Source organism: Streptomyces sp. NPDC050759, from assembly GCF_044456945.1.
Taxonomy (GTDB): Bacteria; Actinomycetota; Actinomycetes; order Streptomycetales; family Streptomycetaceae; genus Streptomyces.
This window is the reverse complement of record NZ_JBITGI010000005.1, coordinates 135747-193417: the sequence shown is the minus strand read 5'-3', so window position 1 is coordinate 193417 and position 57671 is coordinate 135747. Positions and strand designations below refer to the sequence as shown.

General features: G+C 67.9%; 50 protein-coding genes, 2 tRNA genes and 1 pseudogene (1 of these 53 only partly in view). 22 read left to right on the top strand and 31 right to left on the bottom strand.

Features of this window, described 5'->3' with window-relative positions; genetic code table 11:
* The 3 genes in view from ACIBJB_RS17395 to ACIBJB_RS17385 are tightly spaced (at most 27 nt apart) and all read right to left on the bottom strand, a layout consistent with a single transcriptional unit that may run on beyond the window.
* Positions 1–86, bottom strand: partial view of a hypothetical protein gene (locus tag ACIBJB_RS17395; RefSeq protein WP_398931303.1) — the 5' end (the start) only. 112 nt of this gene lie to the left of the window's left edge; the window shows 86 of its 198 coding nt (coding positions 1–86); its start codon is at positions 84–86; its stop codon lies off the left edge, out of view.
* Positions 87–102: 16 nt separating this feature from the next.
* On the bottom strand, positions 103–792 hold the full coding sequence (locus ACIBJB_RS17390) for a class E sortase (protein WP_398931301.1): 690 nt from the start codon (positions 790–792) through the stop codon (positions 103–105).
* 27 nt (positions 793–819) lie between these two features.
* Positions 820–1599: a DUF881 domain-containing protein gene (locus ACIBJB_RS17385; RefSeq protein WP_398931299.1), complete on the bottom strand. Its 780-nt coding sequence runs from the start codon at positions 1597–1599 to the stop codon at positions 820–822.
* 140 nt (positions 1600–1739) lie between these two features.
* Between ACIBJB_RS17385 and crgA the strand changes: the two genes are divergently transcribed.
* Positions 1740–1994: a cell division protein CrgA gene (crgA, locus tag ACIBJB_RS17380; protein WP_069759519.1), complete on the top strand. Its 255-nt coding sequence runs from the start codon at positions 1740–1742 to the stop codon at positions 1992–1994.
* Positions 1995–2237: 243 nt separating this feature from the next.
* Here the strand turns inward: crgA and ACIBJB_RS17375 are convergent, their stop codons facing one another.
* Together ACIBJB_RS17375 and ACIBJB_RS17370 are read right to left on the bottom strand one after the other, a co-directional pair.
* A complete protein-coding gene (locus ACIBJB_RS17375) occupies positions 2238–3119 on the bottom strand; it encodes a rhomboid family intramembrane serine protease (RefSeq protein WP_398931297.1) in 882 nt (293 codons plus the stop codon).
* 105 nt (positions 3120–3224) lie between these two features.
* A complete protein-coding gene (locus ACIBJB_RS17370) occupies positions 3225–3758 on the bottom strand; it encodes a peptidylprolyl isomerase (RefSeq protein ID WP_352387227.1) in 534 nt (177 codons plus the stop codon).
* A gap of 242 nt (positions 3759–4000) precedes the next feature.
* Here ACIBJB_RS17370 and ACIBJB_RS17365 point away from each other — a divergent pair, with 242 nt between their 5' ends.
* Both ACIBJB_RS17365 and ACIBJB_RS17360 read left to right on the top strand, forming a co-directional pair.
* Positions 4001–4702 (top strand): DUF5324 family protein, encoded by a 702-nt coding sequence (locus tag ACIBJB_RS17365; RefSeq protein WP_398931294.1) that lies wholly within the window; start codon positions 4001–4003, stop codon positions 4700–4702.
* Positions 4703–4852: 150 nt separating this feature from the next.
* Complete coding sequence (locus ACIBJB_RS17360) at positions 4853–5803, top strand: glycoside hydrolase family 26 protein (protein ID WP_398931292.1); 951 nt, start codon at positions 4853–4855, stop codon at positions 5801–5803.
* Between the two features lie 187 nt (positions 5804–5990).
* On the opposite strand, the gene ACIBJB_RS17355 is transcribed toward ACIBJB_RS17360, so the two are convergent.
* Positions 5991–6063, bottom strand: a tRNA-Ala gene (locus tag ACIBJB_RS17355).
* 184 nt (positions 6064–6247) lie between these two features.
* Here ACIBJB_RS17355 and ACIBJB_RS17350 point away from each other — a divergent pair.
* Positions 6248–6796, top strand: coding sequence for a DNA-binding protein (locus ACIBJB_RS17350; protein ID WP_031036313.1), 549 nt, complete (start codon positions 6248–6250; stop codon positions 6794–6796).
* Positions 6797–7034: 238 nt separating this feature from the next.
* Positions 7035–7931, top strand: a pseudogene (locus tag ACIBJB_RS17345) (serine/threonine-protein kinase); the annotation flags it as partial.
* A gap of 2121 nt (positions 7932–10052) precedes the next feature.
* On the opposite strand, the gene ACIBJB_RS17340 reads toward ACIBJB_RS17345, so the two are convergent.
* A complete protein-coding gene (locus ACIBJB_RS17340) occupies positions 10053–11489 on the bottom strand; it encodes a hypothetical protein (protein WP_398931290.1) in 1437 nt (478 codons plus the stop codon).
* Positions 11490–11707: 218 nt separating this feature from the next.
* On the bottom strand, positions 11708–11836 hold the full coding sequence (locus tag ACIBJB_RS17335; protein ID WP_003999697.1) for a DLW-39 family protein: 129 nt from the start codon (positions 11834–11836) through the stop codon (positions 11708–11710).
* Between the two features lie 339 nt (positions 11837–12175).
* Between ACIBJB_RS17335 and ACIBJB_RS17330 the strand changes: the two genes are divergently transcribed.
* Complete coding sequence (locus ACIBJB_RS17330; RefSeq protein ID WP_398931288.1) at positions 12176–12517, top strand: DUF6344 domain-containing protein; 342 nt, start codon at positions 12176–12178, stop codon at positions 12515–12517.
* Positions 12518–12722: 205 nt separating this feature from the next.
* On the opposite strand, the gene ACIBJB_RS17325 is transcribed toward ACIBJB_RS17330, so the two are convergent.
* The 10 genes from ACIBJB_RS17325 to dnaA all read right to left on the bottom strand — a co-directional run bounded on the left by ACIBJB_RS17325 (position 12723) and on the right by dnaA (position 26096).
* Positions 12723–13076 carry a VOC family protein gene (locus ACIBJB_RS17325; RefSeq protein ID WP_398931286.1) on the bottom strand — a complete coding sequence of 118 codons (354 nt, stop codon included), beginning with the start codon at positions 13074–13076 and terminating at the stop codon, positions 12723–12725.
* A 94-nt stretch (positions 13077–13170) separates the two neighbouring features.
* Positions 13171–13247, bottom strand: a tRNA-Ile gene (locus ACIBJB_RS17320).
* Between the two features lie 111 nt (positions 13248–13358).
* Entirely contained in the window at positions 13359–14183 is an 825-nt protein-coding gene (locus tag ACIBJB_RS17315) for a DUF3566 domain-containing protein (protein WP_398931284.1), read from the bottom strand.
* Between the two features lie 18 nt (positions 14184–14201).
* Entirely contained in the window at positions 14202–16814 is a 2613-nt protein-coding gene (gyrA, locus tag ACIBJB_RS17310) for a DNA gyrase subunit A (RefSeq protein WP_398931282.1), read from the bottom strand.
* Positions 16815–16856: 42 nt separating this feature from the next.
* Entirely contained in the window at positions 16857–18929 is a 2073-nt protein-coding gene (gyrB, locus tag ACIBJB_RS17305; RefSeq protein ID WP_398931280.1) for a DNA topoisomerase (ATP-hydrolyzing) subunit B, read from the bottom strand.
* Between the two features lie 372 nt (positions 18930–19301).
* Positions 19302–19844 (bottom strand): DUF721 domain-containing protein, encoded by a 543-nt coding sequence (locus ACIBJB_RS17300; RefSeq protein ID WP_059208186.1) that lies wholly within the window; start codon positions 19842–19844, stop codon positions 19302–19304.
* Positions 19841–20962, bottom strand: coding sequence for a DNA replication/repair protein RecF (gene recF, locus ACIBJB_RS17295; protein ID WP_398931277.1), 1122 nt, complete (start codon positions 20960–20962; stop codon positions 19841–19843). Before recF ends, ACIBJB_RS17300 begins: the two co-directional genes overlap by 4 nt.
* A gap of 65 nt (positions 20963–21027) precedes the next feature.
* The gene (gene gnd / locus ACIBJB_RS17290) at positions 21028–21903 is read right to left on the bottom strand and encodes a phosphogluconate dehydrogenase (NAD(+)-dependent, decarboxylating) (RefSeq protein ID WP_398931275.1); all 876 of its coding nucleotides are present in this window, start codon (positions 21901–21903) and stop codon (positions 21028–21030) included.
* Between the two features lie 232 nt (positions 21904–22135).
* Positions 22136–23266, bottom strand: coding sequence for a DNA polymerase III subunit beta (gene dnaN, locus ACIBJB_RS17285; protein ID WP_062041034.1), 1131 nt, complete (start codon positions 23264–23266; stop codon positions 22136–22138).
* An 880-nt stretch (positions 23267–24146) separates the two neighbouring features.
* Positions 24147–26096 (bottom strand): chromosomal replication initiator protein DnaA, encoded by a 1950-nt coding sequence (gene dnaA / locus ACIBJB_RS17280; RefSeq protein ID WP_398931273.1) that lies wholly within the window; start codon positions 26094–26096, stop codon positions 24147–24149.
* Positions 26097–26478: 382 nt separating this feature from the next.
* Here dnaA and rpmH point away from each other — a divergent pair, with 382 nt between their 5' ends.
* From rpmH to ACIBJB_RS17235, 9 genes are all read left to right on the top strand, one after another.
* Complete coding sequence (rpmH, locus tag ACIBJB_RS17275) at positions 26479–26616, top strand: 50S ribosomal protein L34 (protein ID WP_005482975.1); 138 nt, start codon at positions 26479–26481, stop codon at positions 26614–26616.
* A gap of 21 nt (positions 26617–26637) precedes the next feature.
* Entirely contained in the window at positions 26638–27009 is a 372-nt protein-coding gene (rnpA, locus tag ACIBJB_RS17270) for a ribonuclease P protein component (RefSeq protein ID WP_059208182.1), read from the top strand.
* A complete protein-coding gene (yidD, locus tag ACIBJB_RS17265) occupies positions 27006–27356 on the top strand; it encodes a membrane protein insertion efficiency factor YidD (RefSeq protein WP_057609092.1) in 351 nt (116 codons plus the stop codon). The genes rnpA and yidD overlap by 4 nt, the downstream gene beginning before the upstream one ends.
* Before the next feature lie 3 nt (positions 27357–27359).
* Positions 27360–28664 carry a membrane protein insertase YidC gene (gene yidC, locus ACIBJB_RS17260; protein ID WP_398931270.1) on the top strand — a complete coding sequence of 435 codons (1305 nt, stop codon included), beginning with the start codon at positions 27360–27362 and terminating at the stop codon, positions 28662–28664.
* A 15-nt stretch (positions 28665–28679) separates the two neighbouring features.
* A complete protein-coding gene (locus ACIBJB_RS17255) occupies positions 28680–29192 on the top strand; it encodes a R3H domain-containing nucleic acid-binding protein (RefSeq protein WP_057609096.1) in 513 nt (170 codons plus the stop codon).
* 122 nt (positions 29193–29314) lie between these two features.
* Positions 29315–30031 carry a 16S rRNA (guanine(527)-N(7))-methyltransferase RsmG gene (rsmG, locus tag ACIBJB_RS17250; protein ID WP_398931267.1) on the top strand — a complete coding sequence of 239 codons (717 nt, stop codon included), beginning with the start codon at positions 29315–29317 and terminating at the stop codon, positions 30029–30031.
* 265 nt (positions 30032–30296) lie between these two features.
* Positions 30297–31370, top strand: coding sequence for a ParA family protein (locus ACIBJB_RS17245; RefSeq protein WP_078935937.1), 1074 nt, complete (start codon positions 30297–30299; stop codon positions 31368–31370).
* Positions 31367–32467: a ParB/RepB/Spo0J family partition protein gene (locus ACIBJB_RS17240; protein WP_398931265.1), complete on the top strand. Its 1101-nt coding sequence runs from the start codon at positions 31367–31369 to the stop codon at positions 32465–32467. Before ACIBJB_RS17245 ends, ACIBJB_RS17240 begins: the two co-directional genes overlap by 4 nt.
* 321 nt (positions 32468–32788) lie before the next feature.
* Positions 32789–33406: a GNAT family N-acetyltransferase gene (locus tag ACIBJB_RS17235; protein WP_387522082.1), complete on the top strand. Its 618-nt coding sequence runs from the start codon at positions 32789–32791 to the stop codon at positions 33404–33406.
* Between the two features lie 54 nt (positions 33407–33460).
* Here ACIBJB_RS17235 and trxA read toward each other — a convergent pair whose 3' ends face one another.
* The 7 genes from trxA to ACIBJB_RS17200 form a co-directional block, all read right to left on the bottom strand.
* Entirely contained in the window at positions 33461–33793 is a 333-nt protein-coding gene (trxA, locus tag ACIBJB_RS17230; RefSeq protein WP_007383275.1) for a thioredoxin, read from the bottom strand.
* A 44-nt stretch (positions 33794–33837) separates the two neighbouring features.
* Positions 33838–34806: a thioredoxin-disulfide reductase gene (trxB, locus tag ACIBJB_RS17225; RefSeq protein ID WP_359384265.1), complete on the bottom strand. Its 969-nt coding sequence runs from the start codon at positions 34804–34806 to the stop codon at positions 33838–33840.
* Between the two features lie 167 nt (positions 34807–34973).
* Positions 34974–35867, bottom strand: a complete 894-nt coding sequence (locus ACIBJB_RS17220) for an anti-sigma factor family protein (RefSeq protein WP_398931262.1) — start codon at positions 35865–35867, stop codon at positions 34974–34976.
* Positions 35864–36589, bottom strand: a complete 726-nt coding sequence (gene sigM / locus ACIBJB_RS17215) for an RNA polymerase sigma factor SigM (protein WP_398931261.1) — start codon at positions 36587–36589, stop codon at positions 35864–35866. Before sigM ends, ACIBJB_RS17220 begins: the two co-directional genes overlap by 4 nt.
* A 20-nt stretch (positions 36590–36609) precedes the next feature.
* Positions 36610–38301: a protein kinase family protein gene (locus ACIBJB_RS17210; RefSeq protein ID WP_398931258.1), complete on the bottom strand. Its 1692-nt coding sequence runs from the start codon at positions 38299–38301 to the stop codon at positions 36610–36612.
* A 119-nt stretch (positions 38302–38420) separates the two neighbouring features.
* Complete coding sequence (murJ, locus tag ACIBJB_RS17205) at positions 38421–40697, bottom strand: murein biosynthesis integral membrane protein MurJ (RefSeq protein ID WP_398931256.1); 2277 nt, start codon at positions 40695–40697, stop codon at positions 38421–38423.
* A 44-nt stretch (positions 40698–40741) separates the two neighbouring features.
* A complete protein-coding gene (locus ACIBJB_RS17200) occupies positions 40742–43111 on the bottom strand; it encodes a DUF6049 family protein (RefSeq protein WP_398931254.1) in 2370 nt (789 codons plus the stop codon).
* 257 nt (positions 43112–43368) lie between these two features.
* Between ACIBJB_RS17200 and ACIBJB_RS17195 the strand changes: the two genes are divergently transcribed.
* Complete coding sequence (locus ACIBJB_RS17195; protein WP_398931252.1) at positions 43369–44811, top strand: CCA tRNA nucleotidyltransferase; 1443 nt, start codon at positions 43369–43371, stop codon at positions 44809–44811.
* A gap of 82 nt (positions 44812–44893) precedes the next feature.
* On the opposite strand, the gene ACIBJB_RS17190 is transcribed toward ACIBJB_RS17195, so the two are convergent.
* From ACIBJB_RS17190 to ACIBJB_RS17180, 3 genes are all read right to left on the bottom strand, one after another.
* Positions 44894–46168: an MFS transporter gene (locus ACIBJB_RS17190; protein ID WP_398931249.1), complete on the bottom strand. Its 1275-nt coding sequence runs from the start codon at positions 46166–46168 to the stop codon at positions 44894–44896.
* Positions 46169–46256: 88 nt separating this feature from the next.
* Positions 46257–47339: an inositol-3-phosphate synthase gene (locus tag ACIBJB_RS17185; RefSeq protein WP_398931246.1), complete on the bottom strand. Its 1083-nt coding sequence runs from the start codon at positions 47337–47339 to the stop codon at positions 46257–46259.
* A gap of 44 nt (positions 47340–47383) precedes the next feature.
* Positions 47384–48064: a PadR family transcriptional regulator gene (locus ACIBJB_RS17180; protein WP_020119509.1), complete on the bottom strand. Its 681-nt coding sequence runs from the start codon at positions 48062–48064 to the stop codon at positions 47384–47386.
* Between the two features lie 351 nt (positions 48065–48415).
* Here ACIBJB_RS17180 and ACIBJB_RS17175 point away from each other — a divergent pair, with 351 nt between their 5' ends.
* Together ACIBJB_RS17175 and ACIBJB_RS17170 are read left to right on the top strand one after the other, a co-directional pair.
* Positions 48416–51100 carry a transglycosylase domain-containing protein gene (locus ACIBJB_RS17175; protein WP_398931244.1) on the top strand — a complete coding sequence of 895 codons (2685 nt, stop codon included), beginning with the start codon at positions 48416–48418 and terminating at the stop codon, positions 51098–51100.
* A gap of 108 nt (positions 51101–51208) precedes the next feature.
* Positions 51209–52711 carry a glycosyltransferase family 87 protein gene (locus ACIBJB_RS17170; RefSeq protein WP_398931242.1) on the top strand — a complete coding sequence of 501 codons (1503 nt, stop codon included), beginning with the start codon at positions 51209–51211 and terminating at the stop codon, positions 52709–52711.
* Positions 52712–52874: 163 nt separating this feature from the next.
* On the opposite strand, the gene ACIBJB_RS17165 is transcribed toward ACIBJB_RS17170, so the two are convergent.
* The 3 genes from ACIBJB_RS17165 to ACIBJB_RS17155 form a co-directional block, all read right to left on the bottom strand.
* Positions 52875–53906, bottom strand: coding sequence for an alanine racemase (locus ACIBJB_RS17165; RefSeq protein ID WP_398931240.1), 1032 nt, complete (start codon positions 53904–53906; stop codon positions 52875–52877).
* 74 nt (positions 53907–53980) lie between these two features.
* On the bottom strand, positions 53981–55099 hold the full coding sequence (femX, locus tag ACIBJB_RS17160; RefSeq protein ID WP_057609122.1) for a peptidoglycan bridge formation glycyltransferase FemX: 1119 nt from the start codon (positions 55097–55099) through the stop codon (positions 53981–53983).
* A gap of 184 nt (positions 55100–55283) precedes the next feature.
* Complete coding sequence (locus ACIBJB_RS17155) at positions 55284–55595, bottom strand: hypothetical protein (protein WP_398931238.1); 312 nt, start codon at positions 55593–55595, stop codon at positions 55284–55286.
* 263 nt (positions 55596–55858) lie between these two features.
* Here ACIBJB_RS17155 and rpsF point away from each other — a divergent pair, with 263 nt between their 5' ends.
* The 4 genes from rpsF (at position 55859) to rplI (ending at position 57589) form a co-directional block, all read left to right on the top strand.
* A complete protein-coding gene (gene rpsF, locus ACIBJB_RS17150; protein WP_007383258.1) occupies positions 55859–56149 on the top strand; it encodes a 30S ribosomal protein S6 in 291 nt (96 codons plus the stop codon).
* Between the two features lie 81 nt (positions 56150–56230).
* Positions 56231–56830, top strand: coding sequence for a single-stranded DNA-binding protein (locus tag ACIBJB_RS17145; RefSeq protein WP_398931235.1), 600 nt, complete (start codon positions 56231–56233; stop codon positions 56828–56830).
* A 57-nt stretch (positions 56831–56887) separates the two neighbouring features.
* Positions 56888–57124 carry a 30S ribosomal protein S18 gene (gene rpsR, locus ACIBJB_RS17140; protein ID WP_003949403.1) on the top strand — a complete coding sequence of 79 codons (237 nt, stop codon included), beginning with the start codon at positions 56888–56890 and terminating at the stop codon, positions 57122–57124.
* Between the two features lie 18 nt (positions 57125–57142).
* The gene (gene rplI, locus ACIBJB_RS17135; protein ID WP_069759556.1) at positions 57143–57589 is read left to right on the top strand and encodes a 50S ribosomal protein L9; all 447 of its coding nucleotides are present in this window, start codon (positions 57143–57145) and stop codon (positions 57587–57589) included.
* The last annotated feature ends 82 nt before the right edge of the window (positions 57590–57671 follow it).

The window sequence follows — 57671 nt, the reverse complement described above, 5'->3', positions numbered from 1 at the left end:
GCCTTCGCCCACGCGTTCCCCGGCAGATGCCGCCAGATCCAGCCGTACATGCCGTCCCTTCCGTCGCACCACGGCACCACACTCACGCCGTACCGCACCAGACTAACGGCGCAGGGCGCCAGGCTTGCCGTCCTCCACAGGCTGTGTGGAGTCCAGGTGTGCCCAGACGATCAGCCGGTGACTGTGTCCCCACTCCGGATCGCACGTGGTCAGCGTGAGATAGCGGCCAGGCCGCGTGTACCCGGATTTACGTGGCACAGGATCGATCACCTCAATGTCGGTGGGCACTGTTTTGTAAGGCCCTTTGTCGATCCGATACGTGAACCAGGTGGTCCCGTCGGTCAGCACGACCGCGTCACCGCGCCGAAGCTTCGGGAAGTCCTTGAACGGATCCCCGTACGTGCGCCGGTGCCCGGCGACCGAGAAGTTGCCCTTCTGACCCAGCTGCGCGGTGTTCGCGTAGTGGCCGAGGCCCTTCTTCAGGGTGCCGACCCGGGTGCCTTCGAGCACGGGCTTGTTCCACGTGAAACCAAGCCGCGGAATGTACATGATCGCGAAGGGCTGCCCACTCCGGTACGGCGCCGGCTCCGCCGGAGTCGCAGGGGCACCGGCCGTCACCTTCGGCTGCTGCACACTCCCCTTGGACCACTGGTTCTGTAACTGGTCGATCTGGTCGTCCATGACGGTGTCGGCCTTCACACCGGTCCAGAACAGCACATAGGCGACGAACAACACGATCAGGGCGCCGACGGTGATGCACAGCTCGCTGACGGTCCTGACGACGACACGCACCGGCGGCTCCAGGGGCTCACATCGTGCTCACTCCACGGGCTTGGCGTACTGCAGATCCACTGTGCCCGAGTAGCCGGGAAGAGTCACCGTGCCGTCGTCGGCGACATTCCAGCCAAGGCCGTAGACATTGACGTAGACCATGTAGTTCTGGATCGCCTTGGAGTCCGCGAGCGCCTGCTTCAGCTTCCCGGGGTCACCGACCGCCTGGATCTTGTACGGCGGCGAGTAGACGCGGCCCTGGAGGATCAGGGTGTTGCCGACACAGCGCACGGCGCTGGTGGAGATCAGCCGCTGGTCCATGACCTTGATGCCCCGCGCGCCGCCCTTCCACAGGGCGTTGACCACGGCCTGGAGGTCCTGCTGGTGGATGACCAGGTAGTCGGGCTGGGGCTCGGGGTAGCCGGGAAGCTTGGCGGTGGCGTTCGGCGGGGCGTCGTCGAGCGTGACCGTGACCGCCTTCCCCTTGATCTTCTGGGTGCCCGCCCTGTCCTCCAGGGCGGCGAGCTTGTCGTCCTCGGCCTTGGTGCTGCCGTCGTCGCGCTCGGCGAGTGCCTCGACGTCCCGGCGCAGTGAGCCGTTGGACTCGTCGAGCTCACCGTTGTTGCGGCTGCGCTCCTGGATGAGGTCCGAGAGCTTCAGCAGGGACGCGTCCGTGCGGATGTTGGTGCCCTTGGCCGTATTGAAACTCGTGAAGAAAATGAGTCCGGCGAGGGCGAAGACGGCCACCGTGAGCACTCTCACCGGCCGGAAACCCCGCCTGCGGGCAGGACTGGATCCGGACTGGGGTGAGTCGGCAGAATTGCTCAACGTACCCTTATCTCCTTCGGCGCTACGGAAGCACTACGCTAACGGACGCCCGGGGGAGCACTCAGTGTCCCCTTGTACGCTGCCCCGAGCCCGACCAGTTACCTGCGCGGCCACGCAGCGCATCGACAGGAGAGACCCTCGTGCCGAAGTCACGTATCCGCAAGAAGGCCGACTACACGCCGCCCCCGGCGAAGCAGGCGACCGCCATCAAGCTGACCAGCCGCGCGTGGGTAGCCCCCGTGATGCTGGCGATGTTCCTCATCGGGCTCGCCTGGATCGTCGTCTTCTATGTGACGGACGGCTCGCTCCCCATCGACGCTCTGGACAACTGGAACATCGTGGTGGGCTTCGGCTTCATCGCCGCCGGATTCGGCGTCTCCACCCAGTGGAAGTAGCTCTCCCCAGGGGTATCCGCTGAGTTATCCACAGTCCGCAGCGATATCCACAGAGGCTGGGGAAAAGACGACGATCTGTGGATAACCCATCGAGTGTTGACGCCGGTACGACCATCGCACCAGCTTCCGCAAGCATGTTCGCCCCCTGCCTGACCTGCTCAAACGCACGTCAGGGCTAGGGGGCGAAGCTGTTCCCGCACTGTATGCACAAGATCCGGCACTCGCTGTGGACAACGGGCCCGCTCAGGTCAGCTGGGCGGTCCTGAACAGCGTCATGCCCACGATGACCAGCAGGACCAGCGCGCAGGTGCCGTACTGCACCAGCGACCGCCGCTCGCGGGGGGCGTGGACCATGCCGTACCCGGTGATCAGGCCGGCGACCAGGCCACCGATGTGGGCCTGCCAGGAGATGCTGCTCCAGCCGAAGGTGAAGATCAGGTTGATCACCAGGAGCGCGATGATCGGCCGTAGATCGTAGTTGAGCCGCCGCATCAGGACCGCGGTCGCGCCGAAGAGGCCGAAGATGGCACCGGAGGCGCCGAGCGTCTGGGTGCCCGGGTCGGCCAGCAGATAGGCCAGGGCGCTGCCCGCGAGACCGGAGACGAAGTAGACCGCGAGATAACGGGCACGGCCCAGGGCCGCTTCGAGGGGGCCGCCGAGCCACCACAGGCTCAGCATGTTGAAGCCGATGTGCCAGATCTCCTGGTGGGCGAACATCGAGGTGACCAGGCGGTAGTACTGCCCGTCCGCGACACCCTCGGTGAGCGGGAACGGCGGCGGCGGTCCCGCACCGATGAGGCTGAGATCCCTCGCCAAGGACGCGTTGGCCTGGATGGCGATGAACACCGCAAGGTTGATCCCGATCAGGACCTTCGTGAACAGCCGGGGGTCGGCCGTGACCGTCCCGCCCGCGAGGGTGCGGGGCCTCGCCGCGGCCGGAGCCGGTCCGCCGCTCCCGTCGCGCACGCACTCGGGGCAGTGGAAGCCGACGGAGGCGCTGACCATGCACTCGGGGCAGATCGGGCGCTCGCAGCGGGTGCAGCGGATGCCGGTCTCACGGTCCGGGTGCCGGTAGCAGCCAGGCAGGTTCTGGGCCTGCGGTGTGCTGCCCGCCTCCTGATTCATGCCATCCCCTAAGTCGCCCTGAGTCGCCGTGCCCACGTGCACCGCCCCGCTCATCCTTACGGTTGAGCGGGGCGTTTGGTTCCCTTCGCGGTGGTCGCCCGGGGCTCAGCCCTGGCGGGTCTCCACGACGACCTGCTCGATGACGACGTCGTTCACCGGCCGGTCGTTGGGGCGGGTGGTCTTGACGCCGGCGATGGCGTCGATGACCTTCTGGCTGGCCGGGTCCGTGACCTCGCCGAAGATGGTGTGCTTGCGGTTCAGCCAGGCCGTCGGGGAGACGGTGATGAAGAACTGCGAGCCGTTGGTGCCGGGGCCCGCGTTGGCCATGGCGAGCAGGTAGGGCTTGTTGAAGCCGAGGTCGGGGTGGAACTCGTCCTCGAACTCGTAGCCCGGGCCGCCGATGCCGGTGCCCAGCGGGTCGCCGCCCTGGATCATGAAGCCGCTGATGACGCGGTGGAAGATCGTGCCGTCGTAGAGCCTCTTGGTGGACTTCTCACCGGTGCCCGGGTGGGTCCACTCGCGCTCGCCCTGGGCGAGTTCGACGAAGTTCCTGACTGTCTTCGGGGCGTGGTTCGGCAGGAGCCGGACTTCGATGTCGCCGTGGTTGGTCTTCAGGGTGGCGTAAAGCTGCTCGGCCACGATCTGCCTTCCGTTGTCTTCTTGTGCCCCACCGATCCTCGCACGGATCCGGCCGAGCAGGGTCCGGGCAGGGGCGCGGAGCGGCGATCCGTGGCATTGTCGTCGACAAGCTCCTGTTGCCACGTATTCATCCGTTATTGATCCGGATGCCCGCCCTCAGGTGCCGGGCTGTACTCCGGCAGGCATGATCCGTAAAAGGGTGGAAAGTCGAAATACCATACGCCACCGAGGAGGAGGATCCCGTGACCCGCATCGACAGCGTGCGCGCCGCGACCGGCTCGGCGAAGGACAGCGTGCTGCACGCCGCGGAAGTGGTGGCGCCCTACGCCGACACGGCCAAGGACAAGGCCTCGCACTACGCGACGGAGGCACGCGTACGGCTCGCGCCGAAGGTATCGCAGGCGGCCGAGCAGGCGCGTGTCCAGTACGGCGCCCATGTCGCGCCGCGTCTGGAGCAGGCCCGTACGCATGTTCCGCCGAAGGTCGACCAGGCCGCCCACGAGGCTGCCGAACGCACCCGCAAGGCGGCCCGTCAGGCTGCCGACTACTCCCGTCCGAGGATCGAGCAGGCCGTCGCCGCGGCCGGTCCGGTCCGCGGTGAGGCCACGGCCCGGAGCGCGGCCGCGCTGGCCGCACTGCGCGGCCAGATCACGCCGAAGGAGGTCCAGAAGCTGGTCCGCAAGCGCGAACGGCGGGCCCGTGCGGGACGCCTTGCCAAGGCGCTGGCGGTCGCAGGCATCGTCGCGGGTGGTGCTTTCGCCGCCTGGAAGTGGTGGGACAAGCAGGCCAACCCCGACTGGCTGGTCGAGCCCCCGGCCGCGACCGAGGTGCCCGAGACGGGTCGGCTGACGTCCGTGGACGGCAGCGGCCAGTCCGTTCTGGACCCGGAGGTCCAGGCGAAGGAGGCCGAGGAGGACGCCGCGAAGCACGACGAAGGGCGCTGACGCCGACACCGGCGTGTACCAGTGGTGGGGCGGAGGTTTTCCGCCCCACCGTCGTGTTCACCCGACGGTGTGGCTCGACAGGTGCGGCAGGGCCCCGGTGCGCCACAGTTCGCAGGGACACGTCTCCGCACCGGATGGACCGCCGCCCTGATGATGCCCTCGCGCCGTGGGCCGGCCGCCCTGGCCGCCGTACTGCTGCTCCTGGCTTCGGCCTGCACCGCTCGCGCCCCCGAGCCCTCGGCGGCTTCCGCGTACGGCGCGTACGTCGGCTACGAGCCCGCCGACGTGGGCCGTCTCGCCGAACTCGGTGCCTGGCTCGGCGGGCCCGCGCCCCGGGTCGGGCACGTGTATCTGCCCGGCGACCGCTGGAGCAACATCGAGGGCACGCCGGGCTTTCTGGAGTCCTGGGCGTCGTGGCGGCGGGCCGATCCGCGGCGGATGTTCGTCCTCGACGTGCCGATGCTGGAACGCACCGAGGCCGGCCTCCCCGACAGCACGGTCCGCACCGAGCTGCGGCGCGGGGCGCGCGGCGACTACGACGGCCACTTCCGTACCCTGGCCCGCCGACTGACGGCTCTCGGCGTTCCGGACACGATCGTCGTGCTCGGCTGGGAGATGAACGGCACCACCTACACCCACCGCTGCGGCCCGGATCCGGCCGCGTGGAAGGCGTACTGGACTCGGATCGTGCGCGCGATGCGCTCGGTACCCGGTCAGCGCTTCCGCTTCGAGTTCACGCCCAACCGCGGCCGCGACGCGATCCCGTGGCCGCGCTGCTATCCGGGCGACGAGGTCGTCGACATCATCGGCATGGACGCCTACGACGCCCCGCGCGGCCTGCGCTTCACCGACCAGGTGAGCGAGCCGTACGGTCTGCGCGCCCACGTCCGCTTCGCCCGCGCCCACGGCAAGCCGTTCTCGTACCAGGAGTGGGGGCTGTACGAGAACGGCGACAACCCGGTGTACATGTACGGCATGCTCGCCTGGTTCGCCCGGCAGCGCCCCCTCTACCAGGCCATCACCGACTACTGCCCGCACGGTGTGTGGGGCTGTAGCGCTCATCCGAGGTCGTCGGCGGTCTACCGGTCGCTGATGAGGTAGGCCGGTGTGCCTGTGCTCGCCCGGGGGGCGCTCGCGGGTACTGGGTGTCCGCCTGGGGACAGCCGTCCGGAGTGCGCACCGCGGGGCCCGGGTTCGCGGCGGTCAGTCGTGTTCCGAACCGGCTCCCGCCCCGCGCACGAGAAACCCCTCCGTCCGCATATCCGCAGGTCGGAGGGGTTTCCTGAAGTGGAGCCTAGGGGAGTCGAACCCCTGACATCTGCCATGCAAAGACAGCGCTCTACCAACTGAGCTAAGGCCCCGGGAAGAGAAACGTCCGCCGGAAAAACCACTGACCGGTGGGCGCCGCAGACCAGACTACCGGGTCACCCCCAGTATTCCGCAAAAGGATTGGGGGTCCCCGCGAACAACCACTCTCCGTAAGATGCTCGGCGTGGTTCGCTGTCGCGAACCACGGTTTTTTGGGGAAGCGATGGGGAGACGCACATGGACGCCGCACAGCAGGAAGCGACCGCAAGAGCGCGGGAACTGCAGCGGAACTGGTATGGGGAGCCGCTGGGGGCGCTGTTCCGTAAGCTCATAGACGACCTCGGCCTCAATCAGGCTCGTCTCGCGGGGGTGCTGGGGCTTTCGGCTCCGATGCTGTCTCAGCTGATGAGCGGTCAGCGGGCGAAGATCGGCAATCCCGCCGTGGTCCAGCGGGTACAGCTGCTGCAGGACCTGGCGGGGCAGGTCGCGGACGGCAGCGTGAGCGCGGCCGAGGCGACCGAGCGCATGGACGAGATCAAGAAGTCGCAGGGGGGCTCGGTGCTCAGCAACACCACGACCACGACGAGCAGTTCGGGAGCGCCGACGGTCAAGCGGGTCGTCCGCGAGATCCAGTCGCTGCTGCGCTCGGTGGCCGCCGCCGGAGACATCATCGACGCGGCGGACACCCTCGCCCCAACCCACCCGGAACTGGCAGAGTTCCTCCGGGTCTACGGCGCCGGCCGCACCTCCGACGCGGTCACGCACTACCAGTCCCACCAGAACTGAGCCGTCCGCCCGGTAGCCGAAGGGGGTTCGGCAGCCGGGCCGGGGGCTGTGCGGGCAGCACGGAGGAGCGCGGGGGGTCGCGCTTCTCACCGGGGGCTGGCACACGGGGGTGTGTCAGCCGCCGAGGAGACGAGGAACACGGGGCCGTATCTCTCATCCGGGAGGCCACGAGGGGTCGTATTGCTCATCGAGGGGGAAGCAAGGGGGGTAGCCGCAGGGGGAGGAGCGACGCGCAGTCATGGGTGAGGTGTTCGCCGGCCGGTACGAACTGGCCGATCCGATCGGACGCGGAGGCGTCGGCGCCGTCTGGCGTGCCTGGGACCACCGGCGCCGCCGCTATGTGGCCGCCAAGGTCCTGCTGCAGAGCGACGCGCACTCGCTGCTGCGCTTCGTCCGCGAACAGGCCCTGCGGATCGATCATCCCCATGTCCTCGCGCCCGCCAGCTGGGCCGCGGACGACGACAAGGTCCTGTTCACCATGGACCTGGTCGCCGGCGGCTCGCTGGTCCATCTGATCGGCGACTACGGCCCCCTGCCACCGGTCTTCGTCTGCACCCTGCTCGACCAACTGCTCGCGGGGCTGGCCGCGGTGCACGCGGAAGGCGTCGTGCACCGTGACATCAAGCCCGCCAACATCCTGCTCGAGGCCACCGGTACCGCCCGCCCACGACTGCGGCTGTCCGACTTCGGCATCGCCATGCGGCTGGGGGAACCGCGCCTGACCGAGACCAACCTCGTCGTGGGCACGCCGGGCTATCTCGCCCCCGAGCAGATGATGGGCGCGGAACCGGACTTCCCCGCCGACCTGTTCGCCGTCGGCCTGGTTGCGCTGTACCTCCTGGAGGGCGCCAAGCCCGACGCCAAGGCACTCATCCAGTACTTCGCCGCCCACGGCACCCCCGGAGCGCCCCAGGGCGTCCCCGAACCGCTGTGGCAGGTTGTGGCCTCGCTCCTCCAGCCGGACCCTCAGGCCCGCTTCCGCACCGCCACGGGGGCACGCAAAGCCCTCGCCGCCGCCAGAGAACTCCTCCCGGAGCCCGGCCCCGACGACGAGACCATAGAAATCTTCGACCAACTCGGCCCCTTGCCTTCCGGGTTCGGCCCGGAGGGCCCCCTCAAGCGAGCCCCCGGCGTGGACCCGAACAGGACACGGAACGGGATCTCCGGGGCGGCGGGAGATCCGCGCTTCGGGACCGGTGAGGGAAGCGGGGGGTCTTTCGGGGGCACCGTGCCCTCCGGAGGCAGAGGAGGCGGGGGGCCTTCCGGCGCTGGCGGAGGAGGCGCGGGGGCTTTTGCCGTCGGCGGAGAAGGCGTGGCGGCTGACTGGCGTGGGACCGGTGCTGGGTCGGGGGCCGGGGTCGGCTCCGGTGCTTCTGCTGGACCCAGCGCTGGTGTGGGGTCGGGAGCAGGCTCCGGTGCCGGTGCCGGTGCCGGTGCCGGCGCCGGTGCCGGTGCCGGCGCCGGTGTTGGTGTTGGTGTTGGGTTCGGTGCCGGTGCCGGTGCCGATGTTGGGTTCGGTGCTGGTGCTGGTGCGGACGTTGCTTCCGGTGCCGGTGAGGCCGACGGGGCGCCTTCTTGGCCCGGCCAGGGCCACGGCGAGACGTCTCGACCCGGTGCGGCCCATGGGGGCGGTGGGCCGTCCTCCTGGTTCGGTGAGGAAAACGGGGTGGGCTCCCAGACCGGTCAAGCGAGCGGAACCTCCTACCGGCCCGGCGAAGGCCAGGGACCGACCTCCTCCCAGCCCGGGGAGGCGAGCGGAGCCCCCCACTGGCCCGGCGAAGGCCATGGACCAGCCTCCTCCCACCCCGGCGAAGCGAGCGGCACCCCCTACCGCCCCGGCGAAGGGAATGGGTGGTCCTCCCAGCCCGGAGTGCCAGGTGGGGCGCCTTCGTGGCACGGCGAAGAAAGTGGAGTACCTCCCTACCCCCGGGAGGCAAGTGCCGCGCCTAGCCAGCGAGGTGGGGCGCATGGCGCTCCTTACCCGCACGGTGAAGCGAACGACGCTGTGCACCGGCCCGGCCAGACGAACGGGCCTGTGTCCCGGCCCGGTGAAGGCAGCGAGTCGCCCTGGCCCGGCCAAAGAACCGCCGCGCCCTGGCCCAGCGACGGCAACGAAGCAGCTCGACCCGGCGAGGACAGGGAATCGCCCCAGCCCGGAGAGGGAAGCGAATCCTCCCGGCCCGGCGCAGGAAGCGTCACGCCCTGGCCCAGCCAAGGCGACCAAGCAGCCCGGCGTTCCCGTGAGGGCGGTCCCGTATATCGCCCTGCCGAAGGAAACACGCCGCCCTGGCCCGGCGAGGCGAACTCGACGTCCTGGCCCGGGGAAGCGAACCCGGCGCCATGGCCCGAACGAGCCAACCCGCCCTCCTGGGTCGGCGAGGCGGGCTCCCCACCCTCCCCAGGCACCAACGCCCCGGCCGCCCATCCCAACACCGGCACGGGAGGCACCGACGCGTCTCTGCCGAGCACCGCCCCCGGAACGGGCTCCGAAACACACTGGTCCATGCACCACACCCCGCCCGCCCCCACCCAGCCACCCTCGGTGTCGGACACCAGCAGCTTCCATCTGCCACCACCCCGGCCCACGGAATCCCGCTCCCAGCCCTCCACCCCACCGGAGCACCAGGCACAGCCGCATCACCACCATCCGCAGGCCCAAGGACAGCCGTACGGGCCGGCCCCGGCCCACTCCGCCCACATCTCCCCCCACGACCCCACACCCCCGACCCATGTCCTGCCCTCCCCCCAACACCACGCCCCGCGCTTGCCCGCGCAGGCCCCGACACCAATCCCGCACCAGCCGCACGCTGATACCTCTACTGCTTCGTACACCGCTCAGAGCCCGCAGGTTCCACCCCCCGCCGCGTCACTTTCGCAAGCACGCCGCAGCGGCCCACCCGCAAAGGTGGCAATCACCCTCCTGCTCCTGGCCCTGACCTGCTACGCCGTGGGGTTCTGGGCACTCACCCAGATCTGAGGACCCGGCGCCCCGGACAGACCGCAGTCCCGAGCCGCCCACGCCACGGGAAGCCCACACGAGCACCGCCCGGCGGCAAGGCGGCCACACGCAATCCGGAAAACCCCGTGGCCCCCCGCCCCTGCATTCCCAACGCCCCAGCACGCCATGGGCCCTGCATCCTCCAGGCCCACATCCCGCAGGCCCACCAGCTCAAGGCCCCTCAGCCCGCAGACCCGCATCCCGCATCCCGCATCCCGCAGCACAAGCCACACGCCCAGGCAGGCCAGACCCCGCCCCCTACACCCCGGCAGCCCTCCGCCGCCCCACCACAACCCACACCCCCAGCACTACCAACACCACGGTCCCCGCCCCGATCCCCCCGACGGCCACCAGCTTCATTCCGGCATCACCACCGCCGCCTCCGCCCCCGTCACCGTCGCTCGAGTCCGCCTCGCCCGCCGCCCCAGCGCCCCGCCCGAGAAGCCCCACCTGGAAGATGCCCGACGGCTGGGACTGTCCCGCGTAACCGGGTCCGACCGTCGCCTCCCCCTTCACCCGCAGACGCAGCACCAGTCCGAACGGCCCGTCGCCGAACTCCTCGCCCACCCGCGCAGCGAGATGCACGACCAGGTAGTAGGCCCCGGCGAACCGCATCCCGTTCACCCGGTCGGAAACGGCGTACCGGTTGTCGTACCCGACCGGCGGCAGGGCAGCGAGAGCACCCGACTTCTGGCTGCCGTTGTAACTGATGCTCGTGGCGTCGACGAGTCCGCGCACGGGGTTGTACAACGCCAGATTCACGCCCCCCGGCACGAAGCCCCCACCCGCCCCGCCGCCACTCGAACTGCTCAGGTCGGCCGTGGCGTACACCTGCTGTCCCCAGTCGACCGGCACTTCGTAGAACAGCGTCTGTCCGGGCCTTACGTCGTCGCGCCAGACCCCCTGCTCCAGCGCGGTAGCCGAACCGAATCCCCCGCCGCCCCGCACCCGCACAGCAGCACCGGCGGGAGGAGAGGGCGTGGCCGAGTCCCAGGCCTCGGGCGCACTGGTCGCACCGGCCGTCCGCAACCGCGGTTCCAGCACGGGCGCGAGCTCCAGGTCCCAGTTGCCCGGCGAGGACTCGGTACGCAGCACCCGCTCGACGACGACGTAGTACGTACCGGCGCCCTGGCACAGCGACCGGCTCGGCGAGAGCTGACGAGCGCCCCACACCGTGAGGGGACGCGGGCTGCGGCCGGCGCCGATGCTGGCGGTGTCCGCCGCGGAGCAGGAACGGCCATCGGCGTCCTGCAGGGACACCCTGACACCTTCGGTGGGGGTGACCGCCACGTCCGTCGGGGGTACGGCCGTCGCGGCGACGTACACGGTCGACGTGCCGTCGAGGTGGAGGCGGTAGTAGACCTTGCCGTCACTCGGCAGCGAACTCCGGTACGTCGTGCCGGGTTCGAGGAGCTCGGCGTCCGCGGTGTCCGCCGCTCCGGTGACCGACGGGGCGTCTTCGGCGAAGGCGTACGAGGAAGCCGTAGCGGAGGAAGAAGTAGGGGAGGTGGAAGGAGCGGCGAGGGTGGACGGAGAAGCGGGGGGAGACGTGGAGGGCGAGGCGGAGGCGGCGAAGCCAGGAGACACCGGCGCACCAGCCACCGCGCCCAGCACGATCCCCCCGACGGCCACCCGCCACCACGCCGTACGCCGCCCCCCGACGGCCACCCGCCACCGCCCCGTGCCCCGCCCCATCCCGCGCCACCCCTCCGTGCCCGCGCCCGAGCTCCACGACCGTCATCGATGCGACACGACCACCTGTGCGGCCGGCCGTGGCCCATCCTGCCCCGCCGGGCCGCCACCCACCCTCGCAATCCGTACGACCGTCCGAAACCCCCGGCCGCCGGCCCCGGGCAACACAAAACCCCGACCGCAACAACGGCCGGGGTCTGTTCAGAATCGGATCTCGGTACTCACGAACCCGTGGGCACGGAGTCAGTCGCCTCCGTCCACAGATCCTGCTCGGCGCGATCCGCCTGGATCTGGCGGTACACGAGGAGCCCGCCGATGGCGGCCAGTGCGACCAGGAGAAGCTTCTTCACCGCGCGACCTCGTCTTTCCTTGACGTAGGGGACCTCTGGCGCCCGACTATACACACCGACCGATACCGATCGGTGACCTGCGTCCGGGCCCTCAACTCCCGTCGCGAGCGGCCCAGTAGAAGCGGAACAGGGACCTCCGATCAGAGGGTGATCACACCTCCACAGGCGGTCACTTCGGCACTTATAGTCCCACTTCTCCAGCTTTTCTCCTTCTTTGCACCCATCCGTGTGGTGTTCATCCGAAGATCGACGCGCCACAGGCTCGGGTCCGTGATTTCGCGACGCCCATACACATCATGAGGAAAGTACGCAAATCGACCGACCCGAAAGTGAGGGACCATGGCCCTGAACAAGGTCATGAAGCTGTGGACCGTCGTCATCACCGCCTTCGTCGCGCTGTTCACGGCGCTCGGACTCATCACGACGACTGCCGCGGCTGCCGTACCGCAGACCCAGCCGACCCGCAACAGCGCCGTCGCCCACCCGGAGCCTCTGGCGATGTCCCACGGCCTCTGGTCCTACGTCAGATCCCTGCCGCCCACGATGAAGCAGCGCATCCGGGCCGAGGCCCACGGCAAGACCCCCAGCTGCCGCCCCCGCTCCCTCGCCGACACCGACTCGGCCGCGGCCGCGGCCACGGAAGCGGACACATCCCAACCCGCTGCAGCGGACTGTGCCTGACGGCACTGCAGCACCCGAGAAACGCCTAAACGCATTGATTACGCAGCAAAGACGCACCGAAGACGTATCGAAGAAGCCCCGAAGAAATGACGACGTCGCGCACAGCACCGCACGGAAACACCCGCCTGTACGCCGAAGACTGCCAACCGGAACCGGCTGAAGGTCTTCGTGTCCGGTGGAGCCAAGAGGATGGGCTCAGGCGTTCTCACTGACGCCGTTGGCCCAGAACACAGAACTCGTTGCCCTCAGGGTCTGCCATGACGACCCACGACTGGTCACCCTGACCGATGTCGACACGCTGGGCACCATGAGCTTCGAGGCGAGCCACCTCGGCGGCCTGGTCATCAGGCCTGAAGTCGAGATGCAGCCGACTTTTGACTTTCTTGCTCTCGGCGATCCTGACGAAGTCGAGCCCTGGTATGCGATCCGGCTCCGGGCGGATCTCGAACTCGTCATCGGAGGAGTGGACCACCACCCAGCCAAGAGCCTCGGCCCACCACTGCCCCAGGGCCGCCGGATCCACCGAGTGGACGATTACCTGTTCCCATTCCAAGGTCATCCGCCGAGTCTAGGCACACGTGACGCGGCCCCGAGACTGATGTCCGTCGACATGACAAAAACCCCCAACCAAGATCGGCTGGGGGCCTTCGTGCTGGTGGGGCTAACAGGATTTGAACCTGTGGCCTCATCCTTATCAGGGATGCGCTCTAACCAACTGAGCTATAGCCCCGCCGCGCTCTGCGGGGTGTGTCCCGCGCGCTGACTCCTGAAGATTAGCGCACGACGTGGGCAGTCCCAAAATCGGTTCCCCGAGGACCGCCTCCGCAGGTTTGAGGCAGCGTTACTCGTCCTCCGCCAGCGTCAGCTCGACGCCGCCGACGAAGCCCGCGGAGAGGTTGTAGATGAACGCTCCCAGGGTCGCGAGAGCCGTCGCGAGGACGACGTCGATGACCGCGATGATCGAAGTGAACATCAGGACGTTCGGCAGGGAGAGGAACGCCTGGAGGTCGAAGCCGTTCGACTCGTTCGAGCCGGTCGCCTCGGAGATCGTCCCGCCGACCGTCGAGAAGACGCCCATCGCGTCCATGACCATCCACAGCACGGCGGCCGCGACGATCGTGCAGATGCCCAGCGCGATGGAGAGCAGGAAGCTGACCTTCATGACGGACCACGGGTCGGCCTTGGCCACCCGCAGACGGGCCTTGCGGGTACGGGGCGTGGTGCGCGCGCCGGTGCGCGGGCGCCGTACGGCACCGGCGGGGGTGGCCTGCGTCGGGTAGGCCTGCGGTGGGTGGTACGGACCGGCCTGCTGCTGCGGCCGGCGTTCCCCCGGCAGCGGAGAGGGCGAAGGCTGGGGCTGTCCCGCGGGCTGGGGCTGCGGCTGAGCCGCCGCCTTCGGCGGTGCGGCGGGCGCCGTCGGCTGGGCCGGCGGCTGGGTGTCCGTCACAGGTCCCCCCTGGGATCCATGAGTCTCGGGCGAGCGCGAGTCCGTCGCGGGCGGCTTGATCGCCTTGAGTTGGGTCGTGTGCGTATCTGTTGGGTGCGTTTCAGCCCCACGCGCATCTGCCGCACGCGCGGCAGAGCCACGGCCGCCGCCGTCCGCCTCCGAGCCGGGGGAAGACCCCGCAGAGGTTCCGGTCGATCCGGCGCCCGTGGCTCCGCTCACGCTGACTCACTCCTCGTGCTACTCGGTCGAGGGTGCCTCACCCTCGTCCGTGCCGATGGTCGCGACGGCACCCTCGACGGTCTCGTCGTCGGCCACATCGCCGTCGACCTCCTCCGCCTCACGTCCCGCCTCGGCGTTACGTGCGATGCCGACCACGGCATCGCGCTTGCCCAGGTTGATCAGTTGGACGCCCATGGTGTCACGGCCCGTCTCCCTGACCCCGCTGACTCGCGTACGAATCACACCGCCGGACAGCGTGATGGCGAGGATCTCGTCGGTCTCCTCGACCACCAGCGCTCCGACGAGCGATCCGCGGTCCTCCACGATCTTGGCGGCCTTGATGCCGAGGCCGCCGCGACCCTGGACGCGGTACTCGTCGACAGGGGTGCGCTTCGCGTACCCGCCGTCCGTAGCAGTGAACACGAACGTACCGGGTCGAACAACATTCATCGAGAGCAGCTCGTCTCCCTCACGGAAGCTCATGCCCTTGACGCCCGAGGTGGCGCGGCCCATGGGACGCAGGGTGTCGTCCGAGGCGGTGAACCTGATCGACTGCGCCTTCTTGCTGATCAGAAGCAGATCACTGTCGGCCGAGACGAGTTCGGCACCGATCAGTTCGTCGTCCGAACCGTCCTCGCGCTCCCGCAGATTGATGGCGATGACGCCACCGGAACGCGGAGAGTCGTAATCCTTCAGTGACGTCTTCTTGACCAGACCCGCCTTCGTGGCGAGCACGAGGTACGGCGCGGCGTCGTAGTCGCGGATGGCGAGGATCTCGGCGATCGCCTCGTCCGGCTGGAAGGCCAGCAGGTTGGCGACGTGCTGTCCACGCGCGTCACGGCCGGCGTCCGGCAGTTCGTACGCCTTGACCCGGTAGACGCGGCCCTTGTTGGTGAAGAACAGCAGCCAATGGTGCGTGGTGGAGACGAAGAAGTGGTCGACGATGTCGTCTTCCTTGAGCTTCGTGCCGCGTACGCCCTTGCCGCCGCGCTTCTGGGCGCGGTAGTCGACGGTCTTGGTGCGCTTGACGTAACCGCCGCGCGACACCGTGACGACGATGTCCTCCTCGGCGATGAGGTCCTCGATGGACATGTCACCGTCGTAGGGCACCAGCATGGTCTTGCGGTCGTCGCCGTACTTCTCGACGATCGCGGTGAGTTCGGCGCTGACGATGCCGCGCTGGCGGACCGGCGAGGCCAGGATCTCGTTGTACTCGGTGATCTTCGCCTGGAGTTCGTCGTGCTCCTGGACGATCTTCTGGCGCTCCAGGGCGGCGAGCCGGCGCAGCTGCATCTCGAGGATGGCGTTGGCCTGGATCTCGTCGATCTCCAGGAGCTCCATCAGGCCCGTGCGCGCGATGTCGACGGTGTCGCTGCGCCGGATCAGCGCGATGACCTCGTCGATGGCGTCCAGGGCCTTGAGGAGGCCTCGCAGGATGTGCGCCCGCTCCTCGGCCTTGCGCAGCCGGAACTTCGTACGGCGGACGATGACCTCGATCTGGTGCGTCACCCAGTGCCGGATGAACGCGTCGAGCGAGAGGGTGCGGGGGACGCCGTCGACGAGCGCCAGCATGTTGGCGCCGAAGTTCGACTGCAGGTCCGTGTGCTTGTACAGGTTGTTCAGGACGACCTTGGCGACCGCGTCACGCTTCAGGACGATCACGAGCCGCTGGCCCGTACGCGACGACGTCTCGTCCCGGACGTCCGCGATGCCGCCGACCTTGCCGTCCTTCACCAGGTCGGCGATCTTCTGCGCGAGGTTGTCTGGGTTGGTCTGGTACGGCAGTTCCGTGACCACAAGGCACTGGCGGTTCTGGATCTCCTCGACCTCGACGACCGCGCGCATGGTGATCGAGCCGCGACCGGTGCGGTACGCCTCCTCGATTCCCTTGCGCCCTACGACGAGCGCGCCGGTCGGGAAGTCGGGGCCCTTGATCCGCTCGATGAGGGCGTCCAGGAGCTCCTCGTGCGAGGCCTCCGGGTTCTCCAGGTACCACTGGGCACCGGAAGCGACCTCGCGCAGGTTGTGCGGCGGGATGTTGGTCGCCATGCCGACCGCGATACCGGCCGAGCCGTTGATCAGCAGGTTCGGGAAGCGGGCCGGCAGGACGGTCGGCTCCTGCGAGCGGCCGTCGTAGTTGTCCGTGAAGTCGACGGTCTCCTCGTCGATGTCACGGACCATCTCCATCGACAGCGGCGCGAGCTTGCACTCGGTGTAACGCATCGCCGCCGCGGGGTCGTTGCCCGGGGAGCCGAAGTTGCCGTTGGAGTCGACCAGCGGCATCCGCATCGACCACGGCTGGGCGAGGCGCACCAGGGCGTCGTAGATCGAGGAGTCGCCGTGGGGGTGGTAGTTGCCCATGACGTCGCCGACCACGCGCGCGCACTTGTAGAAGCCACGCTCGGGGCGGTAGCCGCCGTCGTACATGGCGTACAGGACGCGGCGGTGGACGGGCTTGAGACCGTCCCGGACGTCCGGCAGCGCACGGGACACGATGACGGACATCGCGTAGTCCAGGTACGAACGCTGCATCTCCGTCTCGAGCCCGACGGGCTCGACACGCTGGGCGATGACGCCGCCCTCTTCAGAGGTGGCGGGCCCAGAAGAAAAATTTGGAGTCTCGTCGGCCATTGCGGGTGAAGATCCTTCCTGGTGCGGTCAGCTGAGACCGACTCAGATGTCGAGGAAGCGGACGTCCTTGGCGTTGCGCTGGATGAACTGGCGGCGGGCCTCCACGTCCTCGCCCATCAGGACGGAGAACAGGTCGTCTGCCTGGGCGGCGTCGTCGAGGGTGACCTGGCCCAGGACGCGGTGCTCCTGGTCCATGGTCGTGATGCGCAGCTCCTCGGCGTTCATCTCGCCGAGACCCTTGAAGCGCTGGATGGAGTCCTCGCGGATGCGCTTGCCGCGCTGCCGGCCCATCTCGATCAGTGCGTCGCGCTCGCGGTCGGAGTAGGCGTACTCGGTGTCGTCCCGGCCCCACTTGATCTTGTACAGCGGAGGACGGGACAGGTACACGTGCCCGGCCTCGACCAGCGGCCGCATGAAGCGGAACAGGAAGGTCAGGAGCAGCGTGGAGATGTGCTGGCCGTCGACGTCGGCGTCCGCCATCAGGATGATCTTGTGATAGCGCAGCTTCTCGATGTCGAAGTCCTCGTGGACTCCGGTGCCGAAGGCCGAGATCAGCGCCTGGATCTCCTGGTTCTGCAGGATCTTGTCGATCCGCGCCTTCTCGACGTTCAGGATCTTGCCGCGGATCGGGAGGATCGCCTGGTACTCGGGGTTTCGGCCGGACTTGGCCGAACCGCCGGCGGAGTCACCCTCGACGATGAAGATCTCGCACTTGGTGGGGTCGTTCGACTGGCAGTCGGAGAGCTTGCCCGGCAGCGACGCGGTCTCCAGGAGGCCCTTGCGGCGCGTCAGGTCACGGGCCTTGCGGGCCGCCACGCGCGCGGTGGCCGCCTGGATGCCCTTGCGGATGATGTCCGCGGCCTCGACGGGGTTACGGTCCAGCCAGTCGGTGAGGTGCTCGTAGACGACCTTCTGGACGAAGGTCTTCACCTCGGTGTTGCCCAGCTTCGTCTTGGTCTGGCCCTCGAACTGCGGCTCGCTCAGCTTCACCGAGATGATCGCGGTCAGACCCTCGCGGATGTCGTCACCCGTGAGGTTGTCGTCCTTCTCCCGCAGCAGCTTCTTGTCGCGCGCGTACTTGTTGACGAGGTTCGTCAGCGCCGCGCGGAAGCCTTCCTCGTGCGTGCCGCCCTCGTGCGTGTGGATGATGTTCGCGAAGGAGTAGACGCCCTCGGTGTAGCTGCTGTTCCACTGCATCGCGACCTCGAGGGACAGGAGCTTGTCCTTGTCCTCGGCCTCCAGGTCGATCACGGTGGGGTGCACCACGTCTCCCTTGCGGGAGTTGAGGTACTTCACGAAGTCGACGATGCCGCCCTCGTAGTGGTACTCGACGACCTTGACTTCGTCCTTCTCGTCGGCGCCCGCCTCGTCCGCCCCGGCGGTGGCCTTCGCCGACTCACGCTCGTCGGTGAGTTTGATCCTCAAACCCTTGTTGAGGAACGCCATCTCCTGGAAGCGCCGCGAGAGCGTCTCGAAGGAGTACTCGGTGGTCTCGAAGATGTCGGGGTCGGCCCAGAAGGTGACCGACGTGCCGTGCTCGTCCGTCGCCTCGTGCTTGGCCAGCGGAGCCGTCGGGACGCCCAGCTTGTAGTCCTGCGTCCAGCGGTAGCCGTCCGTCTTGACCTCGACGGCGACCTTGCTGGACAGGGCGTTCACCACGGAGACACCCACGCCGTGCAGACCGCCGGAGACCGCGTAGCCGCCGCCGCCGAACTTGCCGCCCGCGTGCAGCACCGTCAGCACGACCTCGACGGCCGGCTTGCCCTCGGAGGGGACGATGCCCACCGGGATGCCTCGGCCGTTGTCGATGACGCGCACGCCGCCGTCGGCCAGGATCGTCACGTCGATGGTGTCCGCGTGGCCGGCCAGCGCCTCGTCCACGGAGTTGTCGACGACCTCCTGCACCAGGTGGTGCAGGCCGCGCTCGCCGGTCGAGCCGATGTACATACCGGGTCGCTTGCGGACCGCGTCCAGACCCTCGAGGACGGTGATGGCACTGGCGTCGTACGAGGCGGTTACCTCGCCGTTCGACGAGGTCGCCTCGGCGTCGGTGGACGGGATGTTCTCGTTGGGGTTGCCGGAATCGGCCACGAAGCGCCCTTTCTGGCACAGCACGAGCCAGGCTCGTCGGCGGGTTGCCGGAGCGGCTGCGGCATGTTGCGTTGGTAAGCCTTGATCAGCGTTGCTCAGCGTTTCCCGGGCGGTCCCCACGTTTGGGGCGGGATTGGCTTCCAGTCTACCGGTAGCGCCGACAGTGATGGGGGTTTGCCGGTACCTGAGTCCTCATGTGCCGCCCTCAACCGGCGTCTTCCGGGTCCCCATATACGGAGCGGGGCTCCAAGAGGCTCACGGAGGCACTCAGCGCTTCGGGCTGTCAACCCATGGCTACTTGGGAGTCAGGTCGGAATTCGCCACCGCGTACGGAGCTACGACAAAGGCGTCGCCGATGCCTCGATAGCTCCGCCGACGCCCTTGATGTGATGTCCATCACCCGTAGGTGTCACCGGGTCCCGTGCTGCCGGGGGCGCGCAGCGGGCCGTAGCGACGAGCGGGACCGCCGGGGCCGTTCACCTTGATCAACTTCACGGCGCCGTGCCCGAGATCCTCGTTCAGCCGGGCCACCAGCTGCGGCGCCAGCAGCCGCAGGTTCGTCGCCCACGCGGTCGAGTCGCAGCGCACCACCAGGACCCGCTCGTCCTCGTCGTACTTCTCCGGCTCGCAGTGCTTGGCCAGGTCCTCGCCCACGATCTGCGGCCAGCGCCCCATCACCCCGCCCACCGCGGCGGGCGTCTCCCAACCCCGCTCGGTGATCAGGCGGTTGATGGCGGCCCCGAACGCCATGGGGTCGCGTCCGTCGGCCCGCGCGCCGGAGCGCAGCCCGCCACCGCGCCGGGCCTGGCGCTTCTGCTGCGCCGCGTCCCCACGCGCGCGTGCCTGTTCCTTCGCGGCCCTGAGCGCCACGCGCGCGAGGTCGACGCCGGACGGCTCAGCGGGCTTGGGGATCTCCGCGGGCGGTTGTTCGTCGGTCATACGCGCTCCACCGTCCCCTCGGACACGGTGTACCGCGTCCCCGTCAGCACGTGCGGCACGTCGTCGTCGACCGCCGCCGTCACCAGGACCTGCTCACCGGGCGCGACGAGCTCGGCCAGGCGCTCACGGCGACGGGTGTCCAGCTCGGCGAACACATCGTCGAGGATCAGCACGGGTTCGTTGCCCTCGGCCCTGAGCAGGTCGTACGACGCGAGCCGCAGCGCCAGCGCGTACGACCAGGACTCGCCGTGCGAGGCGTATCCCTTGGCGGGCAGCTGGCCGAGTTTGAGAAGCAGATCGTCCCGATGCGGTCCCACGAGGGTCACGCCCCGCTCGATCTCCTGCTTGCGCGCCTCCGCGAGCGCGGCCATCAGCTGCTCGTGGAGATCCTCACGCGTGTGTGCCTCGCCCGGCGCGGACGGCTTGTACTCCAGGGCGACCGGGCCACCGCCGGGTGCCAGTTGCTCGTACGCCTTGTCGGTCAGCGGCTGGAGCGCAGCGATCAGGTCGAGCCGCTGGGCGAGCAACTCGGCGCCCACGCGCGCGAGGTGCTGGTCCCACACGTCGAGGGTGGACAGATCCATCGAGCGACCGCCGTGCCGCCTCGCGAGCGCGGCCGACTTCAGCAGGGTGTTGCGCTGCTTGAGGACCCGCTCGTAGTCCGAGCGAACGCCCGCCATGCGTGGGGAGCGGGCGGTGATCAGCTCGTCCAGGAAGCGGCGCCGCTCGCCCGGGTCACCCTTCACCAGCGCGAGATCCTCCGGCGCGAACAGCACGGTCCGCACGATCCCGAGCACATCACGCGGCCTGACCTGTGAGGACCTGTTGATGCGGGCACGGTTCGCCTTGCCGGGATTGAGCTCCAGCTCGACCAGCTGCTGCCGCTCACCCTGTCTGACCTGCGCCCGGACGATCGCGCGGTCGGCGCCCATACGGACCAGGGGGGCGTCGGAGGCGACCCGGTGGCTGCCGAGGGTGGCGAGGTAGCCGATCGCCTCGACCAGGTTCGTCTTGCCCTGCCCGTTGGGGCCCACGAACGCGGTGACGCCCGGGTCGAGCGGAACGTCGACCCGGACGTACGAGCGGAAGTCGGCCAGCGACAGGTGCGTGACGTGCATGGTCGGGCGCCGACCTCCCCCAGGTTGTGGACCGCGGCTGGTGGATCGCTCCGCAGCCCTGTGGATTACTTCGTCTCGACCGCGTGGCCGCCGAACTGGTTGCGCAGCGCCGCGATCATCTTCATCTGCGGCGAGTCGTCCTGACGGGACGCGAACCGCGCGAACAACGACGCGGTGATCGCCGGCAGCGGTACCGCGTGGTCTATGGCGGCCTCCACGGTCCACCGGCCCTCGCCGGAGTCCTGTGCGAAACCGCGCAGACTGTCCAGGTGCTCGTCCTCGTCGAGGGCGTTGACCGCGAGGTCGAGGAGCCAGGAACGGATGACCGTGCCCTCCTGCCAGGAGCGGAAGACCTCCCGGACGTCGGTCACGGAGTCGACCTTCTCCAGGAGCTCCCAGCCCTCGGCGTAGGCCTGCATCATCGCGTACTCGATGCCGTTGTGGACCATCTTCGCGAAGTGGCCGGCGCCGACCTTGCCGGCGTGCACCGCACCGGCGTCGCCCTTGGGCTTGAGGGCGTCGAAGACCGGCTGCACTTTGGCGACGTTCTCCGCGTCGCCGCCGTACATCAGCGCGTAGCCGTTCTCCAGACCCCACACACCACCGGAGACGCCGCAGTCGACGAAGCCGATGCCCTTGGCGGCCAGCTCCTCGGCATGCTTCTCGTCGTCCGTCCAGCGGGAGTTCCCGCCGTCCACCACGACATCACCGGGCTCCAGCAGCTCGGCCAGCTCGTCGACGGTCGCTTGCGTCGGCGCACCGGCCGGGACCATCACCCACACGACCCGCGGGCCCTGCAGCGCGTCCACAAGCTCCTTCAGGCTGTGGACATCGGCGAGGTCCGGGTTGCGGTCGTATCCGATCACGGTGTGGCCTGCGCGGCGGATCCGCTCGCGCATGTTGCCGCCCATCTTGCCGAGGCCGATGAGACCGAGCTCCATCAGTGGTTCCTTAGGTTGCTGTGGCGTGAGAGCACTTTCGTACCCACGTACGAGCCTAAACCCGGACTCTCACGCACACCTGTGGGCATACGCGCTCAAACGTATGCCCTCACCTGGGGCTTTGACTCAGCCGCTCAGCCGCTGAGGCGCACCGGCATACTGCGATCTTGTGGGGACGACCCCCACACCCCCAGCAGCCATCCAGCCCAGGCCCGTCGGCATGCTCAGCCGCTCAGCCGCTCAGCCGCACCGGCATGATCAGGTACTTGTAGGCCTCGTCCGCCTCGGCGTCCAGGGCCGGCTTGCCGCTCAGCAGCGCGGGCTTGGTGGACGTCGTGAAGGACAGCTGGGCCACCGGGGAGTCGATGGCGCTCAGGCCGTCCAGCAGGAAGGTCGGGTTGAAGGCGATCGAGACGTCGTCGCCCTCCAGCTGTGCGTCCACCCTTTCCACAGCCTGTGCGTCGTCGCTGGAACCGGCCTCCAGGATCAGCACGCCCTGTTCGAAGCTCAGCCGCACCGGGGTGTTGCGCTCGGCGACCAGGGCCACACGCTTGACGGCCTCCACGAAGGGGGCGGTCTCGATCACGGCGATGGAGTTGAACTCCGTCGGGAACAGCGAGCGGTACTTCGGCAGGTCGCCTTCGAGCAGACGCGTCGTCGTACGGCGGCCCGCGCCCTCGAAACCGATCAGGCCCTCGCCCGCGCCCGAACCGGACAGCGCCAGGATGACGCTGTCGCCGCTCGTGAGCGCCTTGGCGGTGTCCAGGAGCGTCTTGGCGGGCACCAGGGCGACCGCGGACGCCTCGGGGTTCTCCGGCTTCCACAGGAACTCGCGGACGGCGAAGCGGTAGCGGTCGGTGGACGCCAGCGTGACGGTGTCGCCCTCGATCTCGATGCGCACACCGGTCAGGACGGGGAGCGTGTCGTCACGCCCGGCGGCGATGGCCACCTGGGCGGCGGCGGATGCGAAGACCTCACCGGGGACGGTGCCCGTGGCGCTCGGCATCTGCGGCAGCGCCGGGTACTCCTCCACAGGCAGGGTGTGGAGTGTGAATCGCGAGGAGCCGCAGACCACCGTGGCCCGTACACCGTCTGTGGAAATCTCCACGGGACGGTTGGGGAGGGCGCGGCAGATGTCGGCGAGCAGGCGGCCCGAGACCAGAACCGTGCCCGTCTCCTCGACCTCGGCCTCCACGGACACCCGCGCGGAGACCTCGTAGTCGAAGCTGGACAGGCTCAGCTGGCCTTCCTCGGCCTTCAGGAGAAGGCCGGCGAGGACAGGCGCCGGCGGACGGGCCGGGAGGCTGCGCGCCGCCCAGGCCACTGCCTCCGCGAGTACGTCGCGTTCCACCCGGATCTTCACTGTTGCCGCCTCCTGCTGTTGCCGGCGCTGCTCGGCCTGCCTGGCTTCGTCGTCTGTCTCGGTGTCGTCGGTCCCTGTGCCGGGAAGGACACCGGGGAACAGTCTGACGCACCCCACTGACAGTAGGTGCCTCTCGGGGTCAAGTCGTGACGAGGGGCAGTCGGGAGCCGGACAGCGAGTTGTGCACAGGCCCCACTTCGAAACGGATTCCCAGCTCTCTCTAGTTGGGAGTAGTAGTAGGGGCTGTGGATACCGTGGATAACCCCGTTTTCCCAGCTCAGAGGGGAAATTTTGTCCACTGGCCCTGTGGGCGGAGGCGGTGGACAACTTGCCGTATCTGTGGAGAACAGAAAGTTCTGCACACTCCGTGCACAGCCTGAGGCGAGTTCTCCCCAGCACCGTCCCCAGCTTTACCCACGTTGCCCACAGCCCAACCCGGCACCTTCGTGTGACGCCTTTCACTCGACCCGGTGATCAGGCGCGTCGCGTTGCCGAACAGTGGACAGGCATGTGGAGAACTCGGTGATCGCTGGGGACAACCGGCCCCAGGCTGTGGGTTGCCGGTGGACAACTCAATGCACAGCCTGTGGATCTTCTCGCTGTCCACAGTCTGTGGAGATCCTTCGTCCACGAATCCACAACGACCTGACCTGGCCTGACGGTCTTTGGACGGGGAGCCTGTGGACCGTGATCTGGACAACTTCGCAGTCCCCAGGATGTGGACGGCAGAAAGTTGCCGGATCTGTGGAGAGAGGCCGTAACCCGGCGCGGAATCGAACAGCCGGCTACGGCGTCGTGACCTCAGGCATGACGAAGGGCGCCCCGGGATCTCGTCCCCAGGGCGCCCTTCAGCGTCGAAACCGTCGTAACTCTGCCTCTGTCAGCCGTTCTTGATGCGGTTCGTCAGCTCGGTGACCTGGTTGTAGATGGAGCGCCGCTCGGCCATCAGATTGCGGATCTTGCGGTCGGCGTGCATGACGGTGGTGTGGTCGCGGCCGCCGAACAGCGCGCCGATCTTCGGCAGCGACAGATCCGTCAGCTCGCGGCACAGGTACATGGCGATCTGGCGGGCCGTGACGAGCGCCCGCCCGCGCGAGGTGCCGCACAGGTCCTCGACGGTCAGCCCGAAGTAGTCCGCCGTGGCGCTCATGATGGCCGTGGAGGTGATCTCCGGGGCCGAGTCCTCGCCGCCGGGGATCAGGTCCTTGAGGACGATCTCGGTCAGGCCCAGGTCGACCGGCTGCCGGTTGAGCGACGCGAACGCCGTCACCCGGATCAGCGCGCCCTCCAGCTCGCGGATGTTGCGCGAGATCCGGGAGGCGATGAACTCCAGGACCTCCGGCGGGGCGTTGAGCTGCTCCTGCACCGCCTTCTTGCGCAGGATCGCGATCCGCGTCTCCAGCTCGGGCGGCTGGACGTCGGTGATCAGACCCCATTCGAAACGGTTCCGCAGCCGGTCCTCCAGGGTCACCAGCTGCTTGGGCGGCCGGTCGCTGGACAGGACGATCTGCTTGTTCGCGTTGTGGAGCGTGTTGAAGGTGTGGAAGAACTCCTCCTGGGTCGACTCCTTGTCCGCGAGGAACTGGATGTCGTCGACGAGCAGGATGTCCATCTCGCGGTAGCGCTTGCGGAAGCTGTCGCCCTTGCCGTCGCGGATGGAGTTGATGAACTCGTTGGTGAACTCCTCCGAGCTCACGTACCGCACGCGCGTGCCGGGATACAGGCTGCGCGCGTAGTGCCCGATCGCGTGCAGCAGGTGGGTCTTGCCGAGTCCCGACTCCCCGTAGATGAAGAGGGGGTTGTAGGCCTTGGCCGGCGCCTCGGCGACCGCCACCGCGGCGGCGTGGGCGAAGCGGTTGGAGGCGCCGATGACGAACGTGTCGAAGAGGTATTTCGGGTTCAGCCGCGCGGTGGGCTCACCGGGGCCGGTCGCCGGCGCGGGCTGCGCGGCGAGCGGACCGGGAGCGCCGGTGGTGGGCAGGCTGGAGCCGACCGGGCCGCCGCGATGCACATGTCCGGAGCCGGGCGGGGGGTCGGGCAGGTCCCGGCGGGCGTCACGCTGGTCGTAGTCGGACCGGGGGTGGTCGTAGTCGGGACGCGGCTTGTCGTAGTCCGGCCGCTCGTCGTAGTCGCGGCGCGCGTCGTAGGGCGGGCGGTCCATCGGCTGCGGGCGGTAGTCCTGCGACGGGGGGCCGTACGACTCCTGCGGATACGGCTCCTGCGACGGCGACGCGTACGGGTCGCGCTCCGGGAAGCCGAGCCGCTGCTGCTGCCAGCTGTACTCGTCCTGTGGCGGCCGCGGCCAGGAGCCGGGCTCGGGGCGCTGGTACTCCGAGGGGTAGGCGGGGCGGGCCGTCGGGAGCTGGTCCGGGCGGGGCGCGTGGTCGCCCTGGGCCCCGGGGCGCTGCTCGCCGCGGTTCGGACGGGAGTCGTCGGCGCGGTGACGGCCGTAGCCCTCGTACTGATTGTCGTACTGGCCGGAGGGGAGCTCCGGCTCCTCATAGCGCGACTGGGGCCGGGGGGCCGGAGGCGCGGGCGGTGCCGGGGACTCGCCCGCGGAGTCGTCGACGGTGATCGCGATACGGATCGGGCGACCGCACTCACGGCTCAGTGTCTCGCTGACGGCCGGGGCCAGTCTGCCCTCCAGTACGCCTTTCGCAAATTCGTTCGGTACGGCGAGCAGGGCGGTGTCGGCGACCAGCGCGAGCGGCTGGCAGCGCCGGATCCAGTGCTCGTCCTTCGCCTCCACACCCTGGACGCGGCCCTCGCCGAGAAGCTGCTCGAGTACTCGTGGCCACACTGCGGCAAGATCGGCAGGTACGTCAGCCACAGGGCACGCTCTCTCACGGGTCCCACGAACGTGTGGTTGTGGGACGAGTCGGGATTCAAATGGGGTGGAGCCGAAACAGAGGGGTCAACGGAACGAAGCGGAGTTCAGCCACGGTAGTCAGGGCGACGGGTGCGGTTCAAGTTGTTGTCCCCAGCCTGTGGATAGTGTCTCCTGGGGGCCACTGGTTTGACCGGATGGCGCAGCCGCGCGTACCGTAACCAGGTCGAGTTGTCGATGGCTGCTGCCGCCTGCCTCCGATGGGCCAGATCGCTTCGGGTGATCGGGAAGCGGTGCACTCGGGCGTTACTGCGAGCTACTCGTGGGCGCACGGTGACAGCCAGGACGGCACCCGCAACCACCGATTTATTTCTGGAGCCCCCGAGTGAGCAAGCGCACCTTCCAGCCGAACAACCGTCGTCGTGCGAAGACCCACGGTTTCCGTCTTCGGATGCGTACCCGTGCCGGCCGCGCGATTCTGGCGAACCGCCGCAGCAAGGGTCGCGCCAGCCTGTCCGCCTGATCCCGGTCAGGTCATGCCGTCGTGCTGCCCACCGAGAACCGGCTGAGGCGGCGCGAGGACTTCGCGACCGCAGTACGACGAGGGCGCCGGGCCGGACGCCCGTCCCTCGTCGTCCATTTTCGTAGCGGTGCCACGGACCCGCACGCGCCTGGGGAGAGCGCTCCCCCGACGCGTGCGGGTTTCGTCGTGAGCAAGGCCGTGGGCGGCGCGGTCGTGCGCAACAAGGTGAAGCGCAGACTGCGTCATCTGATGCGCGACAGGGTCGCTCTGTTTCCCCCCGGTAGCCTGGTAGTCGTACGAGCGCTGCCCGAGGCGGGTGACGCCGATCACGAACAGCTGGCCCGAGACCTGGATGCCGCCGTTCAGCGGCTGCTGGGAGGGGGCGCACGATGAAGTACCCGCTGCTGGCGCTGATCAAGCTGTACCAGTGGACCATCAGCCCGCTGCTGGGGCCGGTGTGCAAGTACTACCCGTCGTGCTCCCACTACGGCTTCCAGGCCATCGACCGGCACGGTGCGATCAAGGGAACGGCACTCACCGCCTGGCGCATCCTGCGGTGCAATCCGTGGTCGCTGGGTGGTGTGGACCATGTCCCGCCGCGCAAGCGTCCGCGGTGGCACGAAATGCTGCGTAACGCCTGGCGTGCACGTAGGGGCGGGCCCTCCGCCGCCTCGGCCACCGAGGGACAGACTCCTTCGAGCCCGGCCGCAGAGACTCCGTCCCATGCCCAAGGAGCATGATTAGTGGACACGATTGCCAGTCTTTTCAGCTTCATCACGACACCCGTCTCCTGGGTCATCGTCCAGTTCCACACGGTGTACGGCAAGATCTTCGGCCCTGACACCGGGTGGGCCTGGGGCCTGTCGATCGTGTCCCTCGTGATCCTGATCCGTATCTGCCTGATCCCGCTCTTCGTGAAGCAGATCAAGTCGACGCGGGCCATGCAGACGCTCCAGCCCGAGATGAAGAAGATCCAGGAGCGCTACAAGAACGACAAACAGCGTCAGTCCGAAGAGATGATGAAGCTGTACAAGGAGACGGGCACCAACCCGCTCTCCTCGTGCCTTCCCATCCTGGCGCAGTCCCCGTTCTTCTTCGCCCTGTATCACGTGCTCAACGGCATCGCGACCGGCTCGACGATCGGCGTCATCAACGATTCGCTGCTGGCCAGTGCCCGTAAGGCGCACATTTTCGGTGCCCCGCTGGCCGCGAAGTTCACGGACGGTTCGAGCAAGGTCGAGGCACTCGGCGCCTCGCTGACCGATGTCCGGGTCGTCACCGCGGTCATGATCGTCATGATGTCGGCGTCGCAGTTCTACACGCAGCGCCAGCTGATGACGAAGAACGTCGACACCACGGTCAAGACGCCGTTCATGCAGCAGCAGAAGATGCTGATGTACGTCTTCCCGGTCATGTTCGCCGTCTTCGGCATCAACTTCCCGGTCGGTGTCCTCGTCTACTGGCTGACCACCAACGTGTGGACCATGGGCCAGCAGATGTACGTCATCCGCAACAACCCGACGCCGGGTTCCAAGGCTCAGGCCGCCTACCTGGAGCGCCTCACCAAGCACGTCACGAGCCACGGCAAGGCCCGCAAGCGCAGCGAGCGCACCATCATCAAGGCGATCGTCGCCAAGGGTCGCGACCGCAACGAGTTCGAGCGCAAGTTCATCAACGGTCTGAACAAGGCGGGCCTGGCGGCCCAGGCCGACGGCTCCGTGGTCCAGAGCGAGTCCCAGGCCGCGGTCCAGACCGAGGACGGCACGGCTACCAGCGCGGCTGCCCCCAAGCGGCAGCAGCCCAAGCGGCAGAGCAAGTCCCAGCGGCAGTCGGGCGCCGCGGCGGCCACAGGTGGTAAGGCGGCCGGTGACGCCCCGTCGTCGGAGCCGACCTCGCTCAGCAAGTCCGACGAGCCCGAGGACGCCAAGCCCGAGGACGCCAAGCCCGCCGCACCCGCCAAGAAGCAGCCCGGCGGCGGTACCCGCAGCAAGGCCCAGTCCGGACAGCGCAAGGGTCCGCAGCGGCCCAAGTCCCCGTCCAAGAAGTAAGAAGGAGTCCATCCCGTGACGGAAGGCACCACCTCCGCCGCTGCCGAGGGCGCAGACACCCTGACCCGCCTGGAGCAGGAGGGTGAGATCGCGGCGGACTACCTCGAGGGTCTGCTCGACATCGCCGATCTCGACGGCGACATCGACATGGATGTCGAGGCCGACCGCGCCGCGGTCTCGATCATCAGCGACGCCGGCGGCCGCGACCTGCAGAAGCTGGTCGGCCGGGACGGCGAGGTGCTGGAAGCCCTGCAGGAGCTCACCCGCCTGGCCGTGCACCGGGAGACCGGGGACCGCAGCCGCTTGATGCTGGACATCGGCGGTTACCGGGCCAAGAAGCGCGCCGAGCTCTCCGAGCTGGGCGCCAAGGCCGCCGCCGAGGTCAAGAGCACCGGCGAGTCCGTGAAACTCGATCCGATGACGCCGTTCGAGCGCAAGGTCGTGCATGACGCGGTCAAGGCCGCCGGCCTGCGCAGTGAGTCCGAGGGCGAGGAGCCGCAGCGCTTCGTCGTCGTGCTTCCCGCCTGATCGGTCCGTACGTTCCTCCGGCCCCGTCTGTCTGTAGAGCAGGCGGGGCCGAACTTTGTCAGCCTGGTAGTTCTGGTTGTCGGCGCCCCGTGCGCTGATGCGGTACGGAAGGACGGTTCCCCGTGACGGAGCCAGCGGAGCTCCCCCCGGCGCCCGAGCAGGCGCGTGAGGTGTTCGGCGATCGTTTCGACGACGCGGTCCGCTACGCGGAGCTGCTCGCCGAGGCGGGAGTGCAGCGTGGTCTCATCGGCCCGCGTGAAGTGCCCCGCCTCTGGGAGCGGCACCTGCTGAACTGCGCGGTGCTTTCGGAGGTGGTTCCCGAGGGTGTGACGGTGTGCGACGTCGGCTCCGGCGCCGGTCTGCCCGGCATTCCCCTGGCGCTCGTACGCGAGGATCTGAAGATCACGCTGCTGGAGCCGCTGCTGCGGCGCACTACCTTCCTGACCGAGGTCGTGGAGCTGCTGGGCCTGGACCATGTGACGGTCGTGCGTGGCCGTGCCGAGGAGGTCATGGGCAAGCTGACCCCCGTCCATGTGGTGACGGCACGGGCCGTGGCTCCGCTCGACCGGTTGGCGACGTGGGGCGTTCCGCTGCTGCGTCCCTACGGCGAGATGCTCGCACTCAAGGGCGACACCGCGGAGGAGGAGCTCAAGGCGGCAGGTACGGCCCTGAGCAAGCTCGGCGCCGTGGAGACCTCCATCCTGCATGTGGGTGAGGGCGTGGTCGACCCGTTGTCCACAGTGGTGAGGGTCGAGGTCGGGGAAAGTCCCGGCGGTGTGCGTTTCGCGGCCAAGCGCGCCAAGGCGGCCCGCACCGGCCGCACGCGCCGACGTCGCTGATCCGTCCTGACGACGAGACGTACTCCACACAAGCTGCCAAACCTATGCATGCCGGAGTGTCGCGGCAGAACGGGCGGGGTCGCCCTGCATCGTGTTTCACGTGAAACGTCGCTCACTGCTGTACGGCATCATCAGCCGGGGCCGCGCCGCGGCCGAACCCCGCGACCGAAAGCCTCTCGGGTCACTCGGAGAGGTAACGGAGTTGTCCACAGAGGTGGATTTCTCCACAGAACAACAGGCCTCACTGGTTCACGACCCCGAAGACATGGGAGGCTCTGTTCATTGCGAGCCTGAAGTCGAGGAGAGTGAATCCTTGCGGTCCGACGCCAACATCGCGGGACCGATGACCGATCCGGTCCCCGGTCCCCGAACCGAGTCGATGGGGGAGGATGTTTCACGTGAAACACCGCCCCCGATGGACGACACTCCGATCGGTCGTGCTGCCCAACTGGCGGTAGAGGCTTTGGGCCGTGCCGGCGAGGGCCTGCCACGGCCTGAGCAGACCCGGATCATGGTCGTCGCCAACCAGAAGGGTGGGGTGGGCAAGACGACGACGACCGTCAATCTTGCCGCTTCGCTTGCTCTGCACGGCGGCCGGGTCCTGGTCATCGATCTCGACCCCCAGGGCAACGCCTCCACGGCGCTGGGTATAGACCATCACGCGGAAGTCCCGTCCATCTACGACGTCCTGGTCGAGAGCAGGCCTCTGGCCGAGGTCGTCCAGCCGGTCCCCGATGTGGAAGGCCTCTTCTGTGCCCCTGCCACCATCGACCTCGCCGGTGCGGAGATCGAGCTGGTGTCCCTGGTGGCCCGGGAGAGCCGACTCCAACGAGCGATCCAGGCGTACGAGCAGCCCCTGGACTACATCCTCATCGACTGCCCGCCCTCGCTTGGCCTGTTGACGGTCAACGCGCTGGTGGCTGGTGCGGAGGTCCTCATCCCGATCCAGTGCGAGTACTACGCGCTGGAGGGTCTGGGACAGTTGCTGCGCAACGTCGACCTGGTGCGGGGCCACCTCAACCCCACCTTGCACGTATCGACCATCCTGCTCACCATGTACGACGGCCGGACGCGCCTTGCGTCGCAGGTCGCCGACGAGGTGCGTACCCACTTCGGCGACGAGGTGCTACGGACGAGCATTCCTCGCTCGGTCCGTATCTCCGAGGCGCCGAGCTATGGACAGACGGTGCTGACGTACGATCCGGGATCGAGCGGGGCCTTGTCCTACCTCGAGGCGGCGCGAGAGATCGCGTTGAAGGGAGTCGGCGTCAGCTATGACCCGACTCAGGCGCACATCGGCGCACAGAGCAACCCGAGCATGGTGGAGGGGATCCAGTGAGCGAGCGACGGAGGGGTTTGGGCCGTGGGCTCGGCGCATTGATCCCCGCTGCCCCGACAGAGAAGACGCCGACCCCGGCGGCGATGGGGGGCGCTGGTTCCGCCTCCCCGACGTCCGTCCCGGTGCTGACGACCGACCGTGGGGTGGCCGCGGCGAAGGTGGCCACGCTGCCGCCTGTTTCACATGAAACCGAGGAGCCGTCGGTCAACGGCTACGTGGAGACGCCCGCACCTCCCATGGGCGCCCACTTCGCGGAGCTCCCCCTCGACTCCATCACGCCGAACCCCCGACAGCCGCGTGAGGTCTTCGACGAGGACGCTCTTCAGGAACTGGTCACGTCCATCCAGGAGGTCGGCCTCCTCCAGCCGGTCGTCGTGCGGCAGTTGGGTCCCGCCCGCTATGAGCTCATCATGGGCGAGCGGCGCTGGCGGGCATGCCGTGAGGCGGGCCTGGAGGCGATCCCAGCGATCGTCCGGGCCACGGACGACGACAAGCTTCTCCTGGACGCACTCCTGGAGAACCTGCACCGCGCTCAGCTGAACCCGCTGGAAGAGGCAGCCGCGTACGACCAGTTGCTGAAGGACTTCAACTGCACGCACGACCAGTTGGCGGACCGTATCGGCCGGTCCCGCCCGCAGGTGTCCAACACACTGCGTCTGCTGAAGCTCTCACCTGCGGTCCAGCGCCGGGTGGCCGCCGGAGTTCTCTCCGCCGGACATGCCCGGGCGCTGCTCTCCGTCGACGACTCGGAGGAGCAGGACCGGCTGGCCCACCGGATCGTGGCCGAGGGGCTCTCGGTGCGTGCCGTCGAGGAGATCGTGACCCTCATGGGGTCGCGGCCGCAGACCGCTCAGCGCTCCAAGGGGCCGCGTGCCGGCGCCCGCGTTTCCCCGGCGCTGACCGACCTCGCGACCCGTCTCTCGGACCGCTTCGAAACACGGGTGAAGGTCGACCTGGGACAGAAGAAGGGCAAGATCACGGTCGAGTTCGCCTCGATGGAGGACCTCGAACGGATCCTCAGCTCCCTCGCCCCGGGTGAAGGACCGGTTCTGCAGAAGAGCCTGCTGGACGACGAGGCCGAGGAGACGGAAGCCTGAGCCAGGCGCCCGTGGCACGGCCAGGGCAAGGCATGAAGAGCGGGCTGTGTCCGGTGTGTACCGGACACAGCCCGCTCTTTGCTTTCAGGCGGTATCGATGGAATCGCTGTGTGGATACGATGCGAAGGGGTGCGGCACATCCACCCGGCAGTACCTCTGAGGAGAGGCAGGGGCCATGCGAACGATGAGCCGAAGCGGACTGGTGAGCGCGGGGCTGGGACTGGGGGCGGTCGGCGGATTCGTCGGCAGCCTGCTCAGGGAACGGAGCGCTCTGACGGCCGCCCGCGACGCGGCGGGCGAAGGAAGCGAGGATCAGCCTTCATGGGGCGTCGGCTCGTACCGCTCACGCTGGACAACCTTCCGGACCTCCCCCGGCGTTGCCGCTCGTGTGTCTTCTGGGAGTTGGACCCCGTCAGCGGAGAAGCCGCGGTAAAAGCGGGAACACCCGTCCTGGAGAAGGAAGCCTGGATCTCCGCCGTCCTCCTCGACTGGGGATCGTGCGGTCGAGTCGTCTACGTCGACGACGTGCCGGTCGGCTTCGTCCTCTACGCGCCTCCCGCGTACGTTCCTCGATCCACGGCGTTTCCCACGAGCCCTGTCTCTCCGGACGCTGTCCAGTTGATGACGTCGTTCATCATGCCGGGCTATCAGGGACAGGGCTTGGGCCGGGTGATGGTGCAGACGGTCGCCAAGGATCTGCTGCGGCGGGGCTTCAAGGCCATCGAGGCCTTCGGTGACGCTCGCTGGAAAGAGCCCGCCTGCCTGCTTCCTGCGGACCATCTCCTTGCCGTGGGTTTCAAGACGGTCAGACACCACCCCGCGTATCCGAGACTGAGGCTGGAGCTGCGCACCACGCTCTCGTGGAAGGAAGACGTGGAGATGGCACTGGACAGGCTTCTGGGGGCGGTACAGAAGGAACCAGCGCTGCGTCCCCTGTAATACACGATGGGGCCGACCCTTTCGGGCCGGCCCCATCGTGTTTCACGTGAAACATTACTCGGCGATGAAGTCCTCCAGGTCGCGGACGATCGCGGCCTTCGGCTTGGCACCGACGATGGTCTTGGCGACCTCGCCACCCTGGTACACGTTCAGCGTCGGGATGGACATGACGCCGTACTTGGCGGCCGTACCCGGGTTCTCGTCGATGTTCAGCTTGACGATCTCGATCTTGTCGCCGTACTCGGCGGCGATCGCCTCGAGGGACGGCGCGATCTGACGGCACGGACCGCACCAGGCGGCCCAGAAGTCCACCAGAACGGGCTTGTCGCTCTTCAGGACGTCCTGCTCGAAGGAATCGTCGGTCACATTCTTCAGGGTGCCGGCCACGGCGGGCTCCTTAACTGGGTTGGTGCGGTGGGGCGGGATGGGGATCAGACAGCGGTCTTCTCGGGCTCGGCCTTCTCCTCATCCGCGAGGGCGGCGAGGAAGCGCTCGGCGTCGAGAGCGGCGGCGCAGCCTGTGCCAGCCGCGGTGATCGCCTGGCGGTAGGTGTGGTCGACCACGTCACCGGCGCCGAAGACACCGGTCAGGTTGGTGCGGGTGGAAGGCGCTTCCACCTTCAGGTAGCCCTCACCGTCCAGTTCGAGCTGGCCCTTGAACAGCTCGGTGCGCGGGTCGTGGCCGATCGCGATGAACAGGCCGGTGACCGCCAGGTCCGAGAGTTCGCCGGTCTTGAGGTTGCGCAGCTTCAGGCCCGAGAGCTTCGGGTCGCCCTGGATCTCGGCGACCTCGCTGTCCCACACGAACTTGATCTTCGGGTCGGCGAAGGCGCGTTCCTGCATCGCCTTGGAGGCGCGCAGGGTGTCACGACGGTGGACGATCGTCACGGACTTGGCGAAGCGGGAGAGGAAGGTCGCCTCCTCCATCGCGGTGTCACCACCGCCGATCACGGCGATGTCCTGGTCCTTGAAGAAGAAGCCGTCACAGGTGGCGCACCACGAGACACCACGCCCGGAGAGAGCGTCCTCGTTCGGCAGGCCGAGCTTGCGGTGCTGCGAGCCGGTGGTGACGATCACGGCCTTCGCCCGGTGCACTGTGCCCGAAGTGTCGGTGACGGTCTTGATCTCGCCGGTCAGGTCTACGCTGACGATGTCGTCCGGGACGAGTTCGGCACCGAAGCGCTCGGCCTGGGCGCGCATGTTGTCCATGAGCTCGGGGCCCATGATGCCGTCCTGGAAGCCGGGGAAGTTCTCCACCTCGGTGGTGTTCATCAGTGCGCCGCCGGCGGTGACGGCGCCCTCGAACACCAGCGGCTTCAGCGACGCGCGCGCGGTGTAGAGCGCCGCCGTGTAGCCGGCGGGCCCGGAGCCGATGATGATCACGTTACGGACGTCGCTCACGGCTTGGTTCCTCGTCTCTGGACTGCGTCGTCTGACCGGTGGAGCCCACTCGGAACTCTCACCCCACCCAACGGATCCTAAGGGGCGCGCATTCCCGGTGTGTCCGGGCACACGGAGAGGTCACACCGTACGCATTACCACGCAGGACGGAGACGAAGCGTGAGGGCTCAAGAGCGTGCGTAGGACTGCTTCAGCAGAATCTCCGCGGAGCCTGTCGGTGCGTTCTTCACGCACGACGCATCCATGATGTAGGCGGTGACCCGGGTGCTGTCCGAAGGGTCACGCAGCACGACGAGAAGCGCGTCTGTGCCCTTGTAGACGCCTTCCTCGGTTGCGAGCGGCGAGTCACCGGTGTGGATGCCGTGCTGGATGCACGGGGGAACCTCAGGCGTCATGAAGATGCGGGGATCTCCGGAGCCCTGGACCTCATTCGCGCCCATGCTGGTGTGCGGAGCACGAGATCCGCCGCTGCTCGCACTCTTCTCGGTGAGAAGATCCGAGACCTGCTTCTCAAGCCCGCTCGCGGAGAAGGTGTCGGCTGAGGTGGTCGCCTGTCCGTGTGCCGCGTCGGTCGGCTTGCCGTCGTCCAACGCCGACAGCAGAACGGAGCCGAATCCCAGTGCGGCGACCGTGAAGACAGCGCCGAGGACGGCAACCTTGCGGCGTCCGTTCTTCTTGCGGTCCTTGCGGCCGGGGCCGGTGGTGGCAGTACGGGCATGTCCCGTGGGGCGGGCGGTGGGCGATGTTTCACGTGAAACATGCGCTGTCTCGACCGGCGCCGGTGCGTTCACAACCTCGGGGGCAGTTGCCTGCAGAAGAGCCTCGGCGGCGAGGGCGGCGTCGATCCTGCCGGCGATGTCGGCGGGCATCTGTGGTGGGCCCGGCAGTGTGCCGAGCAGTCCGCGGATCTCCTCCAGCGACGCGTGCACATCCGCGCAGAGTTCGCACTCGTCCAGATGCCGACGTACATCTGCGGTCCTGGAGGCAGGAAGAAGGCCTTCGGTGAGGTCGGAGATCTCCGCGACGTCCGGGTGCCCGGCTGTGTCTGTCGTGGAAGTCACGCTCGCCCACCTCCGCCCTTCACTGCAGCTGAATCGCTTGATCCCGAATCCGGCGGGCCTTCTGACGGAGGTCCCGCTGCGGGTGGGACGGATGTCCCCTGCGTCCGGTTCCGTCCAGCGCCCGCTTCTCTGTCGTCTCCGGCTCTTTCCGGCCGCAGATGAGTGAGAAGGGGGAGCAGTCTGGCTCTGCCTCGGGCGCAGCGGCTCTTCACCGTCCCCGTCGGCACGTCGAGCATGCGGGCGGCTTCGGCGACCGGGTAGCCCTGCATGTCCACCAGGACGAGAGCGGCCCGCTGGTCGGGCGGGAGCGTCCCGAGGGCCTCCAGGAGCTGACGGTGGAGGTCGTTGCGCTCCGCGGGCGCCGAGGCGGACTCGTGCGGCTCCAGGAGCTGCTCCAGGCGCTCGGTGTCGTCCACGGGAGACGTCTTGCGGGAGGCTACTTTTCTGGCCCGGTCCAGGCAGGCGTTGACCGTGATCCGGTGCAGCCAGGTCGTGACCGCGGACTGGCCCCGGAACGTGTGCGCGGCCCGGTAGGCGGACACAAGAGCGTCCTGAACGGCGTCAGCGGCTTCCTCGCGGTCTCCGAGCGTGCGGAGGGCGACGGCCCAGAGCCGATCCCGGTGCCGCCGCACGAGCTCACCGAAGGCGTCGGGATCGCCGTCTACATGAAGGGCCAGGAGGTCCTGATCGCTGGTGTCGCCGTACGCGGTGTCATCTGCCATCGGACCCCCTCCTCTCCGCGTCAACCGGCGATCTTGATGTCTGCCACCCGACCGCGGTAAGTGCCTTCCTCCGTCAGCGGCAGCTTGGTCAGCCAGATCAGAAGGTAGCGGGACTTCACGGCCTTGTCCGGCTTGAGCGGGACTCCGGTACCGGAGCCGTCCGCGACCTTCGTGTAGGCGTCGAAGCTCGTGGGCCTGGAAATCGCGTCGCTTGAGGCGGCGCGCAGTTCCACAGAAGTGTCGCCCATGAACGTGACGGTGACCTTCCCGATGTCCTGGACCTTGCCGAGGTCGAGGATTATCCCGAGGCCAGGCTTGAGGTTTCCGAAGTTGGCGCCCTCGTAGAAGTCCGTCTGCCAGTACGACGAGGTGTCGTTGTCGTAGGCCTTCTTTATGGTCTGCGGCTTCTCGGATCCGTCACCGAACGGGTCGAAGTCGTATCCCTTGGCGATGGTGATCGGCTTGTTGGCCACCTTCGTCGGGCCCTTGTCGCCGTCGTCCGTCGTCTGGGTCTGGTTGGTCTCGTCCGACGTGCCGCCCCGATCCATCAGTGCGTCCGCGAGCTGCCAACTGCCGAGGCCCAGCGCGGCGATGAGGAGGGCGGAGACCGCCCACTTCAGGGCCCGGCCGGTGCGGCTCTGCAACGGCGGTGGTGGGGACGGTACGGGCTGGGTGACACCGGAGTGCGGTGCCGGGCGGCCGTACGTGCCCTGTTGGTAGGTCGTGCGCTGGTACTCGGGCGGGGCCGTGAACGTCGGCTCCGGGGGGCGGATGCGGGGCATCTCACCGATCGCCTTGACCAGTTCCTCAGGCGTGGTGCACGCCGACTCGTGGCGCGAGGCGGTGGCACCGTCGTTGGCGAGTGCCCGCATGGACAGCTCGGACAGCCCACGGTGGACACCCGCCCGCACCTGGTCGGGCGCGATGAGACCGACGTCCTTGGGCAGCCCGGCCAGACCGTAGGCGTCGTTCTCGTACGGCCACCGCTGCGTGAGCGCCGCATACAGGAGCGCGCCGATCGCTTCCGTGTCGGTGCGCTGCGGAGATTCCGAACTCGCGCCCCGCAGAGCGGCGTTCACGGCGAGGCCGCGAATGCGCCACTGGCCGCTCGACGTACGCAGGATCGCGTTCGGGTTCAGCCGCAGATGTGCGAGCCCCTCGCGGTGGGCCGCGGCCATGGCGGACGCCACCTGACTGACCATCTGGTAGGCGTCATACACCTCCAGCGGACCCGGAGCGAGGAGCGTGGTCAGCTCGGTCGCGTCGGGCAGCCACTCGTGGACGACGTAGACGAGGTCGTTCTCCTCCACGGCGTCGAGGACCTGGACGAAACGCGGGTCGCCGAGCAACGCGGACGAACGGGCCGCGGCCAGAACGGAACGCGCCCGCGCATGGTCGGCGGGCAGGATGTGCACGCCGACGGCCCGACGGAGTTTCTCGTCGACGGCACGCCAGCTGCTGAACCCGTCCAGACGGGTGACGCACTCCTCGAGACGGTAGCGTCTGGCGAGTTTGTGGCCGCTGTGCAACTCCGGCGGTGACGACTTGCCAGGACTCTCGGTCCCGCCACTCCCCTGTGCCTCGACGTCTTCCGTGTCCCGCTCCCGGTTCTTGGCCACGCCGTCGGCCGTGGACTGGTCCGCCTGGGCGGTCAGCGGTTCGTCACCGCTGTTGTCTGCCACGTCGACGGCAGCCGTGCTCCGTTCCGCCACCGTCGTTCCCTGCCTCCCCATACGTTGCGCGCCGTGCGACGCAGAATCCAATTGTGCCCACAGTCCGACGCTATGCACGACACACAGTGGCGGACGATGGTTGTGCGCGTACCCCTGCCTCAGCGCCCCAGACGCCCCCGGACCATGCCGACCAGCGAGTTCAGCTCCTCGATCCGCATCTTGCGGGCGGCGAGGAAGAAGATCCCGAGCAGAATCGCTCCACCCGCGATCAGAGCGGCGAACGAACCGACAACTCCCTGGCCGAGCGAGTGACCGATGCCGTAGCAGGCCGCACCGCTCAGCAACGCCGCCGGTACCGAGGCGATGCAGAGCCGGGCGTAGGTCCGCAGGACACGGTTGCCGTCCAGGTCCCCGCCGAGGCGCTTGCGCAGCCGGTTCCAGGCGACGCCGACGCCGATCGCGTAGGCGAGACCGTAAGAGGCGGCCATGCCCGCCACGGCCCAGCGCGGTGGCAGCACCATGTAACACAGTGCCGAGGCGCCCGCGTTGACGGCTGCCACGATGACCGTGTTGTAGAAGGGGGTACGGGTGTCCTCGTAGGCGTAGAAGGCGCGCAGGACGACGTACTGCACGGAGTAGGGGATCAGGCCAAGGGCGAAGGCCATCAGCATGAAGCCCATGTTCGTGGCCTCGCTGATACCGGATGAGCCGAAGATCAGCGTGCACATCGGGATGCCGAGGGCGACGAACCCGAAGGCGATCGGCACGATGGCGACGGCAGTGGTGCGCAGGCCCTGGGAGATGTCGTCACGGACCGCGCCACCGTCCTCCTCGGCCGCCGAGCGGGCCAGGCGCGGCAGCAGAGCCGCCATCAGGGAGACGGTGATGATGGCCTGCGGCAGGCCCCAGATGAGTTGGGCGTTGGCGTAGGCGGAGAAGCCGGTGCCGTCGACCGGGGAGTCCTTGCCCGCCGCGGTGGACAGCTGCGAGACGACGATCGCGCCGGCCTGGTTGGCCAGGACGAACAGGACGGTCCACTTGGCGAGCGTCACGGCCTTGCCGAGGCCGTGGCCCCGCCAGTCGAAGCGCAGCCTCATCCGGAAGCCGGTCTCGCGGAGGTACGGGATCATCGCCAGCGCCTGGACCACGAGGCCGAGCAGGACGCCGATGCCCAGGAGCCGCTGCCCCTCCGGCGGAATGTTCGTGACCTTCATGCCGGAGTCGGCCGCGGTGCCGTAGACCCACATGAACATGCCGAGCGTCACGATGATGACGATGTTGTTCAGGACCGGCGTCCACATCATCGCGCCGAACTTCCCGCGCGCGTTGAGGATCTGGCCCATCACCACGTGGATGCCCATGAAGAAGATCGAGGGCAGGAAGTAGCGGACGAAGGTGATGCCGACTTCGTTGGCCGCCGGGTCGCCGGCCACCGAGTCGGACAGCAGCCGGATCAGGAACGGGGCGCCGAGGACCGCGAGCCCGGTGAGGACGCCGAGCGCCACCATCACCAGGGTCAACAGCCGGTTGGCGTATGCCTCGCCGCCGTCCTCGTCCTCCTTCATGGCCCGCACGAGCTGCGGCACGAAAACGGAGTTGAGGCCGCCACCGACGGTCAGGATGTAGATCATCGTCGGCAACTGATAGGCGACCTGGAAGGTGTCACCGAGCAGACCGACACCCAGCGCCGACACGATCAGCGCCGAGCGAACGAAGCCGGTGAGACGCGAGACCATCGTGCCCGCCGCCATCACGGCGCTCGACTTCAGCAGGCCCCCGGCCTTCCCGTCCTTCTTCCCTGAAACAGGGGACGCATGGGCCGTCGCAGCAGGCGCGGTACCGAGGTTCATGGTCTCGTCGGCTGAGGGAGCCGGGGCCCCGGGTGCCTGGAACTGCGCTGCGGGCGACGGCGACCCGCCTGGGGCCTGTGCCGGGCCCGGCACCGACGGGGGATCCGTCGGACGGCCGCCACCCTGCTGCTGGTCGCGGAAGAGATGGGCGAAGGCGTCCGGCTCGTGGCGCTCGTCGCCGGCCTGGCTCATCAGGTCGTCGACCCCCACGAACTGAGTGGTGCGAGGGTTGTCGCCGTACGGCAGATAGTGCGTCGGACCCTCCGGCTCGGGCGCCGGGGTCTGTGCCCACACGTGCGGGTCGGGGGCGTAAGGGGACTGGGGCGGCTGGGAGTACAGCGGCTGCTGCGGCTGATAGGTGCCTGGGGGCGGCGGGGGATGCGCGGCACGGTCGTAGAGGGCCTCGGCGACCGGGTCCTGGGCATAGAGGTCCTGCGCACGGTAGGGGTCCTGGTCGTACGTGTCCTGGAGATACATGTCCGCGGGAGCCTGCGGCGGCACCTGGCCATGCTCGGGCGGCGGCCCCTCGGGGCTGCCCGAGTTGTCCGCGCCCTGACCGCGATCACCGTCGTACGGCGCGTTCATGGTTACCCCACCTCATCGTCCCGGGCCCACCGGCCACGACATCCTCAACGGTCCACTCTCTCACCCGTGCCGGACGGGTCGGCGCTTTCCGTTGCGGTGTCCGCTGTCAGGTCACTCGGCTGCTCCGGGTCCCCTGCCCCGGTACCGGTGCTGGACTCCTCCTTGAGACGGTCCTCGGGGCCCCCGGGGTTCTCCGGACCGTCCACGGCTTCGGCCGCCTCGTCGTCGGGGCCGTTCTGTTCGGCCGCACGGGCGGCCGCGCGCTTGCGCTGGGTGTACATCCGGAAGCCTGCCAGGACCAGCAGCAGGACACCGCCGCCGATGACCAGCATCACCGTCGCCGTGAACTCGGTGACCTTCACGTCGAACCTGACGGCGTCTCCGTACGGCTGGCCGTCCTCTGTGTACAGCTGGGCGACCACCGAGGCCTTGCCGTTGGCGTTGGCCGTCGTGGTGAACTTCACCGTCTGGCTGTGGCCGCCCGAGACCTCCACCGGCTGCTCGTTGTAGGAGGAGCCACCGATCTCGAGCCGGTTCGGGCTCAGCGAGGTCAGCCGCAGCCGCAGGTGTTCCACACCCTGAACCAGGTTGTTCTGGACCGTCACGGGGATCGTGGCGCTGCGGCCGGAGAGTTTGGTCTCCGACTTGTCGATCAGGCTGACCTGGGAGATCAGTTCGTCGAGGTAGGCCTCGACGTCGATGCGGAAGCCGATCGCCTCGGTGGCGCGGCCCCGCCACGACGTGGACATCTCGCGGTTCACGGCCCGCCCGAAGGGGGTCACGACGCGGGACTGGTCGGAGAGGATCACCTTGAAGTTGTCGAGCTTGCTCTGTGTGCTGGCGATCTGCTGGAAGGCCGATTTCGGCAGCTCCTGCTTGCGCAGCGAGGAGGGGTAGGCGGACGCCGAGGGCACCTTGGTGGTGGCCTCGGCGTCGGGCTTGGCCGCGGCCGCCGCCGTGAGCTTCTGCGTCTGGGACCAGTTCCCGCCCTGCAGAGCGATGATCGCTTCGGCCATGGCGTCGGCCTGGCTCGCCGTGGGCATGCGCTGTGGGGCGACGACGATGCTGCGCTGCTTGTCCGTCTGGAGGTCGAGAGCGAGGCTCTGGGCGAGGAACCGCTGGACGGCGAGTGTGGCGGAGGAGGCCCTCGTGAGATCACCCTGGAACGCCGTCGACAGCCGTGCGTCCGCGACGACCGCGGTGGTGCCGCCGCCGATGGGTCGGGCCGCGGAGGGCGTGTACGACAGTCCGGCGGTCTCCTGGAGGCTGTCGCTGCGGGCGATCACCTTGTCGGCTCCGGCGGAGGTGGCGACCTTGACGATCGACGGGTCCACCGCGCCGTTCACGGGCCAGGCGAAGTCGGTGCTCGGCGTCACGTGGAGCACGGTCCTCACCGTGGTGGCCGCGACGTCGGTGGCCTCGTCGAGGTGGCTGAGCGAGCCGGTGACGCTCGTGCCGTTGTGGGCCAGCGAGGCGAGGTCGGGGTCGGCGAAGGGCAGTGCGACGACCTCCTTGTCCTCCACCGCCTTCTGCAGCCTGGCCAGCCACTGCTTGGCGAGTGCCTGGTGAGTGCCCGCGGTGGTGGTGTCGCCCTCGCCCTGGATCCGGTAGCTGCGGGTCATCGCGTCGACGGACGCCAGCAGGTCAGGGTCGATCACCCAGGTGACATCCAGGTTCTCGCCGAGCGACAGCATCTGGTCCAGCCGGCCGCCCGCCGAGATCTCCTCGGCCAGGTCGTCGTTGAGGAAGACCGGTGTCTGCTGCGCGTTCGAGCCGGTCTCCGCCGTCATGTGCACAGTGGAGATCAGTGGCCACAGGAAGGTGGTCTTCGTCTTCGTGTCCACTGCGTCGGACTGCCAGGGCAGGAAGGTCCGCTGGATGCCGAGCGTCCGGTCCCACGGCTGCGCGGAGGTCTTGCCCGAGAGGGAGACGGCGAACTGGTAGACCCCGGCGTCGCCGAGGTCCAACTCGTCGACCGGCACGGAGATGGAGAAGGGCTCGGCCACCCCAGGGGTCAGCTTTGCGAACTTCGCCACATACTTGCCGCCGACCTCGGATCCCGTGGCGCCCTGGAGGGAGTCCTTGTCTTCGGTGACGGTGTCGATCGACGAGCGGGTGTTCAGCTCTGGGCCCACCTGCAGTCCCACATGGGCGGCCGTGACGGCCTGTTTGCCGTTGTTGGTCACCGTCCCCGACACGGTGAGCGTGTCACCGTCCGTAGGTGCGCCGGGGCTGAGTGTGTCGACCGCGACGGACACCGATCCGGAGTCGTCGGCGGCCTGAGCGGGCGCCGCGGTGGTCAGCTGGCACAGTCCGGCCAGCAGAGGAGCCCCTGCGAGCAGGGCCCCGGTACGCCGCAGCCAGCGGCGGGCAGGTGAGGGACTCGTCCCCTGGAAGTCTGCCGCCTCGGCCACGCGCTCGCCCGTCCCTCGTCGTCGTCAGTGGTCGTCGGAATGTGCGTCCACGCATGGTAACGATGCCCGCTGAGGGGAAGTGCCGCGGACTGCTCCACAAGATCGGGCGACGCCGCCGCACTGTCCTGAATGTGCACGTATAAAGGGGAGCGTGCCCGTGAGTCTGCGGAGCAGACCTTGTGCAGGTCTGGATGGCGAGTCTGTGGACGTTTAATGGAGGCGCTCGGAGAGGCCCGGGCCACGTACCCTCTTCTGTTGTGCCGAACGCCAAGGAAGACAACCTCAGTGCCCCGAGCCAGGTGCAGGACCGCGCGGTGAACGAACTGCTTGAGGTCGCACCTGTCGCCGACAACCTCGCCCGCCGCTTCCAGGAGGCCGGGTTCTCACTCGCCCTGGTCGGCGGTTCGGTCCGGGACGCACTGCTCGGGCGGCTCGGCAACGACCTGGACTTCACGACCGACGCCCGCCCCCAGGACGTTCTGAAGATTGTTCGGCCTTGGGCGGACGCCGTGTGGGAGGTCGGGATCGCCTTCGGAACCGTGGGGGCGCAGAAGGACGGCTACCAGATCGAGGTGACCACCTACCGGTCCGAGGCCTACGACCGAACCTCGCGCAAGCCTGAGGTGTCGTACGGCGACTCCATCGATGAGGACCTCGTCCGGCGTGACTTCACCGTGAACGCGATGGCTGTCGCTCTCCCGGAGAAGAAGTTCATCGACCCCCACGGCGGCCTGGACGATCTGGGGGCGCGTGTGCTGCGGACGCCAGGCACTCCGGAAGCGTCTTTCTCGGACGACCCGCTGCGGATGATGCGGGCCGCGCGGTTCGCGGCGCAGCTCGACTTCGAGGTGGCGCCCGAGGTGGTCACCGCGATGACGGAGATGTCCGGGCGTCTGGAGATCGTCTCAGCCGAGCGGGTGCGGGATGAGCTGAACAAGCTCATCCTGTCCGCCCATCCCCGCAAGGGCCTGACGCTGCTGGTCGACACGGGGCTTGCCGAGCACGTGCTGCCCGAGCTTCCGGCGCTGCGCCTGGAGAGCGACGAGCACCACCGGCACAAGGACGTCTACGAGCACACGCTGATCGTCCTGGAGCAGGCCATCGCGCTGGAGAAGGAAGGGCCCGACCTGACCCTCCGCCTGGCCGCACTGCTCCACGACATCGGCAAGCCGCGCACCCGTCGTTTCGAGAAGGACGGCCGGGTCTCGTTCCACCACCACGAAGTGGTCGGGGCGAAGATGACCAAGAAGCGGATGACGGCGCTCAAGTACTCCAACGAGCTGGTGAAGGACGTCTCGAGGCTCGTTGAACTCCATCTGCGTTTCCACGGGTACGGCACCGGGGAGTGGACGGACTCGGCGGTTCGCCGCTATGTGAGGGACGCGGGTCCGCTGCTCGACCGACTCCACAAGCTGACCCGCTCGGACTGCACCACCCGGAACAAGCGTAAAGCGGCCGCGCTGTCGCGTGCGTACGACGGACTGGAGGAGCGGATCTCCCAGCTTCAGGAGCAGGAGGAGCTGGACTCGATCAGGCCCGACCTGGACGGCAACCAGATCATGGAGATCCTCGGCGTGGGGCCAGGCCCTGCTGTGGGCCGTGCGTACAAGCACATGCTGGAGCTTCGTCTGGAGAACGGGCCGATGGGGCATGACGAAGCGGTGGCCGCGCTCAAGGAGTGGTGGGCCGCGCAGGACTGAGGACGGAAACGGGGTCATGTTTCACGTGAAACATGACCCGTGGCGCATCGAGGGGCGGTGTTTCACGTGAAACATCGCCCCCTCATCGTTCCGTCGCCAACCGTCGTTCCTTCGTCATCGCCACGGCGACCGCTGCATAGAGGGCGGCGACAGTGACCACCAGGGTCGCCGATCGGCCATCGGGCGGCAGTATCAGGGCGGCTACGGCTGCTGCGCCCACGAAGGCGATGTTGAACAGGACGTCGTAGACGGAGAAGATCCGGCCCCGGAATCCGTCATCGACGGAGGCCTGCACGATCGTGTCCGTGGCGATTTTCGCGCCCTGGGTGATAAGGCCCAGGACGAACGCCGCGATGAGTATCGGGACGGTGGCAAAGGGGAGTCCGAGAGCGGGCTCCAGCGCTGCGGCGGCTGCCGCACACACGGCGATCCAGCGCTCCGGTCCGAGCTTTCCTGCGGTCCAAGGGGTGATGACCGCGGCGACGAAGAAGCCGGCACCGGAGATTCCCAATGCCAGCCCCAACAGGGCGAGTCCGTCGTCCGGATCGGACGTCAGGGCATACCGGCAGAGCATCAGGACCATGACGAGCAGAGCGCCGTAGCAGAACCGCATGAGTGACATCGCGCCGAGCGCCCGGGCGGCCGACCGACGTGAGGGTGCGGCCAGGTGCCGTACACCGGCGACCAGGTCGCGGGCCGTTCCGGCGAGAGCCGTACCGAGGTGGGGGTTGATCAACTCACGGTCGGGGCCCAGCAGTTCCGGGGGCATACGCAGTGCGGCGAGCGCACCGCCCAGGTACAGCCCGGCTCCCAGCAGCACTACGACCGCGTCGGAGTCGGCGATCAGTAGTCGTACGACGAAAGCGAGGCCGCCGCCCGCGGTCGCTGCGAGAGTTCCGGCTGTCGGGGAGAGGGAGTTGGCGATCACCAGCCGTTCCTCGTCCACGACACGGGGCAGTGCGGCGGACAGGCCCGACAGGACGAAGCGATTGACGGCGGTGACGCACAGGGCGGAGACGTAGAAGAGCCAGTCCGGGACGTGGCTGAGCATCAGGACGGCCGTCACGGAAGCCAGCAGGGCGCGCAAGAGGTTGCCGTAGAGGAAGACCTCACGGCGGCGCCAACGGTCCAGGAGGACGCCGGCGAAGGGGCCCACCAAGGAGTAAGGGAGCAGCAGGACCGCCATCGCGGAGGCGATCGCCGTGGCCGAGGTCTGCTTCTCCGGGGAGAAGACGACGTAGGCGGCGAGCGCGATCTGGTAGACACCGTCCGCGGCCTGGGAGAGCAGGCGCACGGAGAGCAGACGCCGGAAGTCCCGGAAGCGCAGCAGGACCCGCAGATCACGCACGACGGACATGGGGCACAGCCTCACATACGGCGAGGGTCCCCGGGCGGTAGAACCCGGGGACCCTCTGTAGCCCTGGCAGGAGCGTTTTGAGTGAGCCTTAGCGCTCGACTTCACCCTTGATGAACTTCTCGACGTTCTCGCGGGCCTCGTCGTCGAAGTACTGGACCGGCGGGGACTTCATGAAGTAGCTGGAGGCTGACAGGATCGGGCCGCCGATACCGCGGTCCTTGGCGATCTTCGCGGCGCGCACGGCGTCGATGATGACACCGGCGGAGTTCGGGGAGTCCCAGACCTCGAGCTTGTACTCCAGGTTCAGCGGGACGTCGCCGAAGGCACGGCCCTCCAGGCGGACGTAGGCCCACTTGCGGTCGTCGAGCCAGGCGACGTAGTCGGACGGGCCGATGTGGACGTTCTTCGCGCCCATGTCCCGGTCGGGGATCTGAGAGGTGACGGCCTGCGTCTTGGAGATCTTCTTGGACTCCAGGCGCTCACGCTCGAGCATGTTCTTGAAGTCCATGTTGCCGCCGACGTTCAGCTGCATCGTGCGGTCCAGGACGACGCCGCGGTCCTCGAACAGCTTCGCCATGACGCGGTGCGTGATGGTGGCGCCGACCTGGGACTTGATGTCGTCGCCGACGATCGGGACGCCCGCCTCGGTGAACTTGTCCGCCCACTCCTTGGTGCCGGCGATGAAGACCGGGAGGGCGTTGACGAAGGCGACCTTGGCGTCGATGGCGCACTGGGCGTAGAACTTCGCCGCGCCTTCGGAGCCGACGGGCAGGTAGCAGACCAGGACGTCGACCTGCTTGTCCTTGAGGACCTGGACGACGTCGACCGGGGCCTCGGCGGACTCCTCGATCGTCTCGCGGTAGTACTTGCCGAGGCCGTCGAGGGTGTGACCGCGCTGGACGGTCACGCCGGTGTTCGGCACGTCGCAGATCTTGATGGTGTTGTTCTCGGAGGCGCCGATGGCGTCGGCGAGGTCGAGACCGACCTTCTTTGCGTCGACGTCGAACGCCGCGACGAACTCGACGTCACGAACGTGGTAGTCGCCGAACTGGACATGCATCAGCCCGGGGACCTTGGCCGCCGGATCGGCGTCCTTGTAGTACTCGACTCCCTGAACCAGCGACGCGGCGCAGTTGCCCACGCCGACGACGGCTACGCGAACCGAACCCATTCCGGTTGCTCCCTGTGTGTACGAGTGAGGCCCTGGCAGGGACCTCACGTGGCGGTGTCGCCGGGCGTATCCGGCCCGGGGGTGTCCCCGGGCCGGGGCAGGACGCCCGGCGCTCCCTCTGTGGTGTCGCGAGTGGGCTCTCCATGGCCGGGACCCTTCAGGTCCCGGCCGGCCCGCTCGCTTTCGATGAGCTCGTTCAACCAGCGCACTTCGCGCTCCACGGACTCCATCCCGTGGCGCTGGAGCTCAAGCGTGTAGTCGTCGAGGCGCTCCCGGGTGCGTGCCAGCGAGGCACTCATCTTCTCCAGGCGCTCCTCGAGTCGGCTGCGGCGGCCTTCGAGGACTCGCATGCGGACGTCGCGTGAGGTCTGCCCGAAGAATGCGAAACGAGCCGCGAAGTGCTCGTCCTCGTACGCGTCGGGACCCGTCTGCGAGAGCAGCTCCTCGAAGTGCTCCTTACCTTCCGCCGTCAACCGGTAGACGATCTTGGCGCGACGCCCTGCGAGTGGTGCGGCGAGGGCGTCCTCGGTGGTGTGCCCCGGTTCCTCGATCAACCAGCCGTTGGCGACCAGCGTCTTGAGGCACGGGTAGAGCGTGCCGTAGCTGAACGCACGGAACACGCCCAGTGATGTATTGAGACGTTTGCGCAGCTCATAGCCGTGCATCGGGGACTCACGGAGCAGGCCGAGTACGGCGAATTCGAGGATCCCGGAACGCCGGCTCATCGTCGCCTCCTCGTCTCTATCTCGCACCGATGTATCGACTCGATACATCAAGACGATAGAACGCTCTTCCGGAAGCGACAAGTGGGGGGACGGTGAACGGGATCACATCAATGATTCATGCGAACCAAGTTGCCTGATTTGGGGTGAACTTCGGGACTCGGCTGGTTTTGACGGTGCGTAGTCTGTGCGGCATGCACACCACCGGGAACCGAGTGACGCCTGGGGGGCGTCGCTGTCCCGGTGCAGTACGGATGAATGCGGGACCGACCACATCCGTACTTCGGGGGGACCGGAAACCAGCCGCCGTTTCCAGGCGCGCAAAGGTGCGCCTGCCCGAGGAGTAGTCGTTCGATGAGCGAGCACCGTCGCAAACCGCCGCAGCCGCAGGGAGGCGGACGTGCCGCGGCCCGACGCGGCCAGTCCGGCTCGTCCTCCGGCCGCCGCGCGGCTCCGCGAGGCGCCACCGGGTCTCTTGCCGACTCCTATGGGACGAGTTCCCAGGAGTCGGATTCCTACGGTCCGGGAGGCGAGGACCGTCCGTACGGCGGCCGTGCCGAGGCCCGACGTGCGGCCCAGAGAAGCACGGGCGGTGGTCGCCGCAGAGTGGCAGAGCCGGGCCGCGGAGGTCGGCGCGGGGCGCCGACCGGCCGGGGTCGCGTGTCCGATCCCGGCAGGAAGCGGTTCATCGACTACCCGCGCGCTGGTAAGTACGGCGTGGCGCGCTGGGTGCCGTCCTGGAAGCTGGTGACGGGGCTGTTCATCGGCTTCATCGGAAGCCTGGTCGCGGTCGCCGGCGTCGGCTACGCGCTCGTGAGCGTTCCGAACGTCGCCGAGACCGCGACGTCGCAGAACAACGTCTATTACTGGTCCGACAACACCGAGATGGTCTCCACCGGTGGTGAGACCAACCGCCAGATCGTCAACCTCGACCGGATCCCGAAGGCGATGCAGTACGCGGTTGTCTCGCAGGAGAACAAGACCTTCTACACCGACAGCGGCATCGACCCCAAGGGCATCGCACGCGCCGTCTTCAACATGGCCAGGGGCGGCAACACGCAGGGTGGTTCCACCATCACCCAGCAGTACGTCAAGAACGCGCGCCTGGACGACCAGTCCCAGACCGTCACCCGTAAGTTCAAGGAGATCTTCATCTCCATCAAGGTGGGCGCCACGGTCAACAAGGACGAGATCATGGCGGGGTACCTGAACTCCGCGTACTACGGGCGCAATGCCTACGGTATCCAGGCGGCCGCGCGTGCCTACTTCAACAAAGATGCCGAGAAGCTGGACCCGGGCGAGTGCGCCTTCCTGGCCGCGATGCTCAAGGGCGCCACGTACTACGACCCGGCGGGAGCGACGTCCATCGACGCGTCGGGCGCCAGGCCTGAAGACAATCAGAGGCGGGCCTTGCGGCAGATGCAGGACACCCTCGACAAGATGGTCGAGTACGGCCACCTCAGCGCGACGGAGCGGGCCAAGTACACCACGCTCCCCGCGTGGCAGAACCCCCGGTCCAACACCCAGCTCAAGGGACAGATCGGCTACCTGGTCGACCTCGCCAAGGCCTACCTGATCAACAACAAGATCATCAGCGCCGACCAGCTGCAGCAGGGCGGCTACTCGATCTACACGACCTTCGACAAGAAGAAGGTCGGTGAGCTAGAGGCAGCGGTCAAGAAGGTCCGCAAGGAGAACATCGACCCGAAGAAGCGCCCGGACAAGGACACGTACGTCCAGTTCGGCGGGGCGTCGGTGGAGCCGGCCACCGGGGCGATCCGGGCCTGCTACGGAGGCGAGGACGCGACCACCCACTTCACCAACAACTGCGACTCGACCGGTGCCCAGGTCGGTTCGACATTCAAGGCGTTCGTGCTCGCGGCAGCGATGAAGTGGGGAGTGCGCGATCCGGATCTGGGTGAGAGCCAGGCACAGGACGAGCGCACGGTCGTCAACGCGAAGAGTCTGTTCAGCGGCCAGAACGACCTCAAGATCAGGAACTACGACGGTTCGATCTGGAAGAACGAGGAGGGCAAAGAGTGGAACCAGGAGAACGACGGCAAGCAGTCCTACGGCTCTCCGCCCAAGTACCAGATCGACCTGCGTGAGGCGATGCGGGAGTCGGTGAACTCCGCCTTCGTGCAGCTCGGCATGGACGTCGGCCTGGACAAGGTGAAGGAGGCGGCCATGGACGCGGGTCTCAAGGAGAACAGCCTGGCCGGCACCAACTTCCCGTCCTTCTCCATCGGTATCTCCGACCCCAGCGCGATCCGCATGGCGGGCGCCTACGCCACCTTCGCGGCCAGCGGCAAGCAGAACGAGCCGTACTCCGTCGAGAGGGTCACGAGCAAGGACGGCGAGGTCTTCACGCACAAGGCGAAGCCCAAGGAGGCCTTCGAGAAGAAGGTCGCCGACAACGTCACCGACGTCCTCAAGACCGTGGTCGAGGACGGCACGGGTACCAACGCCCAGCTGACCGGCCGTGAGGTGGCGGGAAAGACCGGTACCACCGACAAGAACAAGACCGCCTTGTTCGTGGGATACACCCCACAGCTGTCCACGTCGATCATCATGTTCCGGCTGGACGACGACGAGACCAAGAAGAACCGTACGTTCCTGGAGATGTACGGAACAGGTGGCCAGGAGAAGATCCACGGTGCCTCGTTCCCGTCCGAGATCTGGCACGACTACATGGAGCAGGCACTGAAGGGCGAGAAGTCGATCGACTTCCCGACGCCGGAGCCCATCGGTGAGATCGTCAACGAGGAGCCCAGCCCCACGCCCACTCCGACGCCCAGTGATACCGAGTCGGCCACCCCGACTCCGACCCCGACGCCCAGCCAGACGTTCACCTCACCGACGCCCACAGCGACCGAGACCTGCCGGTTCGCCTGGCAGTGCGACGACTCGGGCGGTACGGACAACGGTGGCACCGACGGAGGTGTGACGTCGACGCCGACGGCCACATCGACGGACGTGAATGGCGGCAATAGCAACGGCAATGGCAATGGGGGCCTCTTCGGCGGCTCAAGCGGTTAGTCACCAAATGCCCCGTCGAGGGTGTTTCACGTGAAACATGGGCCGTCGCACCCACCAGGTGCGGCGGCCCTCGGCGTACTCCTAGCCTCGTACGGCAGGATGGGCCGCATGCCCAGTGCTGAATCGACGCCAACGAGCGTGCACGAGTCGTATCCAGTGCATCCGACCAAGGACGACGAGGTCTCCAGGAGCGGCAGCGAGTTCCTCGGCGGCCCTCTGGGGCGGCGCGCCCTGCTGGGGACGTCCTGGTGGACCCCCGTCCGGGTCATCGCGCTCGTGGCCATCGGCATGTTCGCGCTGGGTCTGGTCCAGAAGGCGCCCTGCTACAACGGTGGCTGGTTCTTCGGCGCCAGCTCCCAGTACACCCACGCCTGCTATTCGGACATCCCGCATCTCTATCAGGGACGCGGCTTCGCCGACGGACTCGTCCCCTACTTCGACAAGCTCCCCGGCGACATGCAGTACCTCGAATACCCGGTACTGACCGGTGTGTTCATGGAGGTCGCCGCCTGGCTCACGCCCGGCAGCGGCAGCATCCAGCACCAGGAGCAGTGGTACTGGATGGTCAACGCCGGGATGCTGATGGTGTGCGCTGCCATCATCGTCGTCTGCGTGAGCCGTACGCATGCCCGTCGGCCCTGGGACGGTCTGCTGGTCGCTCTGGCGCCCGCCTTCGCGTTGACGGCCACCATCAACTGGGACCTGCTGGCGGTCGCTCTGACGGCCTCCGCGATGCTGATGTGGGCGCGGGGACGCTCGCTCGCCTTCGGCGTCCTCCTGGGGCTCGCCACGGCCGCCAAGCTCTACCCGGTCTTCCTGCTCTGGCCGCTGTTCGTGCTGTGCTGGCGGGCGGGCAGGTGGCGGGACTTCGGCAAGGCCCTGGGCGGCGCGGCCGTCTCCTGGCTCGTGGTGAACCTGCCGGTGATGTACTTCGCCTTCGACGGCTGGTCGAAGTTCTACACGTTCAGCCAGGAACGCGGAGTGGACTTCGGCTCCTTCTGGCTGATCTTGGCCCAGCATTCGACCGACCCGTTCAGCAGGGAGACCGTCAACATCCTCGCCACGCTGCTGGTGCTGCTGTGTTTCGCGGGCATCGCGGTGCTTGCCCTGACCGCCCCACGCCGGCCGCGTTTCGCTCAGCTCGCGTTCCTGATCGTCGCCGCGTTCATCCTCACCAACAAGGTTTACTCGCCGCAGTACGTCCTGTGGTTGGTGCCGCTGGCCGTGCTGGCCCGGCCGAAGTGGCGGGACTTCCTCATCTGGCAGGCGTGCGAGGTGGCGTACTTCCTGGGGATCTGGCTGTACCTCGCGTACACGACCAGCGGTAACGCCCACAAGGGCCTGCCGACCGACGGCTATCAGTGGGCCATTGGACTGCATCTCCTGGGCACGGCCTACCTGTGCGCCATGGTCCTGCGCGACATTCTCATGCCGGAACGGGACGTGGTACGGCGGGCCGGCGACGACGATCCCTCGGGCGGTGTGCTCGACGGAGCGGAGGACGTCTTCGTGTTGGGCCCCGCCGCCCATCCACCACGGCACGCGGCCCATTTCGACGGGCCGCAGGTGGAGTGGGGCAACGACCGGGGAGCCGACGGCCGTTCGCTCTGAGCGAACAGGCCCGGCGGGGCGTACGCCGATCGGGGCACGTACACGAAGGGCCGTACACGGAAGCTTCCGTGTACGGCCCTTCGTCCGGTCCAGGGGGCTCAGCGACCCGTCCTCGCGTTGCTCACCGGTCGTCTCGCGTTGCTCACCGGTCGTCTCGCGTTGCTCAGCGGTCGACGATCCGGTCGAACTGCGTGGTTGTGTGGCGCAGATGGGCCACCAGCTCCTCGCCGACCTTCGGTTCCGGGGCGTCCGAGGGCACGAACAGGATGGACACCTGCATGTGCGGCGGTTCGGCGAACCAGCGCTGCTTGCCGCCCCAGACGAACGGAGAAAGGTTCCGGTTGACCGTGGCCAGGCCGGCGCGGGCGACGCCCTTGGCGCGCGGCATGACGCCGTGCAGGGCCTTCGGAGCTTCCAGGCCCACGCCGTGCGACGTACCGCCGGCTACGACGACCAGGAAGCCGTCGGAGGTCGCCTTCTGCTGCCGGTACCCGAAGCGGTCCCCCTTGGAGACGCGGGTGACGTCCAGGACGGCGCCGCGGTACTCGGTGGAGTCGTGGTCCCCGAGCCACAACCGGGTCCCGATGCGGGCGCGGAAGCGGGTCTGCGGAAACTGCTGCTGCAGTCGGGCGAGGTCTTCGGCCTTGAGATGGCTGACGAACATGGTGTGCAGCGGCAGCCGGGCCGCGCGCAGCCGGTCCATCCAGCCGATGACCTCTTCGACGGCGTCCGAGCCGTCGGTGCGGTCAAGCGGCAGGTGGATTGCGAAGCCTTCCAGGCGGACGTTCTCTATGGCGGCGTGCAGCTGCGGCAGATCCTGCTCACTGATGCCGTGCCGTTTCATCGAGGACATCACCTCGATGACCACGCGGGCCCCCACGAGGCCGTAGACCCCGTCGATCGATGACACCGAGCGGATCACCCGGTCGGGCAGCGGTACGGGCTCCTCGCCTCGTCGGTACGGCGTCAGCACCAGCAGGTCACCGCCGAACCAGTCCTTGATCCGCGCGGCCTCGTAGGTCGTGCCGACGGCGAGGACGTCCGAGCCCAGCCGGGTGGCCTCCTCCGCCAGCCGCTCGTGCCCGAAGCCATAGCCGTTGCCCTTGCAGACCGGGACGAGCCCCGGGAACTGCTCCTGCACGTGCTTGTGGTGCGCCCGCCAGCGCGCGGTGTCGACGTAGAGCGTGAGCGCCATGGCCGGACCCGGAACCTTTCTAGTGGCTGCGGTGTATCAGAGGTATGGGAGCTATTGAAGCGAAGATCGCGACGTCAGCGGCGGGACATGTAGATGTCGAGCGCCTTGTGGAGCAGCTTGTTGAGCGGGAAGTCCCACTCGCCGAGGTACTCGGCGGCCTGTCCGCCCGTGCCCACCTTGAACTGGATCAGGCCGAAGAGGTGATCGGTCTCGTCGAGCGAGTCGGAGATGCCCCGCAGGTCGTAGACGGTCGCGCCGAGCGCGTAGGCGTCACGCAGCATTCGCCACTGCATCGCGTTCGAGGGCCGGACCTCGCGGCCGATGTTGTCGGAGGCGCCGTAGGAGTACCAGACGTGCCCGCCGACGATCAGCATGGTCGCCGCCGAGAGGTTCACGCCCTCGTGCCGGGCGAAGTACAGCCGCATCCGGTTGGGGTCCTCGGTGTTGAGGGCCGTCCACATACGCTGAAAGTACGACAGCGGGCGGGGCCGGAAGTGGTCGCGCACCGCGGTGATCTCGTACAGCCGCTGCCATTCCTCGAGGTCCTGGTAACCGCCCTGGACGACCTCGACGCCGGCCTTCTCGGCCTTCTTGATGTTGCGGCGCCACAGCTGATTGAAGTTCTTGTGCACCTCTTCCAGGGACCGGTTGGCGAGTGGCACCTGGTAGACGTAGCGGGGCTGTACGTCGCCGAAGCCGGCTCCTCCGTCCTCGCCCTGCTGCCAGCCCATGCGGCGGAGCTTGTCGGCGACCTCGAAGGCGCGCGGTTCGATGAAGTCGGCCTCGATGTCGCGAAGGCGCTTCACGTCCGGGTTCTGGATGCCCGCCTTGATGGAGGTGGCCTCCCAGCGCCGGATGATCACCGGCGGACCCATCTTCACGGAGAAGGCACCCTGGTGCTTGAGGTGCGCGAGCATCGGTTCCAGCCACTCGGTCAGATTCGGCGCGAACCAGTTGATGACCGGGCCCTCGGGCAGATACGCGAGGTAGCGCTTGATCTTGGGTAGCTGCCGGTAGAGGACGAGACCCGCACCGACGAGTTCGCCGGTCTTGTCGAACCAGCCGAGGCTCTCGGAGCGCCATTCCGCTTTGACGTCTGCCCAGGCCGGAACCTGCATGTGGCTCGCCGACGGCAGGCTCTGGATGTATGCCAGATGCTGCTCGCGACTGATCGTCCTCAGGGTCAGGCTCATTGTGGGGCGCTCCTCGGGCTGGTGTGTCCCCATGGGTACAGGGGCTCCGGCTCTCGCGGCGAAGCCTACTGCGCCTTGCGAGCGCCCCGACTGGGCGTACGGAACCTGCGCCCCGGCTCATGGGCCGCCGAGGCGTAACGCGGTGCTTTGGGTGGTGTCAGGGGGACCGTGCCCGTGGCGTCAGTCAGAAGACTCCACCGAAGAGGCCGCCGTGCGCCATGCCGAGGAAGAAGCCGACGGCGGACGCGCCGAGACCGAGGATCAGGCCGAAGCGCTCGCGGGTCGTCTCCGAGATCCACTGGCCGTACGCGCCGGTGAGGATGCCCACCAGGCCGGTCCAGGAGCTGAGCAGGTGCAGGTTGTGGAACATCGCCGTGACGAACGCCGTGACGCCGAGCACCAGGGTCACCGCGAGCAGTGTGTCCTGGAGGGGGTGGGGCTTTCCGTCCGTGGCGAAAAGGCCTCCGGCGGTGTTGGGTCGCATTGCCTGTGCCATAGGGCACCTCCTGCGGAAGACGGCGCACTGTAGCGCCATACACACCCGATGTGTACAGAGTGACCGCCTCCGGGGCCGGATTTCAACCGGAAGCCGGTGTGCGGGTAGTCTGTACCGTCTGCACGGTGTCTGCCCATGTCACGACCGGGACTACCGCAAGGAAGCCCCGATTGTCAGTGGCGGCCGATACCGTTGCGTACGCATCACAACCCTCCTGCCACGGAACGACCGTGGCCGTTGAGTCCAAAGGAGGTGGGTTCCACATGCGTCACTACGAGGTGATGGTCATCCTCGACCCCGATCTGGAGGAGCGCGCTGTCGCCCCCCTGATCGAGAACTTCCTCTCCGTCGTCCGTGAGGGCAACGGAAAGGTTGAGAAGGTCGACACCTGGGGCCGTCGTCGGCTCTCGTACGAGATCAAGAAGAAGCCCGAGGGCATCTACTCGGTCATCGACCTGCAGGCCGAGCCTGCGGTCGTCAAGGAGCTCGACCGCCAGCTGAACCTGAACGAGTCGGTCCTCCGGACCAAGGTCCTCCGCCCCGAGACCCACTGAGCTTTCCCGCTCAGCTGATCTCGGGATTTCGAGTAGCAGCAACCAAGCAGCCAGAGCAGCAAACCCGCCGAGAGGTTCCCCATGGCAGGCGAGACCGTCATCACGGTCGTCGGCAATCTTGTCGATGACCCCGAGCTGCGCTTCACCCCTTCCGGTGCGGCGGTCGCGAAGTTCCGTGTCGCGTCCACCCCCCGCACCTTCGACCGTCAGACGAACGAGTGGAAGGACGGCGAAAGCCTGTTCCTGACCTGCTCGGTCTGGCGTCAGGCGGCGGAGAATGTCGCCGAGTCGCTCCAGCGAGGCATGCGCGTCATCGTGCAGGGCCGGCTGAAGCAGCGGTCCTACGAGGACCGTGAGGGCGTCAAGCGCACGGTCTACGAGCTGGACGTCGAGGAAGTCGGCGCCAGTCTGCGCAGTGCCACGGCCAAGGTCACCAAGACGGCCGGCGGTGCCGGGCGCGGTGGCCAGGGTGGTTTCAGCGGCGGCGCTGGCGGCCAGGGTGGCGGCGGCTGGGGTGGAAACTCCGGCGGCGGCCAGCAGGGCGGCGCTGCTCCCGCGGACGATCCGTGGGCGACCGGCGCTCCCGCCGGTGGCGGCCAGGGCGGCGGTGGTGGCGGCTGGGGTGGAAACCCCGGCGGCGGCCAGCAGGGCGGCGGCTACTCGGACGAACCCCCCTTCTAGGCCTCGGCCCGGAGGGTGGGTCGTACCCACACTTCTTGATCACACAGGAGAAACACCATGGCGAAGCCGCCTGTGCGCAAGCCTAAGAAAAAGGTCTGCGCTTTTTGCAAGGACAAGGTCACGTACGTGGACTACAAGGACACGAACATGCTGCGGAAGTTCATTTCCGACCGCGGCAAGATCCGTGCCCGCCGCGTGACCGGCAACTGCACGCAGCACCAGCGTGACGTCGCCACGGCAGTCAAGAACAGCCGTGAGATGGCGCTGCTGCCCTACACCTCCACCGCGCGATAAGGGAAGGGTGACCGACTAATGAAGATCATCCTCACCCACGAGGTCTCCGGCCTCGGTGCCGCGGGCGACGTCGTCGACGTCAAGGACGGTTACGCTCGCAACTACCTGATCCCGCGGAACTTCGCGATCCGTTGGACCAAGGGTGGCGAGAAGGACGTCGAGCAGATCCGTCGTGCTCGCAAGATCCACGAGATCCAGACCATCGAGCAGGCCAACCAGGTGAAGGCCCAGCTCGAGGGTGTCAAGGTCCGTCTGGCTGTCCGCTCCGGCGACGCCGGTCGTCTCTTCGGTTCCGTCACCCCGGCCGACGTCGCTTCCGCGATCAAGGCTTCCGGTGGCCCCGAGGTCGACAAGCGCCGCATCGAGCTGGGCTCGCCGATCAAGACCCTGGGCGCCCACGAGACGTCCGTGCGTCTGCACCCCGAGGTTGCCGCCAAGGTCAACATCGAGGTCGTTGCGGCCTGATTGCTGCGTCTGGCTTGAACAGCTTTGGCTGGTCAACTGAGAAGGGGCCGCACCCGCTGGGGTGCGGCCCCTTCTGCCTGTT

Coding starts and splice junctions, on each gene's coding strand:
- rpsF (WP_007383258.1), top strand. CDS start 55,859: ATGCGTCACTACGAGGTGATGGTCATCCTCGACCCCGATCTGGAGGAG.
- ACIBJB_RS17245 (WP_078935937.1), top strand. CDS start 30,297: ATGGGAGGCTCTGTTCATTGCGAGCCTGAAGTCGAGGAGAGTGAATCC.
- ACIBJB_RS17170 (WP_398931242.1), top strand. CDS start 51,209: ATGCCCAGTGCTGAATCGACGCCAACGAGCGTGCACGAGTCGTATCCA.
- ACIBJB_RS17180 (WP_020119509.1), bottom strand. CDS start 48,064: ATGAGCCGGCGTTCCGGGATCCTCGAATTCGCCGTACTCGGCCTGCTC.
- ACIBJB_RS17350 (WP_031036313.1), top strand. CDS start 6,248: ATGGACGCCGCACAGCAGGAAGCGACCGCAAGAGCGCGGGAACTGCAG.
- ACIBJB_RS17340 (WP_398931290.1), bottom strand. CDS start 11,489: ATGGGGCGGGGCACGGGGCGGTGGCGGGTGGCCGTCGGGGGGCGGCGT.
- ACIBJB_RS17175 (WP_398931244.1), top strand. CDS start 48,416: ATGAGCGAGCACCGTCGCAAACCGCCGCAGCCGCAGGGAGGCGGACGT.
- ACIBJB_RS17155 (WP_398931238.1), bottom strand. CDS start 55,595: ATGGCACAGGCAATGCGACCCAACACCGCCGGAGGCCTTTTCGCCACG.
- sigM (WP_398931261.1), bottom strand. CDS start 36,589: ATGGCAGATGACACCGCGTACGGCGACACCAGCGATCAGGACCTCCTG.
- recF (WP_398931277.1), bottom strand. CDS start 20,962: ATGCACGTCACGCACCTGTCGCTGGCCGACTTCCGCTCGTACGTCCGG.
- murJ (WP_398931256.1), bottom strand. CDS start 40,697: ATGAACGCGCCGTACGACGGTGATCGCGGTCAGGGCGCGGACAACTCG.
- ACIBJB_RS17330 (WP_398931288.1), top strand. CDS start 12,176: ATGGCCCTGAACAAGGTCATGAAGCTGTGGACCGTCGTCATCACCGCC.
- ACIBJB_RS17375 (WP_398931297.1), bottom strand. CDS start 3,119: ATGAATCAGGAGGCGGGCAGCACACCGCAGGCCCAGAACCTGCCTGGC.
- ACIBJB_RS17360 (WP_398931292.1), top strand. CDS start 4,853: ATGATGCCCTCGCGCCGTGGGCCGGCCGCCCTGGCCGCCGTACTGCTG.
- ACIBJB_RS17165 (WP_398931240.1), bottom strand. CDS start 53,906: ATGGCGCTCACGCTCTACGTCGACACCGCGCGCTGGCGGGCGCACCAC.
- rpsR (WP_003949403.1), top strand. CDS start 56,888: ATGGCGAAGCCGCCTGTGCGCAAGCCTAAGAAAAAGGTCTGCGCTTTT.
- yidD (WP_057609092.1), top strand. CDS start 27,006: ATGAAGTACCCGCTGCTGGCGCTGATCAAGCTGTACCAGTGGACCATC.
- ACIBJB_RS17145 (WP_398931235.1), top strand. CDS start 56,231: ATGGCAGGCGAGACCGTCATCACGGTCGTCGGCAATCTTGTCGATGAC.
- ACIBJB_RS17235 (WP_387522082.1), top strand. CDS start 32,789: ATGGGGCGTCGGCTCGTACCGCTCACGCTGGACAACCTTCCGGACCTC.
- ACIBJB_RS17325 (WP_398931286.1), bottom strand. CDS start 13,076: ATGACCTTGGAATGGGAACAGGTAATCGTCCACTCGGTGGATCCGGCG.
- gyrA (WP_398931282.1), bottom strand. CDS start 16,814: ATGGCCGACGAGACTCCAAATTTTTCTTCTGGGCCCGCCACCTCTGAA.
- ACIBJB_RS17185 (WP_398931246.1), bottom strand. CDS start 47,339: ATGGGTTCGGTTCGCGTAGCCGTCGTCGGCGTGGGCAACTGCGCCGCG.
- gnd (WP_398931275.1), bottom strand. CDS start 21,903: ATGGAGCTCGGTCTCATCGGCCTCGGCAAGATGGGCGGCAACATGCGC.
- femX (WP_057609122.1), bottom strand. CDS start 55,099: ATGAGCCTGACCCTGAGGACGATCAGTCGCGAGCAGCATCTGGCATAC.
- ACIBJB_RS17190 (WP_398931249.1), bottom strand. CDS start 46,168: ATGTCCGTCGTGCGTGATCTGCGGGTCCTGCTGCGCTTCCGGGACTTC.
- ACIBJB_RS17300 (WP_059208186.1), bottom strand. CDS start 19,844: ATGACCGACGAACAACCGCCCGCGGAGATCCCCAAGCCCGCTGAGCCG.
- rplI (WP_069759556.1), top strand. CDS start 57,143: ATGAAGATCATCCTCACCCACGAGGTCTCCGGCCTCGGTGCCGCGGGC.